The organism is Rothia nasimurium (genome assembly GCF_928382285.1).
Taxonomy (GTDB): Bacteria; Actinomycetota; Actinomycetes; order Actinomycetales; family Micrococcaceae; genus Rothia; species Rothia nasimurium_E.
Genome location: NZ_CAKMSS010000004.1, coordinates 172246 through 215112 on the forward strand (window position 1 = coordinate 172246; position 42867 = coordinate 215112).

A 42867-nucleotide genomic window follows, 5' to 3' on the forward strand; every position below is an offset into this window, starting at 1 on the left:
AACTTGATACCCAGGTAGATCAGGTAGAGGCCACCGGCCACGGTGATGAGGTCAAAGACCAGGGGAGCGGCGGCCATGAGCACGGCTAGGCCGGTTGCGGCGGTGATACCCCAAATGAGCAGGCCTGCGGTGATGCCGAAGACGCAGGCGTAGGCGCTTCGCCGCCCCCCTGCGACCAGGGAGCGCAACACCAGGGCGGTGTCTGTGGCCGGGATAATCGTGATGAGGAAAGCGATGCCGGCGAAACCGATGAGGGCCTGGGTGAGAGTCATGGACTCCACTGTAAACTAGGGGTAAACCCGGTTCAATTCCATGTATGCAGCCGGTCTCAGCTGGCAGTTGTACTCGGCCTACGGTGGCTATGCGGTAGCCCTGCTGCCCCATCTGGTGTTGGGCAGGCTCAACCACTCCGAACTGCCCGGCGTCGTCCTAAACCACCCAGCGGTAGCCGGTTCCCTTGCGTCCTCGCTCACCCACCATCGCAACTAGGCCCGCATCAAGGAGCTGCTCTACCGCGTAGCGAACCTGGGCGGGGCTGAGCCCAGTCTGGTTGGCAAGCTGAGCGCGTGTAAGTACCTGCCCGGACGCAAGCGCCTGTGCAATAAGAGGGGTATTCTTGCCGACTCCCTGGGGTAGAACCGGAGCAGGGGCTTGGGGCTGAGGGCTCGGGTTGGCTACCGGGGCTGGGCGTACAGGTTGTTCCTGGCGGACAGGCAGAGGGTGTTCTGCAAACCAGAGAACCACCCGAAACTTGACCCCGGTATCGGTAAAAATAGGGGCGGGTGCTCCTGCTGCTTCGAGGGCCTGCTGGACCTCCCGAATCCCTCCGCCCTCGCCCTCAATAACCCGAGCCCCATCTGATGTCTCACTGTTCTTCATCAGGTGGTAGAGCCTCTGATTGACCGCTGCCTGAGCGTGTTCTTCGCTCAGGAGCTGGTGGGTAGAAAGTCCCCGCAAACCACCGGGGCTCTCAACGATGAGGCACTGCTCTGTGATACGGACCTGCACAGATTTGCCGGTGCTGAGCGTCAGGGGGCTCAGGTCGCGGTGAACTAGGGCATTGGCAATGACCTCGCGCACTGCGGTCATGGGCAGAACCGTTTGGTCGTAAAGCTCCCCACTGCTGTTGTAGACCTGGTAGGTGGGGAGGTTGGCCTCTACCCAGTTCGTGAGGTCCGCAAGCAGGTCAGGCACTGCTCCATCGAAATGCTCAAGATTGCGGCTTCGCGACGTGCCGTTGCGGGTGGTGAGGACGGCGGCGGTCACCCCGAGCGCAGGTTCAGGGCCCTGCGGGTAAAAACCTAATCCGTACACACCCGCTACAGTGGGAGTGCCCTGGGGATCTAAGACACCTGTTGCCCTGAGAATATCTTCGTCCTCTAGCTGCCGCATACGCCTGCTGCTTGCCCGAGTGTGCTCCAGATAGTTCTTAACGAGCTGGGGGTTTAAATCTGCCCTGGTACTGTTGGGGGCAGGCTGGGCATCATAGCGAATGTGCTCAGAAGTGTGGAGTTTAGCAATCTCAATCATGCGCAACTCTACGGGGTTCATGGCGTAGTCGCCGTCTGACTGACGAAGATACGATATGCCCTTGTAGGTGGCAGGCTTGTCTGTGATGGGGAGCCCCTGGACTTCAACAATGAGCACGGTAGCGAGCTCATCCTCTTCTGGGGAGAGGGACGTGAACTCTAGATACGGGGCCGGAATAACATCGTTTCGGTTATGTGCAGCGATTGCTGCTTCAAGCTGGGCAACCTGGGGTACTCCGGTAACGGTGAACCCTGCCTTCTCGTCGACACCTAGGATAATAGTTCCGCCACTAGGCATATTGGCAAAGGCACAGAGGGTTTCCCCTAGCCGGGTCGGCATGCCTCCCTGGGCTTTTTTGACTTCAATGGTGGTGGTGTCACCTTGGCGCTGACGTAGCTGTTTGAGGGTTTCGGTAAGGCGTTCGGGTGTCCAGGTCATGGTTAAAGCATGGGGTTGTCATAGTGAAAAGTCAACATCATTGCTAACCATGATGGCTCTTTTCACCATGATAGTCACCATGATTTTCACTATGAAGCCTCACTCTGCCTGCCCCAGCGGGCGGCCTTGGCAGCACAAATCATGAGCTGAACCTGGTGGAAAATCATAAGCGGCAGAATGAGGGCACCCACGGCTCCGCCCCCGAAAATGACCGCTGCCATGGGTAGGCCGGTGGCCAGGGACTTCTTCGAGCCGCAGAACTGCACCGCCACCCGGTCGCCGTAGCTAAAGCCCAGTTTCTTGGCCACAACCCCGCTGAGCCAGAGCAGGAACTCCACCAGGGCAATCGACAGAAGAACTAGAAGCAGAATCTGCCAGGGGCTGATGCGGGTCCAGATGCCCTGCACGATGCCGTCCGAAAAGGCCGCGTAGACCACCATGGCGATGGAGAGCCGGTCAACGTGCTTGGTCAGCTTGTTCTTGGCAATCTCACCCACCCAGCGGCGCAGGAGCTGACCCAGAATGAAGGGCAGGAGGAGCTGAAGGGCAATATCACCGAAAACAGAGCCGGAGATAGTGAGCTGGTCGCTCTGCATCAGCAGCATGACCAGCAGGGGGGTGGCAACCACGCCCACGATATTTGAGGCGCTGGCCGAGACAATCGCCCCTGCCACATTGCCCTTGGCGATTGAGGTGAAAGCCACCGAGGACTGCACGGTGGACGGCACCAGGGTCATGAAGAGCAGACCCAGATAGAGCTCCCGCCCGATAACGCTCTGAAGGGGGTAGAGGGCTAGGCCGATGAGCGGGAAGACGAGGTAGGTAAAGCCCAGAATGGTGCTGTGGAGCCGCCAGTTTTTCAGACCCTGCAGGGCTTCTTGGGGTGAGAGCCTTGCGCCGTAGAGGAAGAAGAGCAGACCGATAGCGATCTTGGTGGCTACGCTGAACCCTTCGGCGAAGTCCCCGCGTGCCGGGGCGATTATCGCCAGGGCAACGGCGAGCAGAATCAGGGTGATGAGCGGGTCTGGGCGCCAGGAGCGCAGTTTCTGGGGTAGGGCCATTTAGCCCATTTTACTCTTTGCCCTTTTCAGCCTCATACCACTTGGCGCCGCCGAGCGCTGCTAGAACCAGGGCCACAATACCTGCGATAGCGTAGAGAAAACCCATGGGGTTCACCTTCTTTCTTGAGGGCTAATAAACCCCACCCTAATCCATGTTTGTGATTTAGGCAACAGGTTGGGGTGGGGTTTTCGCGTCGAGGGTTAGTCCTGGTCGGTGGGCGGGTTGCTCGGGGCGGACGCCGGGCGCTCACCTTCCCGAGGTATAGCACCCGGGCCACTACCGGCGTCCTGACCCTGCTGGCCAGGTGAATGCTGGCCAGGCACTTGCTGGGGCTCCTGCGGTGAGGGGGCTCCGAAGCTGTTCCAGGGAGTGCGCTGGCGGTACTGCGGGGGGACCCAGCCGGTGTAGAGCATATCGCCCACGGTGCGGTCGCGGTACTGGGCGGGGCGGCGGTAGGTGGTGTTGACTGAACCCCAGTGCTGGTTGTCGGCCCGCTCGGGGTAGGTGGCCAGGTGGTCGGTGGCCTGTAGGGGGTCGGCCCAGGCTTCGGCAGGCTCTGCTGCCGGAATCATGGACAGCGGGTAGGGTGGGTTGTTCTTGGGTCGCCAGATGAGGCGGCCGGGCTCGGTGCGGTCACGCAGGGCATGGGCACGCCAGGTGACCGGCGGGTGGGTGGATCCGATGTTCGCGAACCAGGTGAAGAAGCCGCGCTCGTAGACGGCTCGGTTGGCTAGTTCGTGGAAGTTCACGTCGTTCATCAGGTACTTGCCAGCGGCGAGTACGGTGGTGGTGGTTTCGGCGCCGTCGGGGGCGTAGCGGTAGCCGAAGTTGTCGGCGGTGTATTCCTGGGTACGGGAGAGCAGATTGCCGAGGATCGGAATCTGCATGAAGAAGCTGGTGAAAATCAGACGGAAGTAGCTGACGTGGCCGGCGGCGATATGCCCTACCTCGTGCCCGATGATGAAGCGCAGGGCTTCGGGGTTGCGGGCTGCACCACCGATTTCGAAGAGGTCGGAGTAGATGGCGATGAAGCGGCGGTGCCCGTGACCCGAGGCGAAAGCGTTGATTTGGCCGTTGCCGAGCACGACGTAGGCGTCGGGTACGCGGCGCAGACCGGCGGCGTGGGCGGCTTCAACTACCATCTGGTAGGCCTCGGGGAACTGGGTGGGGGTGATGCGTACCCCGCTGAGGCGCAGGCGTCCGTACATGGCACCGCGTACAAAGAAGATGCCCAGTGGTAGGTAGATGGCGATGGCGATGAGTTGGCCAATCAGGTTGCTGATTTGGTAGTTGACGAAGTCGTCCCCCAGTACGCTGGTGAAGAGCGAGTAGATGAGGTAGATACCGCCGCCCACGTAGAGCATGATGGTGAGCGCGTAGGCCATGACGACCAGGGGCAGTTCTGCGGGGTGGCGCAGCGCATTGAGGAACTTGAAGGGCAGCAGGGATTGGAAGCCGAAGAGCTTGGGTGCGGGCAGGGGTGAGAGGGGCCGCTGGCGCATGTCTTCGGGTAGCCAGCCGCCGCTGAGGTCGTTGGGTAGGGGCTGGGTGAGGCCCTGCTCCTTGCTGTGTGCGGACGCCTGTGGGCTGGGCTGTTGTGGGTAGGGCGGGGTGGTGCCGGGGTTGTTCTCACTCATGCGGTTTCCTGCTGGTTAGGCGGTGTGTTCTGGTTCAACAGTAGCAAGAAAAGGGCTGGGCTCGGTGGGTCTTGCTGTCTAGTTAGAAATGAAAAGCGGGGTTTCTTTCGAAACACAGTAAAGAACTGTAGTTCGAAAGAAACCCCGCCCTATCAGCGGTGAAACCTTAAAACTTAGGCAACCAGGGCCTCGGTGGCCTCAGCAATAGCCTTTTCCTCGTTGGTGGGAACAACCAGCACGGGGATGGCTGAGTCCTCGGTGGAGATGATGCGGGGCTCGTCGCCGCGTACCTTGTTGGCTTCGGCGTCCAGCTTGATGCCCAGGGCACCCAGGCGCTCAACAGCCAGCTCACGGAACTGGTGGGAGTTCTCACCAATACCGGCGGTGAAGACCAGGGCCTTAGCGCCACCAACAGCTACATGGTAGGCGCCAATGTACTTAGCTAGGCGGTAGGAGGTCATGTCCAGGGCCAGCTTGGCGCGCTCGTCCCCAGCTTCCATAGCCTCAACCACGGCGCGCATGTCGTTGTTGCCAGCGATGGCGAGCAGACCTGATTCCTTGTTGAGGATGTGGTCCATCTTCTCGGGGGAGATGTTGCCGCGCTGCATGACGTTGGTGAGTACTGAGGGGTCGATGTCGCCGGAGCGGGTGCCCATGACCAGACCAGCCAGGGGGGTATAGCCCATGGAGGTGTCCAGGCACTTGCCGCCCTCAACCGCGGTGATAGAAGCACCATTGCCCAGGTGGGCGATAATGCCGTTGAACTCTGAACGGTCCATGCCCAGGAACTCGGCGGCAACGCCGGTGACGTAGTCGTGGCTGGTGCCGTGTGCACCGTAGCGGCGTACGCCGTACTTCTCAACGAGTTCTTCGGGAACAGCGTAGCGGTAGACGTGCTCGGGCATGGTGGAGTGGAAGGCATTGTCGAAGACCGCGACCATGGGGACGCCGGGGTAGGTGGCCTGAGCTGCCTTGATACCCAGAACGTGGGCGGGGTTGTGCAGGGGTGCGAGGGGTGAGAGCTCATCGATGGTTGCGGTGACCTCGTCGGTAATCAGGACGGGCTCAGAGAAGATGTCACCGCCCTGAACAACGCGGTGGCCGATGGCGTCGATGGTCTTGCCGTGCAGGGGTTCTTCCAGAGCCTTTGCCATGATGTCTAGGGCTACGGTGTGATCGGGAATGTCAGCTGAGCCGATGTTCTCAACCAGGCCCTTAGCGATGACCTGGTTCTCTTCACCGGTAGCGGAGGTGTCACGCACCTGGTACTTCACAGATGAGGAACCGCAGTTAATAACGAGTACGAGCATGAAAGTGTTTTCCTTTAGTTGCTTACTTAAGTTCGATGTAATGAGGGCGCAGGCGGACTCCCCGAAAGGCGACTGGCTGGGTCTGGCATGAATTGAGCGAGCCCCCCAGGGCGAGCTCGAGAAGGTTAGTCGCCGTAGGGGAGTCCGCTGCGGCCGTTCTGCCAACCCAACCCCGCGCGTCCGGCTGACCGTCCGCGCGTCCGCGTCCTATTACAGGGTCTGTGCCTGGATCGCGGTGATAGCTACTGTGTTGATGATGTCATCGACGGTAGCGCCGCGGGAGAGGTCGTTGACGGGCTTGCGGAGGCCCTGCAGGACAGGGCCGACGGCTACAGCGCCGGAGGTCTGCTGCACAGCCTTGTAGGTGTTGTTGCCGGTGTTCAGGTCGGGGAAGATGAACACGGTTGCCTGGCCTGCGACCTCTGAGCCGGGGAGCTTGGAGGAGGCGATGGACATGTTGGAGGCGGCGTCGAACTGGATGGGGCCTTCGAAGGCGAAGTCGGGGTTGGATTCGCGCAGTTTTTCGGTGGCTTCGATGACGATGTCGACGTCGGCGCCGGAGCCGGAGGTGCCGGTGGAGTAGGAGAGCATGGCGACCTTGGGGTCAACACCGAACTGGCGGGCGGTCTCGGCGGAGGCCTTGGCGATGTCGGCCAGCTGCTCTGCGTTGGGGTTGGGGTTCACGGCGCAGTCGCCGAAGACGAGCACGCGGTCTTCCATGAGCATGAGGAAGACGGAGGAGACGACCTTGACGCCTTCGCGGGTCTTGATGAATTCCAGGGAGGGGCGGATGGTGTTGGCGGTGGTGTTCACGGCGCCGGAGACCATGCCGTCGACGATGCCCTTGTGTACCAGCATGGTGCCGAAGTAGGAGGGGTCCATCATGCGGTTCTGTGCGCCTTCGAGGGTCATGCCCTTGTGGGCGCGCAGTTCGGCGTAGGTTTTGGCGAAGTCCTCGGTGTAGGCGTTGCTGTCGAGGTCGATGATGGTGACGCCGCGCTTGCCGTCCTCTGCGATGGGCAGATCGATGGATTCGCGCTGGCAGATTTCTGCGATTTTTTCGGGGTTGCCGATGAGGGTGAGGTCGCAGAAGTCGCGGCGGACGATGATGGAGGCTGCGCGCAGGATGCGGGGGTCGTAGCCTTCGGGTAGGACGATGGAGCGGCGGTCGCTGCGGGCCTTTTCGATGAGGTTGTGCAGGAAGCGCAGGGGGGTCATGGTGGCGGGGCGTTCGAGTTCGAGGCGCTCGAAGAGTTCCTTTTCGTCGACGTTGCGGAACCATTCACCCAGGGCGGTTGCGATTTTGCGGGGCTGGCCGAGGGCCAGCTGGCCGCGCACCATGGAGACGGCGCGTCCGGCCTTGAAGGTGTCGAGCTGGGTGGTGAAGACGGGGAAGGGGGCCTTTTCGACCAGCTGGCCGATGGCGGTGTCGCCCTTGAGTTCTGCGGCCAGGCCGCCGGTCAGCAGCATGCCGGAGGGGGCGGGGAAGCTGGGGGCGAGGGCGGAGGCGAGGGTTGCGACCATGATGTCGGAGCGGTCGCCGGGGACGATGACGAAGTCGCCGTCGGTGAACTGGGAGAGGAAGTTGGAGACGGTCATGGCCGCAATCTTGATGTCGTGGATGTCGCGGTCCAGGAAGTCCTGGCTCATACCGTCGTGGTTGAGGCCGAGGTTGTAGACGACTTCGGCGACGGTGGGCAGGGAGATTTCGGGCAGTTCGGGCAGAACGTAGACGGGGCGGTTGGAGGGGCCGCGCTTGACGTTCTTGAGGATTTCTTCGCGCAGTTCGGGGCGGGCACGGTTGACCATGACGGCGAGGACGTCGACCTTGGCAGCATGGAGTTCGGTGCGGGCTACGTCAACAGCGTTGACGACGTCTGAGACGGTGGATTCCTGGGCGCCGACGACGGCGATGACGGGGGTGCCGAGGTCCTTGGCGAACTGGGCGTTGAGGTCGAATTCTACGGTTGCTGCGTTGTGGGAGAGCAGGTCGGTGCCGTCGACGATGATGGCGTCGCAGTGCTTGGCCATGTCGGAGTAGACGGAGACGGCGATGGAGGACATTTCTTCGTGGTCGCCGGAGGCGAGCAGTTCGCGGCAGCGTTCGAGGGAGACACCGCCGCGGGCCTGGGCGTCGCTGAGGTTGTACTTGGTGCGGAGCAGACGGATGAGGGGGTCTTGTGACTCGATTTCGCCGCTGAAGACGGGGCGGAAGAAGCCGACGCGGTCGGTTTCTTTGAGCAGGGAGTCGATTAGGCCGATGGCGATGAGGGACTTGCCTGAGCCCTGGTTCATCGCGGAAATGTACATGCCGTTGGTCATCTGGGTCTACATCCTTGTGGCTGTGTTTTTGTGGGTTACGGTGGCCGTGGGGCTACCGTATGTTTACTTCTGAGTTTATTCCTTTGTGTGGGCTTTAGGGGCGGAGCGGCGTGCGTTTGTGTGGTATCTCATGAGGGGCGGACGCTTGCTGACAGTCTGTGCCCGCGGGGCGCGCGGGTGGGTGGTTAGGCTGGGAGAAGCAGTATTTTTGAGGAGAGTCTTATGTCTGTGAAGCTAACCCGTCGTGCCCTGGTGAGCCTTCTTCCGGCTGTAGGTCTGGTGGCCTGTGGTGGTTCTAGCGAGACTGCCGGTAGCGCTTCTGCCGCCGCAAGCGGGGAAGCTGCGGCGGGCGTCCGCACCGATGCTGGCTACCAGCTCAATGCCGTGACGGACGGGGCCCCCACGGTCATCCTCTACACCGATTTGCAGTGCCCCTACTGCGCTAAGGCCGACCCCAAGTACCGGGAGGCCGCTGCCGAACTGGAGGGCACCATGAACGTGACGGTACGCCATTTCCCGCTGCCCATGCACGCCAATGCCGTCCCTGCGGCCCAGGCAGTGCAGGCTGCTGAGGCCCAGGGGGCTTACGTGGCTATGGCTGATCGCCTCTACACCCACCAGGCCGACTGGAAGGAGATCACCGACACCGCCCAGTTCGCCACCCTCATGGGTGACTACGCCGAAGAGCTGGGCCTGGATCGCGCCCGTTTCGAGTCTGACCTGCCGAGCGAAGAGGCTCTTGCCCTGATTGAGCAGGAGTATCAGGACGGCGTCGCCGCAGGTGTGAAGGGCACCCCGAGCTTCGTGGTGGAGGGCACCAAACTTGAGAACGTCGACTCCGCAACCAGCACCGCCGATATGGTGGCGGCCTTCAAGCAGGCGGCCGGTCTTTAGCGAGCTGTGTAGGTAATCGAAACCTTCATATGCATGTTCTTTGAACGCGCAGATGAAGGTTTCGATTACCTTCAGTGGGCGGACGCCTGGTCACCGCCAGCTGCGCCCTCTAGAGTTGAAGGTATGAAGATAGCTCTCGCCCAGATGCTCAGTACCAAAGACGTTGCCCGCAATATCGAGACGATTCGTGAATACACGGTGCTCGCGGCGGAGCGCGGTGCCCGCCTGGTGGTCTTCCCCGAGGCGGCCATGCTCAGCTTCGGCGGGCGGCTGTATGACGATGCGGCCCAACACGAGCTGACCTTCCGCACCGCCCTCGCTAACATCGCGCGTGAGAACTACGTGACCGTGGTGGCGGGCGGCTTCGCCCCGGTGCAGCTAGCTGACGAATGGAACCTGCGGGTCTACAACAACCTCTACTGCTTCGACCAGAACGGGGTAGAGACTGTCTACACCAAGATGCACCTCTACGACGCCTTTGGGTTTAAAGAATCTGAGGGGGTCAAGGCCGGTGAGCAGCTGGTGACCGTCACCGTGGACGGCACCAAAATCGGTCTGGCCACCTGCTACGACGTGCGCTTCCCCAAGCTCTTTGCCGACTACTCCCGCGCCGGGGCGAAGGCGACGATTGTTGCAGCGTCCTGGGCCGGGGGTAAGGGCAAGGTGAGCCAGTGGCAGATTCTCACCAGTGCCCGTGCCCTAGATTCCAATATGTTTGTGTTGGCTGTTGATCAGGCGTCGCCTACCAGCGCTGACCCGCGGGCAGATATTACCCAGCCGACCGGCGTGGGCTATTCCCGGGCGGTTTCTCCCTTCGGCGTGACCTTGGCTGAGGCGGGTGAAGCCCCCGAAATTCTGGTGGTTGACCTTGACCTCTCTGAGGTAGACCGTGCCCGCTCCGCCCTGCCCGTTCTGGCCAACGCCAAGCTGGACTACTAGAGAAAGAGCACCTGACATGGGTTTCTTTGATATCTTCACCGATAAAGCCCCCGCCGAACCGGCCGAGGCCCAGCTCATGGCCACAGCCTACGGGCACGTGCAGGGCGTGGGCTTTCGCTGGTGGGTGGCCGGTATTGCTAAGCCCCTGGGGCTGGTGGGCTACGCCAAAAACATGGACGACGGGTCGGTTGAGATTGTCGCCCAGGGCAGCGCGGACGCCTGTGAGCAGCTCCTTGCCGAACTGACCGGCGGCGATACCGCTGGTAGGATTGATCATGTTGACTCTGACATCACCCAGCCGGTTGGCTCCTATAAGGGGTTCGGCATTTACTAGAAGGGCACACCATGGGCCACTCGCACGGCCACTCCCACAGCCATGCCCACGGGCATTCCCACGGCAGCGGGGCTAACGAGCGCCGCCTTATCATTGTGGTGGTTATTGCCTGGTCATTGGTTGCCTTCCAGTTGACCGGAGCCTGGCTGACCGGTTCCCTGGCCCTGCTCTTTGACACGGTCCACGTTTTCACCGATGCCCTGGGGGTCAGCGTTGCCCTGGCCGCCGCGCGTCTGGCCCGCCTGCCGGCGTCCTCGCGCCACACCTGGGGGTTCCGCCGGGTCGAGGTGCTCTCGGCCATGTTCCAGGCCGCCGTGCTGCTCGGGGTTGGGCTCTTTGTGCTTTACGAGGCGGTGCAGCGCCTGCTGGAACCTGCCCCCATACCCGGCCTTGAAGTGCTGATTTTCGGCGTCATTGGCCTGGTGGGCAACATCGTGATGATTGCGGTGCTGGTGGGCGGCGACCGCACCAACTTCAACATGCGGGCCGCCTTCCTGGAAGTGCTCAACGACGCCCTGGGGTCGGTGGCGGTTATTATCTCGGCCCTTATTATCTGGCGTACCGGCTTCTACCAGGCCGACGCCCTAGTGGCTGTGCTCATCGGTCTGCTGATTATCCCGCGCACCGTCAAGCTCTTCCGCGAAACCACCTCGGTCCTGCTGGAATCAACCCCGCGCGGGCTTGATCTCGACGAAGTCCGCCGCCACCTGGAAAGCCAGCCCCACGTGGTTGCCGTACACGACCTACACGCCAGCCAGATTTCCTCCGACCTGCCGGTGCTCACCGCCCACATTGTGCTCGACGATGAGTGCTTCACCTCGGGCCACTCCGTAGAGATTCTCAAACACCTGCAAAGCTGCGTGGCTGAGCATTTTGAGGTGTCGATCAAGCACTCCACCTTCCAGATGGAGCCGCGCTCCCTGGCTGCCGACGAAGACCTGCGGCACCTGCACTAGACCGGAAAGGGGCTAGGCTAGAGAACATGTCACGCACCATTCAACTTTCTTTTTCTGGCCTGAGCGCATCCGTTGCCCCCGACGGCTTCTCAGCGACCGGCCGGATTCTTGAAATCGGCGGGGCAGAGCAGTCCCACGTGGATCTAGCCCACCCCGATTTCATTTTCTACGAGTACCTACGCCGGATCGGCAACCTGGTCGATCTTCAGGCTGAGCCCGGGGCACCCATCACCGCCGCCCACCTGGGGGCCGGTGCCCTGACCCTGGTGCGCTATATTCAGGCCACCCGGCCCGGCTCAGCCCAGCTGGCTGTTGACATCGAGCGGGAGCTGCCCGGTTTTGTGATGGAGCAGCTACCCCTGCCAGAAGGCACTAACTGCACAATTTTGATTGAGGACGCCGCCGCGGCAGCTCCCCGGCTGAGGGATGAGTTGGGTGCCCCGGGCGGGCTGGATGTGGTCGTCCTCGATATTTTCTCGGGCTGGGAGGCCCCGCCCCACCTGACTACTGCCGAGTTTTACACCGACCTGCGCCAGGCCCTGGCCCCGGCAGCCGGTGATAGTGCGGGCGGCCTGCTGGCCGTGAATGTGGGGGACGACGCCGGGCTCAGCTTCTTCGTGGCCCAGGCCCGAACCCTATTAGAGGTCTTTGAGCACGTCTGGTGCCTGGCTGATACCACCATGCTGGGCGGCCGCCATGCGGGCAACCTTATTCTGGTGGGCTCCCATGTGGCCCTCACCCAGGACGCCGCAACCTACCTGGTAGGTGCTGGGCCGCACCCGGCGTCCGCCCTGGGCACCGATGAACTGGTGGAGCTGCTCGACAAGCTGGGCTAGAGGGCGTCCACCTGGGCGATGGTGCTGGTGACAGGTGCGGGTTCGCTCGCTGCCCGCTTGGGGCGAGAGGTCGCTGTGATACCCATAGAGGCTACAGTCAACAGCAGGATTGCCGCCCAGCGCAGGGCACCGGTTTCTTGGTCTAGCAGCAGCCAGCCGCCAATGGCTGCGATACCAGGCTCTAGGCTGAGCAGAATCGAGAAGACATTATTGGGCAGGCGGCGTAGGGCCGCCAGCCCCGTCGATGAGCCTGCCCACGCGGGAGCTCGCCAGAATATAGCAGGCCCAGAAAAAGCCTGCGACCAGGGCAAAGACCAGGCCTAGAGCAGAGATATGTTCGGCCCCGAAGGCCTTTTCAACTCCGATGAGGGCCATGCCGATGGTGGCTAGCCCGATCCAGAGACCGTCAATGAGGCGGCGGGAGAGCGCCGCTGCGAGCACGAGCGGGCCAATGAATTCTACAGACACCGCCAGCCCTAGCGGCAGTAGCTCGATGGCGTGGTAGAAGGCCCCGTTCATAAAGGCAAAAGACGCCCCGAGTAGGGCGACGGCAATCCACTGGGGTAGGTCCCAGGCCCAGAAACGGGGCCGGGTAAGAGCGCAGATGACCAGGGCAGCTACCCCTAGCCGCAGGGTGGTCACGCCCCAGGCGCCCAGCTGGGGAAAGAGCTGCACCGCAAAAGCCGCGCCTATCTGTAGAGAGATACAGGAGCCGATTACGAGAAGCACACCGGTGGTCTTATCGGAGCCGGTGAAACGGGAACGGACTGCCTGCACGGGTGCCTTCTTTCGCGAGGGGTACTGCAAACAGTGTAGGTGGCTGCCTGCCGTAGGAGTGGCGCTGACCGCCAAATGTTACGGTGCCGCTCACACATGTGGCGGCCGGTGCCACAATTGTCACCTAGAGGTGCTGCGTAACCTGTCATGCCCAGGGCATACACGATAGCAAGTACACTGTGTTTAGGGTCGTTTGCCGGTAAACTAAAAGCTATGTTCAACTTCAACGCATCTAGCGCTTTTGACGCTAACGGTCAGCCCAAGCCCGCAGTTACCCGCACTGTCGACACTGTGCTGAAGGTTCAGCGCCCCCTGATTGTTTCCATGCTCAAGAAGATGCGTGAGAAGCACCCTAACGAGACCCCCGACCAGATTGCCAAGCGCCTCGAAAAGGCCTACCTGCGCGATGTGACCGTTGGTGGCGGCGCCGTGGGCGCAACCGCTTTCGTGCCCGGTCTGGGTACTGCGGCGTCCGTCGGTCTCTCTGCTCTGGCAGTTGGCGGCTACCTGGAGCGCACCGCTATCTACGCGCAGGCTATGGCTGAGCTGCACGGCGTGCACGTAGATGACCCCGAAAAATCCCGCCTCATGGTCATGGCCATCATGCTGGGTGAGGACGGCTCCGTGCTCATGAACTCAATCCTGGCCCATACCGGCAAGACCGGCGGTGTCTCCCGCAAGTGGGGCATGATGATGGGTTCCAAGGACTCCGGCAAGGTGTTCAGTATCGAGCGCACCATCCGCAATATGTTCATTAAGCGCTTCTTGACCCGCCAGTCTGGCGCCCTGCTCGGCCGTGCCCTGCCGTTTGGTATTGGTGCTGTGGTGGGTGGCGGTGCCAACCTGGCCCTGGGTAAGAACGTGGTCAAGTCGGTCGAGCAGACCTTCGGTGCCCTGCCCGCTGTCTTCCCCGATGCCCTTAACTCCGACCGGGCTCCCAAGTTTGAGGGTGGCAAGGGCGAGGACGCCGGCACCTCCGAGGGTGCGCAGAGTGAGACCGCGCAGCTTGAGAAGTAAAGAGAACTGCCATGGGTTTTAACGACAACCTAAATAACAACTACTCCCAGCGAGGCTCATCGGGCGGCAACGGCCGCTCCGGTGGTGGCGGTGGTGGCGGTGGTGCGAACCCGCTCATGATGATGCTCATGGGTAGCGTAGCTCGGAAGTTCGGTATTCCCGGCGTGCTTGTTCTTGGTGCTATCTTCCTCTTTGCCTCGGGCAGCCTTGGTGGCCTGACTGGCGGTAGTTCTAACTCCATGTACGGCACCGAAGCCCAGCAGGACCAGGTTACCGGCGCCGGGAACTTCGACCACTGCCAGACCTATGAGGACGCCAACCGCTACGATGATTGCCGTATTCTGGCGACCGGCGTGAGTCTGGATATGGTGTGGGAAGAGAAGCTCCCAGCAGAGGCGGGTATCTCCTACACCGCACCCGACCTGGTGCTGGGGGAGGGCCAGCTCTCTACCGGCTGCGGTACCGCCAATATCTCGCAGACCGGCCCCTTCTACTGCCCGGCTGACCAGACCGTGTATATGTCGGTTCCCTTCTTTGACCAGCTCAAGGCTATGGGCGGGTCGAACGGTGATTTTGCGGTCATGTACGTGACCGCCCACGAGTTCGCCCACCACATTCAGCAGACCATGGGCACCCTGAAGTACTCCAACTATCAGGACCCGGGCGCTGACTCTGGCGCCGTGCAGGTTGAGGTGCAGGCCGACTGCTATGCCGGTGTCTGGGCCTCTCAGGCTGACAAGGGCGAAAATGCCCTGCTCGACCCTCTGACCGAGAGCCAGATCCAGCAGGCGATCGATACGGCCCGCGCCATCGGTGACGATGCGATTCAGCGTTCTTCGGGCCAAGAGGTTAACCCCGACCTGTGGACCCACGGCTCGTCAGAACAGCGTGTCAGCTGGTTTACGAAGGGCTACACCGAGGGCACCATGGCAGCGTGCGCCCAGCCCTTCAACTCCTAGCTAGTAGCAGGTAGAGTGCTCGCGGGCACGTGCCTGTCTCTACAGTAGGGACCAGATTCCTCCCAAAGTACCTAACGTCCACACGGTATACGGGAGGAATCTGGTCCCTTCTTTTAACCCCTGAAACGAGAACGGGCGCGGACGAATGCGCGGGCAGCTAGACGGGCACCCTTGGCGGTTGCCCCGTCGGCTGCCGCCAGTTCCGCTTCGGTGCTGGGCCGTACCTGAGTTTCGGTCACCACCGGGGCCGGGCCTTCAATGGCGGACGCCGTCACCGGCTCGGGTGCCTCAATCTGGGAGGGCTCGACCGGCTCGGGCTCATCCAGAGCAGAAGGCGCTACCGGCTCAGGTGCTTCAATGGCACTGACCTCTTCGGCAGAAAGTTCTAGCAGGTCAGCGTCATCGTCGGCGGGTGCCGAACCCCCGCTACCCTGCCCCGACCCGTCGACCGGACCGCCGGCGTCCTGCCCGCTATCCAAGACCGTGAGGGTGCTGGCAGGTAGCTGGTCAGGAGCTGCCCCCAGGTTCTGGTCTACCTGGGCGATAATCTGCTGGGCAAAATCCCGGCGCATCTTCTGACTAGCGAAAACAGCGCCTCCCGTCTTGACTAGCTGTTCGCCTGCCTTGACCAGCAGCAGGGTCTGAGGGTTGCGCAGGCCGATGGCTGCTACGGCTCCCAGAATGTTCATCTGCTGGGTGGCTCCACCATCGCGGGGGGCCTCCTGCATCTGGGTGAGAATATCGTTGACTTCGGCTCCCAAGATAGCGGTTGCGGCCTCGTCGCTGCTTTCAACGTGAAGACCGTGTAGCAGGGCCATGCCGTGCAGGTAGGTTTTGACGGCCTGGGCACTGCCCACATGGGCGGTGGTGTTAATGCCCTTGTTGGCGGCCCGGCTGTAGGTGGCCATGTCCTGCTGCACCGCGCCCAGGTGGGCAGCTGCCTGGGTGAGCCCGGCGACGCGGCGGTTGCGGGTGACGCTGCCGAGGACGTTGGGGGTCAGCTCCTGTGCCCCTGCCTGGGCTGACCCAACCAGGGTGAAGTCGCGCACGAAGATTCCGCCTAGGCGCTCTGCTAGGTTGGCGGGGGTGGCTTCGGGGTAGCGGGTGCGGAGCTTGCGCAGGCGGCGCACCGCTAGCGGGGTTTGCTCGGGCGAGCTGTCTGCGGGGCGGGAGTTCTCGGTCATACCTTCTATCCTAAAAGTGAAAGCCTCTCGGGGGAGTAGAAAACCCCGCCAGGTATGACGGGGTTTTCTATGTGACCTGCGCGAGTCAGCCTTTAGCGGGTGGCGTGCTCTAGCAGAGAGGGAGCCAGGCCGATGTAGGTTGCCGGGGTGAGCTCGGAAAGCCGGGCTTCGGCGTCCTTGCTGAGACCGAGCTCGGCGACGAACTCCTTGAGGCGGGCTGCATCAACGCGGTGGCCGCGGGTCAGCTCTTTGAGACGCTCGTAGGGGTCCTCCATGCCGGGGACGCCCGCGATTGCTTCGGCGCGCATGACCATCTGGATAGCCTCGGCCAGAACTTCCCAGTTCTCATCGAGGTCTTGGGCGATGACGTCGGTGGCGATATCCAGGCGCTCCAGGCCCTTGACTACGTTAGAGATCGCCAGCACGGAGTGGCCGAAGGCTACACCGATGTTGCGCTGGGAGGAGGAGTCGGTCAGGTCGCGCTGCCAGCGGGACTGCACCAGGGTTGAGCCCAGGGTGTTCAGCAGGGCGTTGGAGATTTCTAGGTTGGCCTCGGCGTTCTCGAAGCGGATGGGGTTGACCTTGTGGGGCATGGTGGATGAACCGGTTGCGCCCGCAACGGGAATCTGGCGGAAGAAACGGATAGAGATGTAGCTCCACACATCGGTGCAGAGGTTGTGCAGCACCTGGTTGAAGTGGGCGATGGAGGAGTAGAGCTCAGCCTGCCAGTCATGGTTTTCGATCTGGGTGGTCAGGGGGTTCCAGTCCAGGCCCAGGCCGGTGACGAACTCTTCTGAAATCTTCTGCCAGTCGGCGGTGGGCACAGAGACGACGTGGGCGGAGTAGGTGCCGGTTGCGCCGTTGATCTTGCCCAGGAATTCAGCGTTTTCAACGTGCTTGATCTGGCGGTTGAGGCGGTAGGCGAAAACAGCCAGTTCCTTGCCCAGGGTTGAGGGGGTGGCGGGCTGGCCGTGGGTGCGAGAAAGCATGGGCACGTCGCGGGCTTCTTCGGCCAGCTTCATGATCTGCTCAACCAGGCCGCGGGCGGCGGGCAGCCAGATGTTGGTGACGGCGTCCTTGATACCCAGGGCGTAGGAGAGGTTGTTGATGTCTTCACTAGTGCAGCCGAAGTGGACCAGGGGCTTGAGATGGCCCAGGCCCAGGGGCTCGAGGCGGCGGGCGATGAAGTATTCTACGGCCTTCACATCGTGCACGGTGACGGCTTCGATTTCTGCCAGCTCGGCGGCAGATTCTTCGGTGAAGTCGGTGACGATGGCGCGCAGGCCGGCACGCTGTTCGTCGGTGAGGGGCTCAAGACCGGGCAGTACCTGGTGGTCGCAGAGGTAGATGAACCATTCGACCTCAACGTGGATGCGGTCGCGGTTGAGGGCGGCTTCTGAGAGGTAGTCGACCAGGGGTTCGGTGGCGGCCTTGTAGCGTCCGTCGAGGGCGCCGAGGGCTAGACCCGCGCCGGTGAGGGAGTGACGGCCAGAGGGCAGGGTGGTGCAGTTTTCGCGATGAGACATGTCTCTAGTTTCTCACGGCTAGGTGGGGTGGCGCACGTTTTAGCGGGGGTGTGAGATGGGCTTTTACGGGTAGGTGGTGGCTGCCGTCAAGGGGTGTGAACTCGCTGCGTCATCTTGCGTCACGGCTGCACCAATTGTGGGGCGGTGTGCGCGGACGGCCGGGGCGGGGCTTATCCACAGGCGGGCGGACGCTGGCGCCCCGCCGGGTGCTGCTTTTAGGGTGTGGGCTAAGGAATCGCCCGTAAAAGAAGTGAGGAGGAAAAGCGATGCCTTCGGTGTATGAGCTTGTTGCGGCTGCGGGCAGGGTCGGCCTGGGGAGTCAGGGAGCCGCGAGCGCGTCCGCGGGTGCCCTGGGTTTGGCTCAGCGGGTGCGGGAGTGGTCTGCTGCGCTGGCGCAGCAGGTGCTGGGGCAGGCGGACGCCGTCGGGCAGGCCTCTGGGCAGGCTTTAGCTGCGGGGCAGGTGCAGTGGGATTCTGTGGCTGGCCGTGCCTTTCAGGGGGCTTTGGAGGCAGAAGGGGGTGCAGCTAGGGCTCTGCAGGGGGAGTTGGAGGCCGGTGCCCAGGAGGTGCGGTTGGCCGGTGAGGCTGTTGCTGCTGAGCTTGAATTGGTGGCTTCTGCTATCGGTGCTGCCGGGGCTGCTTTTGATGCCGCCTTAGCGGGTATGGCGGTGCTGGACGATATCGACTTCGATGACTTTATTGTGCACGCCGAGCGGGCTAATCTACCTGCCCTGCAGGGGGCTCTTACTTCGGCTATGGGCAACCCTCTGCTTGCCCGTGTGAGCGCTACTTTGGCAGGAGAGGGGTGGTAGGCGTGGTCGCAGCATATGTTTCTGGTGCCCCGGGGGCAGGGTCTTCGGCTGGCCGTATCTCGGTGGAGTTCTCTGAGCTAGAGCCCCTAGCCCACCAGCTTGCTGCCGTGGCTGGGCGGTACGAAGAAGCGAGCCGGGAACTGGGCGGTCTCACTGCGCGTGTGGCTCTTCTGGCCTCCCTCGATCTGACGGGGGCAGGTAGCCGCGCCCTGGCGTCCTTGGGCACCAGCGCCCTAACGCTCACCACCCTGGTGGCGAGTATGCGGGGCCTAGCCCGAGGCGTGCAGAGCGCCGCTGAGAACTACCGGCAGGCGGAGGACTTCGCCAATCGGGTTATTAACCAGACGAATCAGGCTCAGACCCTGGGCATGGCGGTGCTGCGTGGCACCCAGTCGGCCTTCGGCTACCGGGTTGACCTGCTTAAGCTGGTTGTTAAGCGGGGAGCGGTGCTGGCGGTGGTCTACGCGAAGGACGCCTTCTTGCTGGCTCGCACTACTCCCGATGGGCGTAAGATCATGCAGGATACGACTAAGGGACTTAATAAGCTGGCGCAGGTAACGGGTACGACCGGGCGCTTGCGGGCTACCCGCGACATGACGGATGTGCTCAGCCCCAGCCTGCGCGTCGATAACCTAGACCCCGGTAAGAGTATCCCCCGGCTTGAACCCAATGGAGCCGGTCGGGAACTACCCCTGAGCGCCCGCGGAATCGCCGAGCACTTCCAGCGCATGGAAGGCATAGAGAGCCGGGGCGATGAGCTCTTTGAAGCCGCCCACTACCAGGGCGCCTGGGACCACGTCATGGTTCAAACCCTCTACAACCCAGAAACCGGTGAAACCCAGTACCTGGTCACCATTCCCGGGACGGACGGTGACGGCGAGCGCGAGGATTTCTTGCAGCCCTGGCGCGGGGGCACAAACACCTGGGCTGGCACCGCCGGAAGTGCTACCTCGGGGTATGGTTCTGACCTAACCCCTAATCAGTACACAGCCCTGATGACCCAGGTAGAGCGAGCCCTGGAACAGGCAGGGGCGGCTGAGGGCAGCGGCGTGATTCTGGCCGGGTTCAGCCAGGGCGGGCTAGCTGCCGGTGCGCTCGCGGCCAATACGTCCTTCGGTTCCCGCTATCGGGTTAAGGGGCTTATCACCCAGGGCAGTCCGGTGGACGAGATCAAGGTACCTGCGTCGGTGACCCACGTTGATACCCGGTATAAGGGTGACCCCGTCCCCTACCTTCAGGGTGACCGCCCCGACTACGCGCCCGATGCGTCTACCGTGATGCAGCACAGACCTGCAGACGCCTCGGTTCACGGGGCTGCGGACTACGTGAAGATCGCGGGTGCTAACCCCGGTACGGAGCGGGTGATACCCGAGCTGCAGGGCTTGATGGGCGGCTACAGCGTGGTAAAAACGACGATTACCGCCGGCACGACCCAGAAGCCCGATATCACCCGCACCGAACAGGAACAGATGGCTATAGCGGGAGTCGGTAACGCTGTGCACGCTGGGGCTCAGAAAATAGGGTTGGGCAACCGCTTGATCAATAGCGCCAGCATTAACCCTTCTGACCTCTACCAGGACGCCGACTCAGCCCTGCGCACCTTAGATACCGAGGTGATACAGAAGGGGGATCGCTGGCTCGATACCCAGCTGCGCAAGGTAGAAATCGGCGGTGTGCAGCTCTATAACCCCACCATCACCCTGCCAGCGGTGGGAGAGCAGCCGCCTGCACCTATGCCCGATAGCAGTATCCGGGTGTATGAACCCACCGCCCAGCAGCAGGTACGCAACCTGACCAACCTAGCTGGGGTGGGTGACCTCATCAGCGACGAAGCAATCGATGAGGGGGTGAGAGTCTTTTTGCCCGCCAGCTCGACCCCGCCCGAGTGAGGTACCGGGGCGGAGCCAGGCTACGAGGCGGATGAAGCGGTGGGCCCTTAGGCGGCCGGGTAGAGGGGGTTATGTCCGGACGCTACCCGCTCGGCTTCCCGTACCGGGGCAGGGGCGGTGGCGCCGGCGTCCGTATCGAAGGGGGAGCCGCCTAGCGCCTCACGCCCGTGCGGGGTGAGCCAGCCGGCCAGGTCAGGGCCGGCGGGCACGATGCCGGTGGGATTGATGTCCTCGTGAACAATAAAATAGTGTTCTTTGATTTGCTGGAAGTCCACGGTATCGCCAAACCCGGGGGTCTGGAAGAGGTCGCGGGCGTAGCCCCAGAGGTTAGGCATGGAGGTCAGGGTCTGGCGGTTGCACTTGAAGTGACTGTAGTAGACCGCGTCAAAGCGTACCAGGGTGGTAAAGAGGCGCACATCTGCTTCGGTGATGTGGTCCCCCATGAGGTAGCGGCGGGTGGCCAGGCGCTCTTCAACCCAGTCTAGGGCCGTCCAGAGGCGGTCGTAGGCTGCCTCGTAGGACTCCTGGGAACCGGCAAAACCGCAACGGTACACCCCGTTGTTGATTTCGGTGTAGATACGCTTCATCACCGCCCGCATTTCCTCTTCGAGTTCAGCGGGCCAGAGGTCAGGGGCTCCCTCGCGGTGGTAGGCCTTCCACTCCTTCGAGAAGTCCTCGGTAATCTGCGGGAAGTTATTGGTGATTACGCCACCTGATTCAATATCGACAATGGCGGGCACCGTAATGCCGCGGGGGTAGTCGGGGAAGCGGGCAAAGTAGGCCTGCTGCAGGCGCTCAATGCCCAGTACCGGGTCCTTGCCGTCTTCATCGAGGTCAAAGGTCCAGGAGCGGGCGTCGTGGGTGGGGCCGGGTAAGCCAATGGAGAGAGCATCTTCGAGACCTAATAGGCGGCGGACGATCAGGGTGCGGTTAGCCCAGGGGCAGGCGCGAGCGGCTACCAGGCGGTAGGCGCCGGGCTTGACCGGCCAGAGCTGGTGGTCGGGGTCAAGCTGGGCAGTAGTGGCGGGGTCTGCGACAATGCGGTCTTCAATGTAAGTGGTGTCGCGGTTGTATTCTTCCCCGGCGTGCACGTAGGAGCCGCGGGTGGAGTGTTCTGTCTGTTCGGTGGTGCTCATGCTTCCACCCTCTCACAAAATACTTTCAAAGTAAAGTATTTTGTGAGGGCGGAGAAAGGCTTGAACCCCTCTAGTGCGAAGGCAGTGTCAGCCCGCGGTACATACGGGCTGTTCGCGCGGGAGCCCAGGCGCCACCGCAGTCAATGGGGAGCCCCTCGTCCTTAAAGCCCCGGCGGCCATAAAACTCCCGAGCCCGCTCATTGCCCACGATGTACCAGAGGTAGGCAGGTTCATCAGGGTAGAGAACAGCATCAAAAAGAGCCGCCCCCAAGCCCGTGCCGTGAGTCGATGCAAGAGTATAAAGGTGGGTGAGCTCCCGCGTCCCATCATCAACCGGGGGCAGGCCAATCTCTAGTTCCCAGGCCAGGGGGCCGGGGCGGGACAGCGCAAAACCTACCGGGGCGTCCCAATCAATCTCACCTCCCACCGCGCAGCTCAGACCACCGGCGGGCGTCCAGGCCGGATTTTCGTAGGCAAAAAAGGCGCGGGCACCGGGCGCTGCGATATTCTCGGCAAACTCTTCCAACCAGCCATCCCGGTTAGCCGCCTGCCGGGCCCCAAAACCGGGGTCTACCAGCCCGTTATAGGTCTCCGCCAGGCACCGTAACTGCAGGTCAACATACTTCTCGGCGTCCTCAGCGCCCACCGGCGCCACCACATACCTGCCATCAGCTACAAAACCCACGCGTGCCCGTCCTTTCACATCACTGTCACTGCCCTCTCACTCTAGCAAGCTCCGTAGAGCCCGCCCCACCCACTAGGCTAGAGGGGTGGCAAAACGCAGACGAACCCCCAAAAAACAGGTAGAAACCCCCGAAGCCCTCGTTGAAGGCACCTACCCCATCGACACCGGCATCGCCGAACTCATCGAAGACGACTACACCCCCGGCGGCTGGGTGCTTGAAATCAACGGCATGGAATCCTCCCACATCGTGCTGGGCCAGCCCCGCGAACTCGACTTCGAATACATGCGCTGGCTAGCGGCCGTCATCGAACCCTTCGTCGACACCCACCTCGACCCGACCAAGCTCCGCATTACCCACCTGGGCGGCGGGGCCTGCTCCATGGCCCGCTACCTGGCCGACGTCTACCCGGCCTCTCACAACACCGTCGTCGAACTCGACGGAAAACTCGCGGCCTACGTGCGCGAATGGTTCGACCTGCCCAAAGCCCCCACCATCAAAATCAGGGTGGGTGAAGCCCGCGCCGTCACCGAAGGGTTCGCCCCGGCCTCGCGCGACGTCATCATCCGCGATGTCTTCGCCGGTTACATCACCCCGGAGCCTCTCACTACCCTCGAATTCACCCAGCTGGCCGAGCGCTCGCTAGCCCCAAACGGGCTCTACATTATCAACTGCGGCGATGACCGTTCCCTGGCCGGTGCCCGGGCCGAAGTGGCCGCTATCGCCCAGGTCTTTGAACACACCTGCATTGTGGCCGACCCGGCCATGCTCAAGGGGCGGCGCAAGGGCAACGTCATTATCGCTGGCTCCCACGCGCCCCTGCCGGTAGCCGGTGACCTGGCCACCGCCGCCATCACCAAGCGCCTACTGGGTGGCGGGGTACCTGCCCAGTACAAGGACGACGCCTGGGTGCGCGACTTCGCCCGCTCGGCTACCCCGCGCCGCGATGCCTAATAAGGTAATCGCCCTATCCCTTCTCTCTTCACCCCGAGATAATCTCTAGGGTCGTGAGAAAAGGAATAGGGCGAAAATATTTGCCGGGGCTAGCTGACCTCACCGTCAACGTACAACCACACCCCGCCGTCCTTGGTGAAGCGGGAGACTTCGGTCTGTACCCCTCGCACCCGCTCGTCCTCGGGCGTCCCCGGCACTGACCGGTAGTAGGCGGCGAACTCTACGCCGCCGGTGCTGTCAAAGGGGCCGCCTGCTGTGCTGAGAATGTCGAGTCGGTACCAGCGCAGGCTGTCGTCGAGGTGCAAGGACGCCGGTCGCGTGCTCGGGTGCCAGGTGGCCAGCAGGTAGTCGGGTAGGCCCACCGCAAAGGCGGTGAAGCGGGAGCGCATCAGCGCCTCGGGAGTCGGTGCAGTTAGTTCGCCGGCCTGGGCAAATCGGGAGTGGTAGCGGCCGCAGCAGGCGCCGTAGGTTTCTCCGGTGCCGCAGGGGCAGCGGATATCGGGTTCAAGCATGCCTCTATTAAAACAGGTAGGCAGGTGGCCAACCCGTCCTCTTTATAAGCAAATACCCCAGTTTTTGTGCAGGCACCTCGGGTAAAAACCGGGGTAACTGCACCAAAACTGGGGTACTGAGGAAAGGGGAGGGTTAGGCGTGTAGCCAGCCCTCAATCACGCCCATGCCGAAGAAGACCAGGAAGGCGGCTGAGACGATGTACATAATCGGGTGTACTTCCTTGCCGCGGCCCTGTACCAGGCGAATGAAGGTGAAGGCGACGAAGCCGGCACCGATGCCGTCCGCGATGGAGTAGGTGAAGGGCATCATGATGATGGTGAGGAAGGCGGGAATGCCCAGGCCCCAGTCGGTCCAGTCGATGTGAACAGCCTGGCGGACCATCAGGAAGCCAACGACCACCAGGGCGGGGGCTACAGCCTCGAAGGGCACGATGGATACCAGCGGGGAGATGAATACAGCCAGCAGGAAGAGCGCGCCGGTGACGATGTTAGCGAAGCCGGTGCGGGCACCTTCACCGATGCCGGTGGCGGATTCCACGAAAATCTGGTGGGCTGAGGACGATGAGCCACCACCGAGCACGGAACCGGCGGCGTCAATCAGCAGAACGCGGTCGATGTTCTCGATCTTGCCGTCCTCATCGATGGTGCCAGCTTCAGAGGCCAGACCCACGGAGGTGCCCATGACGTCGAAGAAGACAGCTAGCAGGATAGCGAACATGAGCATGGTTGCGCCCAGGGCGCCCAGGGATGAGCCGGAGAAGGCACCGACCATATCAACGGAGCCCAGCAGGGAGAGGTCGGGGTGGCCGATCCACTGGGTGGGGATGCCGGGGATCATGAGGGACCAGCCGGTGGCTGAGTCCATGGATGAGCCGGAGGGCCAGACCTTTTCCAGCACGATTGCCAGGATGGTTGAGGCAACCACACCGATCAGAATCGCACCGCGTACGTTGCGGATGAAGAGGGCGACAGTGAGGAAGAGACCGAAGAGGAAGACGAAGATGGGCCAGCCCTGCAGGTGGCCGCCGGCGCCGAAGGAGACGGGTACGGTGGTGCCTGCGGCATCGGGCATACGGCGGACGATACCCGCGTTGACCAGGCCAATCAGGGAGATGAAGAGGCCGATGCCCACGACAATGGCAGTCTTGAGCGATTCGGGGACGGCGTCGAAGACGGCGCGGCGGAAGCCGGTTAGTACCAGAATAGCCATGACAATACCGGCCCAGACGACCAGGCCCATAATCTGGGGCCAGGTCAGGTTGGGGGTGGTTGCGATGGTGGAGGCCAGCAGGGCGTTGACGCCCAGGCCCGCCGCCATGGCGAAGGGCTGCTTGGCCCAGAGGCCCATGATGATGGTCAGGACGCCCGCCACGAGCGCGGTTGCTGCAGCGACGCGCTCGACGCCGAGGGTGTTGCCTGTGCCGTCGGGGCCGAGGCCCAGGATGAGGGGGTTGAGCAGCACGATGTAGGCCATGGCGAAGAAGGTCGCTAGACCGCCGCGGACTTCGGTGGAGAGGGTGGAGCCGCGTTCGGTGATTTTGAAGTAGCGGTTGATGGCGCTGGTGGGTGCTGAGGGTGCGGGTTTGTGAGCCGCGGTGTTCTCAGAAGACATTCGTGAAAATCCGTAGATACTCGTGTGGGTTTGTGTGGCCCAGAAATGAAAGTGCGCCGTCTTTGGTGCGGACGGCGCTGATGTACCTGTCCAGTGTACGCCCGTGGGCTAGTTTCTGGCGAGAATCGCTGGTGTGATGCTGTACAAGGAGGTGGACGCCCGCCCCGCCCTGTTTGCCAGGGGTGGGCGTCCTTTTGTTTTTAGAGTGGATTGCTGGGATAGAGCTTCTGGGCTTCTTGTCGTTTGGCGCGGATGTGGTGGATGAAGCTTCGGGGCGCCGTGAGGTCGGTGAGGTTAAGGGGGCTCTGCGGATCGCTGAGGGGGCTGACGAGCTTCCAGTTGCTGCCTAGGTTGAGCACTGACTGGTGTTTGACGTCGTAGTAGCCGGGCTGCCCGTTGAGGGCGATGCCGCGGGCCCCGTGGAGGGCGCCGGTGAGGTGGTGGTGGAAGCGGCTGGTGATCCATACCTGGTGGGGGGCGTAGGTGAAGTTTTCACGCCAGAAGCGTGAGAAGGGAATGAACCCGTCGTCGGCTACGAGGTCGCGGAGGGCGTCGTAGCCTGCGTAGTCGTTGCCGGGGATGGCTTCGACATAGTAGGTGCGTTCCTTGGGGATGTCGAAGTGCTCGATTTGGGCGCGGGCGAAGGCGAGCATTGCTTCGTGGGCCCCGGGTTCGAGGGCGTCATTTTGTATGCAGAGGTAGAGCTCTTCGGGGCGTCCTGTTTGAAGGGCGGACGCGGGTGACTGGCCGGGTGGGAGCAGCAGGGCGTCGTCGAGGCCGGTTTCTAGGCCGAGTGCTTCTGCGCTGGGTAGGTCGCGTACGCTGACGTGATCGAAGTCTCCGAAGGTTTCGTCGTTGCGCGGGGTGAGGCCCTGACCTGTGGCAAAGAGGCGGGCGCCTGAGATGTCACGGGTGGCGCGCATGGCGTCTACGAGTAGCTGGTTTTCGGGCCAGAGGGAGTTGATGTAACCGCCACCGAGCAGGTGCAGGGTGCCTGCCTCCCGCAGGTCGATGATGCCCAGGTCGTAGTTGGGCGTGCTGAGCTCACGGATCTTATCGGCCGGGGTCCTGGAATCGCCCTGGAGGTGCTCGTGAATTGCCCGGAAGAGGGTGTTGGTGACGTGCAGTTTGGGGTGGGCGTGTTTGAAGAGGGACGTCGCATGGCCCGGTTCGCGCACATCGAGCCAGACCTCGGTGGCGGGGTGGGTTGCTGCCAGGTACTGGAGCCAGCGCAGGGTGATGAGTTCGTCGCCGTAGTTGGGGTAGCCGGCCATGGAGATGAGGTAGATGGGCTTACCGGGCGCGGGCGCTTCTTTGTGTTCTACCGGTGCAGGCGCTGGGGCAGGTGGGGTGGGGGAGTCCTTGCGGAGGAACTTATTGAGCATGCGGGCTAACTCCTGTGGGCGTTGCGGTAGGTGAATGCTGCGATTTCTGCACGCAGGACGGGCTGTTGCGGGCGGAAGGTGCCATCGGCCCAACCAGTGGTGATGCCGTTGGCGTGCATCCAGGCTATGTGCTTGTTGAAGGGGTGGGTGAGGGGTACATCTTTAAAAATAGCGGACAGGTTTGCAGCGGGTGAACCGTTAAATCGATAGAAGAAAGCTGCGATTTCTGCGCGCAGGACGGTTTGCTGGGGCCGGAAGGTGCCGTCGGCCCAGCCTGTGGTGATGCCAGCGGCCTGCATCCAGGTGATGTGGTGATAGAAGGCGTGAGTAGTCGGCACATCGCGGAAGGGGCTCACTGCTGGGGGAGTGAAGGCAGGGGAGCCTGCAAGTCTGTAGAAGAAGGCTGCAATTTCACCGCGGAGCGCTGACTGGTAGGGGCGGTAGGTGCCGTCTTCCCAGCCGGTAGAAATGCCGCTGGTGCGCATCCAGTTCATTTGAGTGAAGAAGGTTTCTGTGGGGAGCACATCGGCGAAGCCGGTGCCGTTGGCCCAGCGGATCCAGGCGGCCAGGTGGGGTGCCAGAGTATTATGCCCTGCGGATGAGAGGTGGACGGAGTCTGCCAGAAGGTGGGCAACACCTTTATCGGTAATCCAGTAGCGGGTAGGGACTACATTGACATTTTCTTGCCTGCCCATCACGGCAAGATGCTCTGATAGCTGGTGACGGTTGGTCTGTTCGGAGATGCGGCGGCCAACTACCTCAGAGAGAATAATCAGGCTGGTGGGGTAGAGTTCGCGCAGCTTTTTGATAACTGCCCGCATGCCTTCGGCGGTGTCCTGGTAGCTCCGCCCGGTCCATAGATCGTTGCCAGATCCTTGAATGTAGACGATGCCGGGGGAGCCAAGGGGGAGGGCCCTAGCGTTATTGATAACGCTATCGACGTATGAGGGGTGGTACTGGTTGGCTGCGTATACACCGATTCCACCCCAGCTATAAAAATAGGGGCGGTAGCCTGCCTGGGTGAAGCCTTGACCTACCCAGTAGCTGTGGTTGGTGTTGGGTTCGCCTACCTGGGAGTCCCCGATAATGAGGGCATCTGAGCTGGTTAGTCTTATGTTGGCATCGCGTAGCATGTTGCCGGGGCCTGTACGGACGAAGTTGTTGGGGGCTCCGGGGTAGAAATGGGAACCGGAGGCCGCGTCCCAGATGATGATGCCGTTGCTAAAGGGTTGGTAGGCGCTGACGGGGCTGAGGGCTTGCTCAGCGGCGACGGGCTGCCCAAAGCGGGCGGGGTTGGTTATCCAGAGGGAGTAGATGCCGCCGGATACCGGGATATTGGCTGCGGCCGGAGCGGTTGAGAGCGCTGAAATGGCTAGGCTTGATGCTGCGAGGGTAATGGCTTGGGCGCGGTTTACCTTAAGTTCTGGGCGGGGGTACATAAGAGACCTCTAGATTGTGTGTGTGAGTGTGTGGCAGGGCACCTGCTGGGTGTAATTATAGGCCGGGGCTGCATGGTCCTTTGTGGTGGCACTCTGGGGGAAGCAACATAGTGAAAAGAAAGGTATGCCTGCTTCGATACTCTGAGTATAATTTAGGCAAACCTAACTTATAAGAAAGGCTAGCCGTGGATTCCGCGTCCTACTCCTCCATCGACACCCTGACCGTCCGCTCGCGCGCCGTCGTCCTGACCGACCGCCCCGCCCGCTATGCCAAGCAGCTCGCTAGCCACTTCGGGCATAAGATTCTGGCTGAAGAGATTGAGGGTGGCCACCGCCTGACCTTCAACCGTGACGGCAATTTCGATGGCTACGGCGATGTGCTGGTGCAGGAGGTTGACGGTGTTGAACACCTTGTCCTGCTGACCTACGCGGAGACCCCCGAGAAGCGTGAGCGCCTTGAGGGTGTGCTGGGCCGCCACCTGGAACGCTTTGGTGAGAAGGACGGTCTTGCCGTCACTTTCGTAGCCCTCTAGGCTCTTGCGGTGTGCGGGTGTATGTTTGAAACTGAAATTTTTTCCCGCTGCACCGTTGGAGCGTTATGAGCCAGAGAGACCCTCGCGACCTTGAGGTTGCCCGCGATTTTCTTGCCGAGTTGGCCACCCGCCTGAATCTTGACCCTGCCCTGATGGAGCAGACCATGCCCCATCTTCTGGGTATGACCAAGCATGTGGCGCACGGGGTGGTGCGCCCGGCAGCGCCCCTGGCTGCTTTTTTGGTGGGGTATGCCGCTGCCAGCGGCGAGGGGGCGGACGGCATCCCCGCACCCGAGCGCGTCCTGGAGGCTTTGGAGCAGGTGGAGGCCTTGATTGAGGAGTACCGGGAGAACCATGGGCAGGCTTAACCGTTCTGCCCCGGCCACCCGCTATGTGCTCAAAGACGACGGCACCTTTTCGGTAGACCGTCGGGCTGACGCCTTGACCGCCGAAGAACCCCTCGAAATCAGGCTGGACGGCCAGACCGTCACCACCACCATGCGCACTCCGGGGCACGATATTGAGCTGGCCCACGGCTTCCTGCACGCTGAGGGGCTGATCAAGAGCGCCGCAGAAATCAGCACCGCCCGCTACTGCGCGGGAGCTACCGGGCCCGATGGCGCTAACACCTACAATGTGCTCGACCTGAGCCGCACAGCCCCCGAAAATCCCCAGCCCAGCTCGCCGGGCGGCGTCCTGTCCCTTTTCGAGAAGGCTGCACCCCTGCGCCTGACCGTGACCAATTCAGCCTGCGGGGTCTGCGGGTCAGCATCAATTGACTCGATTATGGGCAAGGCTACCCGCCCTATTCCGCCTACCGCCCTCACCCCTGTCCAGGTACTGGAACTGCCTGCCCGCCTGCGCGATCACCAGGTGATTTTCAAGAAAACCGGCGGTATTCACGCCGCCGCCGTCTTTGAACCAACCGGTGAGCTCATCGTGGCCCGCGAAGACATCGGCCGCCACAACGCCGTAGACAAGGTTGTCGGCCACCTGCTGATGAACGGTGGGCTAGAATCCCCCGCCCCCGGCCTACCGGGGCGGACGCTGGTGGTCAGCTCGCGGGCGTCCTTTGAGCTGGTACAGAAGGCAGTACTTGCCGGTTTCTCGGCGCTTGTGGCGGTTTCCGCCCCGTCCTCGCTGGCCGTGGAACTTGCCAAGGAATCGGGCCTCACCCTGGTCGCTTTTGCCCGCGAACGACGTTTTAACCTGTACTCGGGTCAGCTAGCTCAGTAATCTGGCACACATCACGCTAAACTGGGGTGTATGAGCACGGTAAGCAAGCACGAAGACGTCCCTGTTGTCAGCCGCGTGAGCGAAGAAGCTACGGCCTTTGACAACCCCAAGATTGGCCACCGCACTAAGGTAGCGGCGGGCCCCGGTGGTGTACTGCACGCCATGGCACACGCTATCCCCGCCCGCGGCCTGCTCCCCCTGATTAACATGAACCAGCACGGCGGCGTCGACTGCCCCGGCTGCGCCTGGCCCGAACCCCACCAGAAGGATAAGAACGTGGTGGAGTTCTGCGAAAACGGCGCCAAGGCCATCGCTGAGGAGACCACCCCCGACCGGGCCGATGTTGATTTCTGGGCGCAGTACTCGGTCACCGAGCTGCGCGACAAGACCGATTTCTGGCTGGGCAAGCAGGGCCGCATCACCCAGCCCCTGCTCTACGACCGCTCTAGCGGGGACGACCATTACCGTCCTATCAGCTGGGACAAGGCCATCGGTATGATTGCCGACCAGCTCAAGAAAACCGACCCCAAAAAGGCCGTTTTCTACACCTCGGGTCGAGCCTCCAACGAGGCAGCCTACGCCTTCCAGCTGCTGGCCCGCCGTCTGGGCTCCAACAACCTGCCCGACTGTGGCAACCTCTGCCACGAGTCCACCGGTGTCGCCCTCAAAGAGGTCGCTGGCCTGGGCAAGGGCTCAATCACCATGAGCGACCTCGAAACCACCGACCTGCTCATCTCTGTAGGTCAGAACCCCGGCACCAACCACCCGCGCTCGCTGACCAGCTTCAAGAAGATGAAGGAAAACGGCGGCAAGATGGTGGTGCTCAACCCCATGCCTGAAACCGGTCTGATGGCATTCCGTGAACCCCAGTCGCCGGTGGGCATGATTGTGCCCGAGAAGCTGGCAGACGAGTATCTGCAGGTGCGTCTGGATGGCGACCGAGCCTTCTTCCAGCAGCTCAACAAAGAGCTGATTCGGCGCGATGCCATCGACCACGTTTTCATTGAGAAATTTACGGACGGCTTCGAGCAGCTACGCGAGCACCTTTTGGGTCTGGACGACGCTGAGCTGGAACGCGGCTCTGGCATTTCGGCTGCCCAGGTGGCGCGGGTTGCCGACCTGGTTGAGGCCTCTGAAAATGCTATTGTCTCCTGGACTCTGGGCGTCACCCAGCACCGCGAGTCGGTGGCTACCCTGCGGGAGATGATGAATTTCCTCTTCCTCACCGGCAATATGGGTAAGCCCGGGGCTGGTTCTGCGCCTTTCCGCGGCCACTCCAACGTGCAGGGCAACCGCACCGTGGGTATCTGGGAGAAGATGCCTGAGCCCTTCCTTGCGGCTCTTGAAGACTACTTTGGCTTCCCCGTCCCCCGGGAGCACGGTCTGGACACCGTGGATGCCCTGCGCCAGATGCGCGACGGTGAGAACCAGTTCTTCATGTCTCTGGGCGGTAACCTGGTGCGCGTTGCCTCAGATACCACCGCCTGCGAGAAGGCCATGAGCCAGCAGGAGATGACCGTCCACCTGTCCACCAAGCCCAATGGCTCGCACGCCTACCCCGGCGAGAAGGCACTGATTCTGCCCGTCCTGGCCCGTACCGACCGCGATGTGCAGGCGTCCGGCCCGCAGAAGATTACCGTGGAGAACTCTTTCGGTATCGTCTCTGCTTCTATCGGCAAGCGCACCGCTAACGACGACCTCGACCTCAAGTCAGAGGTAGAGATTATTTGCTCGGTGGGCCGTGAAACCTTTGGTGATGATTTCTGGCAGCCCATGATCGACGACTACGGCGTGATTCGTGAGGCTATTGAGGGCACTATCCCCGGGTTTGAGCGCTACAACGAGCGGATTGAGAAGCCCGGTGGTTTCTACCTGCCGAACGGCCCGCGTGAGCGCGTCTTCAACACCGAAACCGGCAAGGCCCGGTTGACGGTCAATGAGACCAATGTGCTGGATGTCCCCGAGGGTCACCTGCTACTGTCGACGGTGCGTTCGCATGACCAGTTCAATTCCACGATTTACGGGCTGGACGACCGCTACCGCGGTGTGCGCGGTGGCCGCCGCGTGGTCTTTATGCACCGGGACGACATCGCCGCCCTGGGTCTTGAGGACGGCTCCCTGGTGGATATTGTGTCGGTCTGGGAGGACGGCGAGCGTCGGGCTCCTAATTTCCGTGTGGTGGAGTACGACCACGCCCGCGGCTGCTGCACCGTCTACCTGCCCGAGGGCAATGTGCTGGTTCCGCTTGATTCGGCGGCGAAGCGCTCGAACACTCCGGTGTATAAGTCGGTGCTGGTGCGCCTGGAATCGCTGGGGCGTAAGGCTTAAGCAGCGGTAGCGGGCGGACGGCCGGGCCTCGGCCCGCCCAAGGTAATCGAAAGCTTCATCAGCGCGTTCTAAGAACATGCTGATGAAGCTTTCGATTACATTAGATACTAGAAGGATGAACCGGCTAAAAACTCAAATACATCTAGCCACTCAATATCACCTGTTGAAGGGGCGAATCTATCACCTGTGAGTAGGAGGCAACGCGCTCCGGGGGATAGTCGCTGAAAAGGGGCTAATTCTCGTGCTAGGGTTTGCTCAGATTCTGTTGTTAGGGCTACCTGAATATAGATTGTGCGCCCTTCTTTCTTGGCTAGAAAGTCTATTTCACCTTCGGGGACCTGCCCGGTGGTGACTTCAAAACCCCGGCGGAGAAGTTCTAGGTACACCATATTTTCGAGGTCTCGACCCCTGTTGTAATCCCGTGACCCTAGCAAAGAATTGCGTAGACCGGGGTCTACGAAGTACATTTTCCCGTTGGTCTTTAGCCACTGCTTCCCTTGGGTGTCGTACCGGCGGCAGCGGTAAAGTAAGTGCGCGTCGACCATTAACTGTAGGTATCGATCTACGAGCTCAGATGAAACATTCCTGCCGTGTGACTTGAGTTGTTTCACGATGGAGAGGGTTGAAAGTTCAGAGCCTGCGTTATCAAAAACGAAACGGGCTACTCGCAGAAAGGCTTCGGTATCGCGTATCTGCCCGCGTAACGCTATGTCCCTGGTAAAGATTGAGTCAAAGAGACCGGTGTTGAGCTGTCGTACTACTTCTTCGTTGGTTGTTACAGCTGCTGCTGGGAAGGTACCCCATTTGATCCATTGTTGGTAGGCCTGAACTGCTCCTGTGAAGTGTATCCCTGAGTGTTCTCGGAAACGAGTAAATTCGGTCAATGACAGGGGGAGCATGGATATCTCGATATAGCGCCCTGCTAAATAGGTGATGGACTCAGAAATGAACATTGACGCGTTGGATCCGGTAACACAGATTTCAAGATTCTCGCGGCTACGCAGTGAGTTTACGACGCGAGCCCAGTCATTTAGTTCCTGAACTTCGTCGATGTGTAGAAACCGTACTTCGTGGTTTTCTATCGTTTCGAGAACATGTGCGTGGAAGATCTGCGGATCTCGCAGGTTGTCGTTGCTCATGTCTTCAAAATTGATAGATAGTATCTGGTGAGGGGCAACCCCGTGGCTTATGAGGTGTTCTCGATACATTCGAAGTAGGGCTGATTTGCCGCAGCGTCGTACGCCGGTAATGACCCGTACAAGAGCGGGGTCCGTGATGCTGGTTAACAGGTCAAGGTAGCGGTCGCGAGCAAGAAGCTGAGTCATAATTTCGAATATACCTGAAATTAAGTGAAATCTGCCCTGTAATTTCAGGTATACCTGAAATTGCAGGGCAGATGAAGTTTTAATCCAGCACCGGGAAATTGTGGTGCCCGGCGTGTACTAGGAGCTGGGTGCGGGTGGTGACGCCCATCTTTTTGTAGACCTGTGAGAGCGTGTTTTTGATGCTTGAGAGTGAGTAGTTCAGCTCTTCCGCGATTTCTTGGTTGGTGTGTCCCAGACAGACGAGCTTGGTGATGGCCTGCTCTGTCTCGTTGAGTTCGCTCCAGGGGTCGCCCTGGGGTGGTTGGGTGAGGTTCATGGAGATGACCAGGCTGGCGAGGGCCCGCCTGTCGATGATGGCCCGCCCTTCAACTGCGGCTGTGACTGCCTGTTTGATTTCTTTGGCGCGGGAGTTTTTGAGGAGGTAGCCGTGTACGCCTGCGGCGAGGGCTTGGCTGACGTAGCTGTAGCTATCGAAGGTGGTGACGGCGATGATTTTGGTGTCTGGGTGGGTTGCCAGGATGCGCTGGGTGGCTTCTATGCCGTCCATGACGGGCATGTTGAGGTCCATGAGGAAGACCTCGGGGCGTAGGGTGTTGGCAATGGTGATGGCCTCTTGCCCGTTGCGTCCTGTGGCGATGAGGTTGAGGTCGGGGTCGTTTTTGATGTAGAGGCCCAGGAGTTCGTTGAAGTCGGGGTCGTCTTCGATGAGGGCTACGGTGGGTTGGTGCATGGTGGGTGCTTTCTAGGCGGTGGCGAGGGGCAGGTGGATGGTGAGGTTCCAGGTTGTGTCTGTTACTCCGTAGTGCATGGTTCCGCCGAGGGCGCGGATGCGCTCACCTATGCCGACGAGCCCGTAGCCGGTGCCCCGGGTGCGCTTTTTGGGGGTGCTGGGGGCGGTGGGGTTGGAGGTGATGACGGTGACGCCGGTGAGGTTGGGTTTGGCGGTGACGGTGATGGTGCACCCTGGTTGGGCGTATTTTTTGGCGTTGTGGCAGATTTCTTGGATGAGTTTGTGGAAAGTGGGGCGCACGCCGTCGGGTAGGTCGGCTTCGGTGATGGTGATGTTTTCGTGCAGGGTGAAGCCGTGGTCGGTGAGGTCTTTGCGGGCTTGGGCTAGGGTTTGGGTGAGGTTGATGGTGGGGGCGGACGTCTGGGGTAGGGCTGTGGGGTCGGTGTCTCCTCGGGTGGTGCGGATGAGCAGGCGCATGTCTGTGAGGGCTTTGTGGGTGTGTTCTTCGATGGTGTGCAGGGCGGTGTCTTTGCCGCTGGGGGTGATTGCATCGAGTCCTTGGCCGGTGGTGAGGCCGATGACGCTGATGTGCCGAGCTACGGTGTCGTGGAGTTCGCGGGCTAGGGCGCGGTTGGATTCAGCTACCTGTTCTTTGTAGTCGGCATATTCCTGAGCCAGGGTCTTTTTCTGCTCCCAGGAGATCCGTAGTGCTAGGGGAACAAAAAATAGAAGAACACAGAAGGATAATGACACGATGAGCCAGCTGAGAAAATTTTGATTTACAAACCCGCTGAAGAAAAATAAAAGTACGCTAACTCCTAATAAAATAAGCTGCCTTGAGCTAGCTAGAAAAACTGCTAGGGGAACCCCAAAAAATATTCCTAGGTAGAAGAAACTGTTATCGGGAATATGAGTATAAAAGGAACTAATTACAAGCCCAACGCAGAAAATATACGGGGTGAATATTTTCTTGGCATAGAAGGTGTAGAGCAGGAGTGTAAGGAGCAGCAGAGACACTAGGTTGTAGAAGCGGTCTGCTCCAGAAAGATAGGGTACCTGTAGAAAGTCACCAAGGGTTACCAGAACTGTAACGAAGAGTAGAGTAATGCGTAGTTTCCCTGTTGGCTTTATAGCAGGGAGGTTACGGGTGATTTCGAGGTAGTTCATATGGATTTCTATTTTTTACAGAGTCGTAGATGTTCCAAAAATTTTGGACAGCCGATAGCTAACTCTACTTCTGGGGTGGCAGAAGTGGGTGCGTGGTGGCCGTAAAGGTGATTTTGTGCAGGTAACGCTAGGGTAAGGGCAACTAACAGGGTTGTCAGAGTCGCTTTCATCTGGATCCTCTTTGACATAGTTGGAGTTCTATGCCTAGAAATACAGGGTTTTTGGACAAACTTCAAGGGGCTATAGAGAAGTCGGTACTTAAGTACTAGATGTGCTGTATCCTCTTGAATTTGCAGAGTGGTGTGTGATGTTATGAAAATATCGAAGCTGATATAGAAATCTATCTTCGGTGAAGTTTCTTTATGCTTTCATAAACAAAGGAGATAGCGAAACATGACTTCAGAAACTCTCAGCTCGCTTCTGAGCTACATCACCTACGGTGGTGCAATTGCTACCTTGTGTGTTGCTACGGTAACTCTGTATCGGCACCAAAAAGCTAAGCGCGAGAATCAGTAAATAGACACCGCTAGGCCTGCATCTCCAACTGTGAGATGCAGGCCTGGCGGTTGTCTAGAAACACTTCAGTTAAAGTATGTACCTGACTGTTTACTTCTATGTCTGCCTAGTTTGGGACTGCTGGCGTGAAGAGGAAAATACCCTTAAGGAGTGTTGAGTCAAGTTTCTAAGCACAACTCAGTACTTAAGTACTGAAGGTGCTTCTACCTCTTGAAAACTTCAGATGTGTCTGGTGGAATAATTACAATTCTTGGCATTCAAAGGAGATTGCACCATGCCACGTCGAGCCCTTCCCCTTGCCCTACTCATTCCGCTACTGGCGGCCTGCTCCAGCGGCGCGTCCACTACAGCTGAGGCACCAAGCTCCACCCCGAGCGTCCGCACCACCACTGTGCCGCCACCTGCTACCACAGCAACCGCCAGCCCCGAAGAGCTGGCAACCCAGGGCCCCACTATTTCTAACGAAGATATTCAGCGGGGCATCGACACCGGCAATATCTACGTGCTTTACTCCGGCGTCATGTGCTTCGGCGGCACACTAGCTGACCCCACCGAGTTTGCTGAGCAAGAACTAGCCAGCGACTACATGAGCGAGGAAGAATACCAGCAGCACTACAGCCAGATCCCGGCAGAAGTCCTTGCTCAGAGCGAGAACAACAAAACCGGTATCTTCACCGCTCCCCAAGAATGCCTAGACGCTGGCTGGTCCCAGGCCGGAGCCATCTAAAGCAGCCTGCACCCCCGCCCGTATCTGTTACCTCTGTTACGACCGGCCCCAACCCGCGGTAACCCCAGGACTTACTCTGTAACCGGGGCGACGGCGTCCGCCCCAAACTCGGTAGACTAGAGCAGAACCAAAGTCCCAACCCGCCGTGCCCACCTACGCCCGGCGCCGAAAGGAAAACCCGTGTCAACCGAAGCCCCCCGCGCCCTGCGCGTCGCCGTCATCGGTGCAGGCCCCGCAGGTATCTACGCCGCAGACATCCTCACCAAAAGCGAAGAAGTCCGCACCGGAGCCGTGCCCGTAGCCATCGACATCTTCGACCGCTACCCCGCCCCCTTCGGCCTGATCCGCTACGGCGTAGCCCCCGACCACCCCCGCATCAAGGGCATCGTTAACGCCCTGCACAAGGTGCTCGACCGCGGCGACATCCGCTTCTTCGGCAACGTCAACTACGGCACCGACGTGACCCTGGCCGACCTGCGCAAGCACTACGACGCCATCATCTTCGCAACCGGCGCTATTAAGGATGCCGACCTCGATATCCCCGGCGTTGAGCTCACCGGCTCCTACGGCGCGTCCGACTTCGTCTCCTGGTACGACGGTCACCCCGATGTGCCCCGCACCTGGCCGCTGGAAGCCAAAGAAATCGCAGTGCTCGGCAACGGCAACGTAGCCCTCGACGTCGCCCGCGTGCTCTCCAAGCACGCCGACGACCTGCTCGTCACCGAAATCCCCGACAACGTCTACGAAGGTCTCAAGGCCTCACCCGTCACCGACGTGCACGTCTTCGGTCGCCGCGGCCCCGCCCAGATCAAGTTCACCCCCCTCGAACTGCGCGAACTGGCCCACTCCCGCGACGTTGACATCGTGCTCTACGAAGAAGACTTCCAGTTCGACGAGGCCTCCCGCGAAGCCATGGAAACCAACGCCCAGACCAAGGTCATGATGAAGACCCTCAACGGCTGGCTCGAAGAGCAGAAGGAAAACCCCGGCACCGCCTCCCGCCGCCTGCACCTGCACTTCCTCCAGTCACCGGCTGAAATTCTCGGTGAGCACGGCAAGGTCACCGGCATCAAGATGGAACGCACCGAGCTCAACGGCAACGGCGGCGTCACCGGCACCGGCGAATTTATCGACTACCCCGTGCAGGCGGTCTACCGCGCCATCGGCTACTTCGGCTCCGAACTGCCCGAGGTCGGCTACGACAGCGAACGCGGCGTCATCACCAACGTTGAGGGCCGCGTCATCGACGACAGCGACGTACCCGTCCCCGGCCTCTACGCCACCGGCTGGATTAAGCGCGGCCCCGTCGGCCTGATTGGTTCTACCAAGTCAGACGCCCTCGAAACTGTCACCCACCTGCTGGAAGACCGCGAAAACCTTTACACCGCCGAGGCAGCCGACCCCGCAGCGATTGAGACCTTCCTCGATCAGGCCGGCGTCCGCTACACCACCTGGGAAGGGTGGCACCGCCTGGACGACCACGAAAAGGCCCTGGGCGCAGAGGCCAAGGACGCCGCCGGCGAGCCCCGCGCCCGCATCAAGGTGGTTGACCGCGACGAGATGACCGCGATTTCACGCGGCGAGCAGTAGCTCACTGCCCCGGCCCTGTCTCTAGTAGAAGGGGACCGCAAAACTTAAAAGGGACCGCATAATATGCGGTCCCTTTTAGGTTTTAAGGTCCCCTTGGGGGAAACGGGCGTACAGAAGCGCGGACCAGTGCGGATGTCCGCCGCCCCTACCGCATGAGCACCCAGTCCAGGTAGGGGTTGAGGAAGAGGCCCGACGGGTCTAGCTCCCCCCGCAGCTCCACGAAGTCGCCGAAGCGAGGGTAGAGCTGGGCGAGGGCGTCCGCGTCCTGGGTGTGGAACTGGCCCCAGTGGGGGTGTCCGCCGTGCTCCTTGAAAACCCCTTCCAGCACCCCGAAGAGCTCGGCGTGGGGCTGACGCCAGTAGGCGCGAGCCGAAACGTAAAAGGTTTCTCGCCCGTAAGCCTGGGAGAGCCAGATATCGTCGGCGGCAGCGGTGCGCACGACCAGGGGGTAAGCCATCTGGCTGCGGTAGGACGCCAGGTGGGCGCGCACATCGCGCATGACGTCGGCAAACTGCGACATATCGAAGGCATACTCCATATTGTTCTGCCGCACGGTGCGGTGAATGGTGAAGACGCGGGCCGAATAATCGGCGTAACGCCGGTTGCCCTTGCCCCAGTTCGACACCTTATTCAGCACCGGCTGCGCCGCAGGCACCTTAGCCCCGGCGTAGCTAAGAGCCGAGAACACCCCGTTGTTGAGCAGGTGGTCGCCGCCGTAGCGCCGGGCCTGACTCAGGGCAGCGCTGGCGGGCATGTAGCCCTCGGTCAGTAGAGCCAGGCGGGTGAGCCTGCGGGTGCGCACCTCGCCTGAGCCGGGGAACCAACTGAACTCGTAATGGTCCGCCCCGCGGGAGCGGTCTTCAAAAGAATGCACAATGGTTTGGTAAGAATGGCCCCGCTCCGCCGCGTGCAGGCGGAACTGGGGCACCACGTTAAAGGTCAGCTCCACGATGATGCCCAGGGCTCCCAGGCCGCAGAGGGCCGCTGAGAAAATTTCCGGGTTCTGCTGGGGTGAACAGGTGAGCAGGGTGCCGGTGGCGTCCACCAGTTTGAGCTCGGCGACCTGGGTGGCAAAGATACCGTAGCTCAGGCCGGTGCCGTGAAAGCCGGTAGAAATAGCCCCGGCCAGGGTCTGCTCATCGAGTCGCCCCAGGTTGGTAAAGGCCAGGTTGTAGTAGCCCAGCAGGCGGTTAGCCTCACGCACGGTGGTGCCCGCCAGGAAGGTTGCGGTGAGCTCGTCTGGGTCTACTCGCACCAGGCCGGTCAGGTGATCCAGGGTCAGCAGGGTGCCTGCCGGCTGCCCAATAGCGGACGCACTCCGCCCCCGCCCCACTACCTTGACCCGGGTACCTGCCGCGGCGGCGTCCTTAACCTGCTTTTGCAGCTCGGGCACCGAGCGGGGCGCAAGGACGCCTGTGGGCTGGGTGGTGTGTTGGCGGGCCCAGGTGCTCCACGAGGGGTTTGTCTGCGGGGTATCGGCCATAATCTACCTCGATTCTTGCTCGTACATGCCTATTTTCCCACGAAGAGGTGGGTGCTGGCTGTGAGTCTGGGCGGCCGGTCACAGCCCGGTAACAGTTGGCTCACAATTCGATAAACCTGCCTGTTTTTGCTTGCCCGGGCCAGGGTGGCTGTGATGGGGTGGAAGTACTGGAGAAAGGAAGGTACAACACCATGAACAAGTCTTCACTCCGTATTTTTGCCCGTTGCGGTTCGGCGGCGCTCGCCCTCGGGGCGCTGACGCTCACGGGGCTTGCTCCCGCCTCGGCCAGCCCAACGGAGGCCACCGGCTCTTCTGTCGCGGCCAGTTCAAGCAGCGACACCCTGCCCTGGGCACCTGAGGACTACGCCTGGCTGGGTGCTCCCACCGATGACGGCTTTATTGCCCCCGGTACTCCTACATCGCCCGGTTTCATGGGCCAGAATTTTACTCACGGGGCTGTTTTCTATAACGAGGTCACCGGCACCCACACCGTGCACGGCGCTATCTATGACCTGTGGCGTTTTGGCGCGGTGACGGTGGGCGAGGGGTCGGCCCTCTATAACCTGATTCCTGTCAGCGACGAGCAGCCGGTGGGTAACGGTGTGCGTCAGAGCTTCGCCCAGCCGGGTCTGGCTAGCGGTAACGTCTTCTGGTCTGAGGCCACCGGCGCCCATTTTGTTGAGTCTGGAACCCCGGCAGGGGACTACTTCAATGCCCACGGCGCTGTAGATGCCTTTGGCTTCCCGGTGGCTGAGGTGCAGCAGGTAGGGGATGCCTCAGTGCTGTACACCGAACAGGGCGTACTCACGGTGACCGCCTCCGGCGCTGTGTTTAGCTCCCTGGGCTAGGTGTTTCTCAGCGAGCGTGCGCCGTATCGCCGAGCGTGCGCATGGCTACTGCACGCTCAGCGATATAACGCACGCTCGTTGGCGCAAGGACGCCGCCACCCACCTCCCTGCCCAGCGGCAGGGGAGAGGGGTGGCGGCGTCCTTACCTTATCTAGTTCAAAAATGAATAAGTGCGGTAATGATGCGAAATAAGTCACGCTGCTCACCGGGCGAGGACTAAACTAGAAGTAGGCCCCGGCAGCAGCGCCGGCAACCCGGCTGGCAGAGCGGGGTCATCATGAATCTAAGGAGATGACCATGACCGAACGCGCTCTCACCTTCGGTGAAAAAGCAGTAGCTGCCCGCAACGACATCGCAGAAGTGGCCAACGCAGCCGGCGAAATCATCGTCGGTATCGACGGTTCCGAACAGAGCTACGGTGCCCTGCGCTGGGCCGTACACGAGGCTGAAGTCCGCAAGGTGCCCGTCCGCATGGTCACTGCCTACTCCCTGCCCGTCTTCACCGGTACCGGTTTCGACGCAGGCTACTCCATGGTTGACGAGCAGGCCCTGACCGACGGCGTAGCCCAGATTCTCGACGAAGCCCATTCCCGCGTGGGCGAAACCAGCGTTGAACTTCGCGCAACCGTAGAAACCGGCGACGCCACCGCCGTGCTCCTAGAACTCTCCAAGAAGGCCGAACTGATGGTGGTTGGCTCCCGCTCCCACGGCGGCTTCTTGGGCCGACTGCTGGGCACCGTTTCCACCTCCCTGCCCGCCCACTCACACTGCCCCACCGTTGCAGTTCCCCACTCCTACGCCGAGAAGATTGAAGCCGACCCCGGCATCCTGGGCAGCGGCCAGTCGGTGGTTGTTGGTTCGGACGGCTCCGACGAAGCCCGCCTTGCCATGATGCAGGCAGCGGACGAGGCAAACCGCCGCGGCGTCAAACTCACCCTGGTCAACGCGCTCGCCCCCTACACCGGTGCCCTGAACTGGGTACCCGCCGCTGTTGACTTCGAGGCCCTCTACCGCGAAATCGCCGACCTGCAGCGCAAGGCTGCCGAATGGATTCGCGGCTACTTCCCCCAGCTGGAAATCGAGTTCAAGCTCATCGACGGCTCCCCCGTGCAGGTTCTGCTAGAGGCAGGTAAGGCTGCCGACCTGATTGTGGTCGGTACCCGCGGCCGCGGTGGTATCACCGGCATGATCCTGGGCTCCACCTCCCAGGGCATCCTGCACAATACCCAGGTGCCCGTGATGATTGTTCCCCAGATCGAAGACCCCCGTATTGAGCAGGCACCCGATGCCGGTGTCACCTGGGGCTAGTCACAGCATGAACATGCTCTAGTCAGCTCCCCGGCAGGGGAGTAAGCTGGAGACAAGAGAAAGGCAGGACAGCTCCCGCCGAAGCACCTTTTCAGAGGGAAAAGGGCTCCGACGGCGCTGTTCTGCCGTCTTTTTTAAAAAAGTTCAAAAAATTTTTTGCGCGGACGGACGGGGTGGCAATATGTGCTTTGACTAGGCTGTTTGTGTGTAGCTCCGGTTACTTTTAGGTGAATATTGTGGTGCAGGGCACCCAATTTTTAGCCCCAAAGACCCTCTCTGGGTGGTTTTCGATTTGCGCGCCTGTTTGAACTCGCGTAATGTATTACTTGTTCGAGCGACGGGCTGAGGAAACGAAGTCAGTCACGATACAGCGAACTAGCCCCTATCGTCTAGCGGCCTAGGACGCCGCCCTTTCACGGCGGTAACACGGGTTCAAATCCCGTTGGGGGTACTGTGAAACCTTCGGTTTCACGGCCATGTAAGAACTTCGGTTTTTACGTATGGCCCCGTAGCGCAGTTGGTTAGCGCGCCGGCCTGTCACGCCGGAGGTCGCGGGTTCAAGTCCCGTCGGGGTCGCTCCGACCGCGTAAGTTCTCACTTGTGAGAAGACGCGGTTGTGGCATATCTAAGGGTATGCCTGGCTCTGTAGCTCAGTTGGTAGAGCGTGCGACTGAAAATCGTAAGGTCACCGGATCGACGCCGGTCGGAGCCACGAAATCCACTCTCTAGGCTTCTACATGAGAGTGGGTTTTTTGTTTTAACACCCAATAGCCCCAGCCTGTGAGTTCACGGACTGGGGCTATTGTGGGTTATAGGCAGAAAAGTGTGTCCCACCCCGGGCGCGTCACCCACCACGACCACCCCAACCACGCCGCACCACCACACCCTCACCCACAACAAACACACCCCGCAACTCATCCAAAGAACGCCCCA

The 42867-nt window shown here is 61.2% G+C and carries 39 protein-coding genes and 3 tRNA genes (1 of these 42 only partly in view); 22 read left to right on the forward strand and 20 right to left on the reverse strand.

Annotated features, from left to right (window positions below):
• From L6758_RS06480 to pta, 6 genes are all read right to left on the reverse strand, one after another.
• Positions 1-272, reverse strand: the 5' portion of a protein-coding gene (locus L6758_RS06480) for a LysE family translocator (RefSeq protein ID WP_237205194.1). 448 nt of this gene lie to the left of the window's left edge; 272 of the gene's 720 nt are visible here — the first part of the coding sequence; the start codon lies at positions 270-272; the stop codon falls past the left edge of the window.
• A 157-nt stretch (positions 273-429) separates the two neighbouring features.
• Positions 430-1968 carry an ATP-binding protein gene (locus L6758_RS06485; RefSeq protein WP_237205195.1) on the reverse strand — a complete coding sequence of 513 codons (1539 nt, stop codon included), beginning with the start codon at positions 1966-1968 and terminating at the stop codon, positions 430-432.
• Between the two features lie 89 nt (positions 1969-2057).
• Entirely contained in the window at positions 2058-3029 is a 972-nt protein-coding gene (locus L6758_RS06490) for a bile acid:sodium symporter family protein (RefSeq protein ID WP_237205196.1), read from the reverse strand.
• Between the two features lie 201 nt (positions 3030-3230).
• Positions 3231-4667 carry a M48 family metallopeptidase gene (locus L6758_RS06495; protein ID WP_237205197.1) on the reverse strand — a complete coding sequence of 479 codons (1437 nt, stop codon included), beginning with the start codon at positions 4665-4667 and terminating at the stop codon, positions 3231-3233.
• Positions 4668-4840: 173 nt separating this feature from the next.
• Complete coding sequence (locus tag L6758_RS06500) at positions 4841-5977, reverse strand: acetate/propionate family kinase (RefSeq protein WP_237205198.1); 1137 nt, start codon at positions 5975-5977, stop codon at positions 4841-4843.
• A 210-nt stretch (positions 5978-6187) separates the two neighbouring features.
• A complete protein-coding gene (pta, locus tag L6758_RS06505) occupies positions 6188-8299 on the reverse strand; it encodes a phosphate acetyltransferase (RefSeq protein ID WP_237205199.1) in 2112 nt (703 codons plus the stop codon).
• Between the two features lie 222 nt (positions 8300-8521).
• On the opposite strand from pta, the gene L6758_RS06510 reads away from it, so the two are divergent.
• The 5 genes from L6758_RS06510 to L6758_RS06530 all read left to right on the forward strand — a co-directional run bounded on the left by L6758_RS06510 (position 8522) and on the right by L6758_RS06530 (position 12258).
• The gene (locus L6758_RS06510; RefSeq protein ID WP_237205200.1) at positions 8522-9193 is read left to right on the forward strand and encodes a DsbA family protein; all 672 of its coding nucleotides are present in this window, start codon (positions 8522-8524) and stop codon (positions 9191-9193) included.
• Between the two features lie 123 nt (positions 9194-9316).
• Positions 9317-10132, forward strand: coding sequence for a carbon-nitrogen hydrolase family protein (locus tag L6758_RS06515; protein WP_237205201.1), 816 nt, complete (start codon positions 9317-9319; stop codon positions 10130-10132).
• A 16-nt stretch (positions 10133-10148) separates the two neighbouring features.
• Positions 10149-10466, forward strand: coding sequence for an acylphosphatase (locus L6758_RS06520; RefSeq protein WP_237199122.1), 318 nt, complete (start codon positions 10149-10151; stop codon positions 10464-10466).
• Positions 10467-10477: 11 nt separating this feature from the next.
• Positions 10478-11422: a cation diffusion facilitator family transporter gene (locus L6758_RS06525; protein WP_237205202.1), complete on the forward strand. Its 945-nt coding sequence runs from the start codon at positions 10478-10480 to the stop codon at positions 11420-11422.
• 26 nt (positions 11423-11448) lie between these two features.
• Positions 11449-12258, forward strand: a complete 810-nt coding sequence (locus L6758_RS06530; protein ID WP_237205203.1) for a spermidine synthase — start codon at positions 11449-11451, stop codon at positions 12256-12258.
• Here the strand turns inward: L6758_RS06530 and L6758_RS06535 are convergent.
• Both L6758_RS06535 and L6758_RS06540 read right to left on the reverse strand, forming a co-directional pair.
• Complete coding sequence (locus tag L6758_RS06535) at positions 12255-12569, reverse strand: hypothetical protein (RefSeq protein ID WP_237205204.1); 315 nt, start codon at positions 12567-12569, stop codon at positions 12255-12257. The genes L6758_RS06530 and L6758_RS06535 overlap by 4 nt on opposite strands.
• Entirely contained in the window at positions 12466-13035 is a 570-nt protein-coding gene (locus L6758_RS06540; protein WP_237205205.1) for an EamA family transporter, read from the reverse strand. The genes L6758_RS06535 and L6758_RS06540 overlap by 104 nt, the downstream gene beginning before the upstream one ends.
• 213 nt (positions 13036-13248) lie before the next feature.
• Here L6758_RS06540 and L6758_RS06545 point away from each other — a divergent pair, with 213 nt between their 5' ends.
• Both L6758_RS06545 and ypfJ read left to right on the forward strand, forming a co-directional pair.
• On the forward strand, positions 13249-14052 hold the full coding sequence (locus L6758_RS06545; RefSeq protein WP_237205206.1) for a di- and tripeptidase: 804 nt from the start codon (positions 13249-13251) through the stop codon (positions 14050-14052).
• An 11-nt stretch (positions 14053-14063) separates the two neighbouring features.
• Positions 14064-15011, forward strand: coding sequence for a KPN_02809 family neutral zinc metallopeptidase (ypfJ, locus tag L6758_RS06550; protein ID WP_237205207.1), 948 nt, complete (start codon positions 14064-14066; stop codon positions 15009-15011).
• Positions 15012-15124: 113 nt separating this feature from the next.
• Here the strand turns inward: ypfJ and L6758_RS06555 are convergent, their stop codons facing one another.
• Both L6758_RS06555 and purB read right to left on the reverse strand, forming a co-directional pair.
• Positions 15125-16195: a hypothetical protein gene (locus L6758_RS06555; RefSeq protein WP_237205208.1), complete on the reverse strand. Its 1071-nt coding sequence runs from the start codon at positions 16193-16195 to the stop codon at positions 15125-15127.
• 92 nt (positions 16196-16287) lie between these two features.
• On the reverse strand, positions 16288-17721 hold the full coding sequence (gene purB / locus L6758_RS06560) for an adenylosuccinate lyase (protein WP_237205209.1): 1434 nt from the start codon (positions 17719-17721) through the stop codon (positions 16288-16290).
• A gap of 266 nt (positions 17722-17987) precedes the next feature.
• Between purB and L6758_RS06565 the strand changes: the two genes are divergently transcribed.
• Entirely contained in the window at positions 17988-18533 is a 546-nt protein-coding gene (locus L6758_RS06565; RefSeq protein ID WP_237199129.1) for a hypothetical protein, read from the forward strand.
• A 2-nt stretch (positions 18534-18535) separates the two neighbouring features.
• Entirely contained in the window at positions 18536-20422 is a 1887-nt protein-coding gene (locus L6758_RS06570) for a WXG100 family type VII secretion target (RefSeq protein ID WP_237205210.1), read from the forward strand.
• A 47-nt stretch (positions 20423-20469) separates the two neighbouring features.
• Here L6758_RS06570 and L6758_RS06575 read toward each other — a convergent pair whose 3' ends face one another.
• Together L6758_RS06575 and L6758_RS06580 are read right to left on the reverse strand one after the other, a co-directional pair.
• Positions 20470-21558 (reverse strand): glutathione S-transferase family protein, encoded by a 1089-nt coding sequence (locus tag L6758_RS06575; protein WP_237205211.1) that lies wholly within the window; start codon positions 21556-21558, stop codon positions 20470-20472.
• Positions 21559-21628: 70 nt separating this feature from the next.
• A complete protein-coding gene (locus L6758_RS06580) occupies positions 21629-22243 on the reverse strand; it encodes a GNAT family N-acetyltransferase (RefSeq protein ID WP_237205212.1) in 615 nt (204 codons plus the stop codon).
• A gap of 85 nt (positions 22244-22328) precedes the next feature.
• Here L6758_RS06580 and L6758_RS06585 point away from each other — a divergent pair, with 85 nt between their 5' ends.
• Positions 22329-23195 carry a spermidine synthase gene (locus L6758_RS06585; RefSeq protein ID WP_237205213.1) on the forward strand — a complete coding sequence of 289 codons (867 nt, stop codon included), beginning with the start codon at positions 22329-22331 and terminating at the stop codon, positions 23193-23195.
• 89 nt (positions 23196-23284) lie between these two features.
• Here the strand turns inward: L6758_RS06585 and L6758_RS06590 are convergent, their stop codons facing one another.
• The 4 genes from L6758_RS06590 to L6758_RS06605 form a co-directional block, all read right to left on the reverse strand.
• Positions 23285-23707 carry a YchJ family protein gene (locus L6758_RS06590; RefSeq protein ID WP_237205214.1) on the reverse strand — a complete coding sequence of 141 codons (423 nt, stop codon included), beginning with the start codon at positions 23705-23707 and terminating at the stop codon, positions 23285-23287.
• Positions 23708-23840: 133 nt separating this feature from the next.
• A complete protein-coding gene (locus L6758_RS06595) occupies positions 23841-25319 on the reverse strand; it encodes an NCS2 family permease (protein ID WP_237205215.1) in 1479 nt (492 codons plus the stop codon).
• Positions 25320-25519: 200 nt separating this feature from the next.
• Entirely contained in the window at positions 25520-26704 is a 1185-nt protein-coding gene (locus L6758_RS06600; protein ID WP_237205216.1) for a polysaccharide pyruvyl transferase family protein, read from the reverse strand.
• A gap of 5 nt (positions 26705-26709) precedes the next feature.
• Positions 26710-28143: an S-layer homology domain-containing protein gene (locus L6758_RS06605; RefSeq protein WP_237205217.1), complete on the reverse strand. Its 1434-nt coding sequence runs from the start codon at positions 28141-28143 to the stop codon at positions 26710-26712.
• Between the two features lie 185 nt (positions 28144-28328).
• Between L6758_RS06605 and L6758_RS06610 the strand changes: the two genes are divergently transcribed.
• The 4 genes from L6758_RS06610 to L6758_RS06625 all read left to right on the forward strand — a co-directional run bounded on the left by L6758_RS06610 (position 28329) and on the right by L6758_RS06625 (position 32240).
• On the forward strand, positions 28329-28676 hold the full coding sequence (locus L6758_RS06610; RefSeq protein ID WP_237205218.1) for a DUF2218 domain-containing protein: 348 nt from the start codon (positions 28329-28331) through the stop codon (positions 28674-28676).
• A gap of 65 nt (positions 28677-28741) precedes the next feature.
• Entirely contained in the window at positions 28742-29044 is a 303-nt protein-coding gene (locus L6758_RS06615) for a DUF6457 domain-containing protein (RefSeq protein ID WP_237205219.1), read from the forward strand.
• Positions 29031-29912 (forward strand): formate dehydrogenase accessory sulfurtransferase FdhD, encoded by an 882-nt coding sequence (gene fdhD, locus L6758_RS06620; protein WP_237205220.1) that lies wholly within the window; start codon positions 29031-29033, stop codon positions 29910-29912. Before L6758_RS06615 ends, fdhD begins: the two co-directional genes overlap by 14 nt.
• A gap of 30 nt (positions 29913-29942) precedes the next feature.
• Entirely contained in the window at positions 29943-32240 is a 2298-nt protein-coding gene (locus L6758_RS06625; RefSeq protein ID WP_237205221.1) for an FdhF/YdeP family oxidoreductase, read from the forward strand.
• Positions 32241-32347: 107 nt separating this feature from the next.
• Here the strand turns inward: L6758_RS06625 and L6758_RS06630 are convergent, their stop codons facing one another.
• The 3 genes from L6758_RS06630 to L6758_RS06640 form a co-directional block, all read right to left on the reverse strand.
• Positions 32348-33565, reverse strand: a complete 1218-nt coding sequence (locus L6758_RS06630) for an ATP-binding protein (protein ID WP_237205222.1) — start codon at positions 33563-33565, stop codon at positions 32348-32350.
• Positions 33566-33644: 79 nt separating this feature from the next.
• A complete protein-coding gene (locus L6758_RS06635) occupies positions 33645-34295 on the reverse strand; it encodes a response regulator transcription factor (RefSeq protein WP_237205223.1) in 651 nt (216 codons plus the stop codon).
• Positions 34296-34307: 12 nt separating this feature from the next.
• Positions 34308-35048 (reverse strand): sensor histidine kinase, encoded by a 741-nt coding sequence (locus L6758_RS06640; RefSeq protein WP_237205224.1) that lies wholly within the window; start codon positions 35046-35048, stop codon positions 34308-34310.
• Between the two features lie 807 nt (positions 35049-35855).
• On the opposite strand from L6758_RS06640, the gene L6758_RS11015 reads away from it, so the two are divergent.
• The 3 genes from L6758_RS11015 to L6758_RS06650 all read left to right on the forward strand — a co-directional run bounded on the left by L6758_RS11015 (position 35856) and on the right by L6758_RS06650 (position 38295).
• On the forward strand, positions 35856-35978 hold the full coding sequence (locus L6758_RS11015; RefSeq protein WP_257617982.1) for a hypothetical protein: 123 nt from the start codon (positions 35856-35858) through the stop codon (positions 35976-35978).
• A gap of 274 nt (positions 35979-36252) precedes the next feature.
• Positions 36253-36705 carry a hypothetical protein gene (locus L6758_RS06645; RefSeq protein WP_237199142.1) on the forward strand — a complete coding sequence of 151 codons (453 nt, stop codon included), beginning with the start codon at positions 36253-36255 and terminating at the stop codon, positions 36703-36705.
• A 180-nt stretch (positions 36706-36885) separates the two neighbouring features.
• The gene (locus tag L6758_RS06650) at positions 36886-38295 is read left to right on the forward strand and encodes an FAD-dependent oxidoreductase (RefSeq protein ID WP_237205225.1); all 1410 of its coding nucleotides are present in this window, start codon (positions 36886-36888) and stop codon (positions 38293-38295) included.
• 145 nt (positions 38296-38440) lie between these two features.
• Here the strand turns inward: L6758_RS06650 and L6758_RS06655 are convergent, their stop codons facing one another.
• Positions 38441-39778: a D-arabinono-1,4-lactone oxidase gene (locus L6758_RS06655; protein ID WP_237205226.1), complete on the reverse strand. Its 1338-nt coding sequence runs from the start codon at positions 39776-39778 to the stop codon at positions 38441-38443.
• Positions 39779-39969: 191 nt separating this feature from the next.
• Between L6758_RS06655 and L6758_RS06660 the strand changes: the two genes are divergently transcribed.
• The 5 genes from L6758_RS06660 to L6758_RS06680 all read left to right on the forward strand — a co-directional run bounded on the left by L6758_RS06660 (position 39970) and on the right by L6758_RS06680 (position 42646).
• A complete protein-coding gene (locus L6758_RS06660; protein WP_237205227.1) occupies positions 39970-40626 on the forward strand; it encodes an LGFP repeat-containing protein in 657 nt (218 codons plus the stop codon).
• A 297-nt stretch (positions 40627-40923) separates the two neighbouring features.
• Positions 40924-41934 carry a universal stress protein gene (locus L6758_RS06665; RefSeq protein WP_237205228.1) on the forward strand — a complete coding sequence of 337 codons (1011 nt, stop codon included), beginning with the start codon at positions 40924-40926 and terminating at the stop codon, positions 41932-41934.
• A gap of 378 nt (positions 41935-42312) precedes the next feature.
• Positions 42313-42385: transfer RNA gene (locus L6758_RS06670), tRNA-Glu, on the forward strand.
• 51 nt (positions 42386-42436) lie between these two features.
• Positions 42437-42510 (forward strand) — tRNA-Asp (locus L6758_RS06675).
• A gap of 63 nt (positions 42511-42573) precedes the next feature.
• Positions 42574-42646: transfer RNA gene (locus tag L6758_RS06680), tRNA-Phe, on the forward strand.
• Positions 42647-42867: the final 221 nt, after the last annotated feature.

What these genes read in the sequence shown, in the direction of transcription:
- L6758_RS06485 (WP_237205195.1), bottom strand. Translation starts at nt 1,968, where the DNA reads ATGACCTGGACACCCGAACGCCTTACCGAAACCCTCAAACAGCTACGT.
- L6758_RS06490 (WP_237205196.1), bottom strand. Translation starts at nt 3,029, where the DNA reads ATGGCCCTACCCCAGAAACTGCGCTCCTGGCGCCCAGACCCGCTCATC.
- L6758_RS06495 (WP_237205197.1), bottom strand. Translation starts at nt 4,667, where the DNA reads ATGAGTGAGAACAACCCCGGCACCACCCCGCCCTACCCACAACAGCCC.
- L6758_RS06500 (WP_237205198.1), bottom strand. Translation starts at nt 5,977, where the DNA reads ATGCTCGTACTCGTTATTAACTGCGGTTCCTCATCTGTGAAGTACCAG.
- pta (WP_237205199.1), bottom strand. Translation starts at nt 8,299, where the DNA reads ATGACCAACGGCATGTACATTTCCGCGATGAACCAGGGCTCAGGCAAG.
- L6758_RS06510 (WP_237205200.1), top strand. Translation starts at nt 8,522, where the DNA reads ATGTCTGTGAAGCTAACCCGTCGTGCCCTGGTGAGCCTTCTTCCGGCT.
- L6758_RS06515 (WP_237205201.1), top strand. Translation starts at nt 9,317, where the DNA reads ATGAAGATAGCTCTCGCCCAGATGCTCAGTACCAAAGACGTTGCCCGC.
- L6758_RS06520 (WP_237199122.1), top strand. Translation starts at nt 10,149, where the DNA reads ATGGGTTTCTTTGATATCTTCACCGATAAAGCCCCCGCCGAACCGGCC.
- L6758_RS06525 (WP_237205202.1), top strand. Translation starts at nt 10,478, where the DNA reads ATGGGCCACTCGCACGGCCACTCCCACAGCCATGCCCACGGGCATTCC.
- L6758_RS06530 (WP_237205203.1), top strand. Translation starts at nt 11,449, where the DNA reads ATGTCACGCACCATTCAACTTTCTTTTTCTGGCCTGAGCGCATCCGTT.
- L6758_RS06545 (WP_237205206.1), top strand. Translation starts at nt 13,249, where the DNA reads ATGTTCAACTTCAACGCATCTAGCGCTTTTGACGCTAACGGTCAGCCC.
- ypfJ (WP_237205207.1), top strand. Translation starts at nt 14,064, where the DNA reads ATGGGTTTTAACGACAACCTAAATAACAACTACTCCCAGCGAGGCTCA.
- L6758_RS06555 (WP_237205208.1), bottom strand. Translation starts at nt 16,195, where the DNA reads ATGACCGAGAACTCCCGCCCCGCAGACAGCTCGCCCGAGCAAACCCCG.
- purB (WP_237205209.1), bottom strand. Translation starts at nt 17,721, where the DNA reads ATGTCTCATCGCGAAAACTGCACCACCCTGCCCTCTGGCCGTCACTCC.
- L6758_RS06565 (WP_237199129.1), top strand. Translation starts at nt 17,988, where the DNA reads ATGCCTTCGGTGTATGAGCTTGTTGCGGCTGCGGGCAGGGTCGGCCTG.
- L6758_RS06575 (WP_237205211.1), bottom strand. Translation starts at nt 21,558, where the DNA reads ATGAGCACCACCGAACAGACAGAACACTCCACCCGCGGCTCCTACGTG.
- L6758_RS06590 (WP_237205214.1), bottom strand. Translation starts at nt 23,707, where the DNA reads ATGCTTGAACCCGATATCCGCTGCCCCTGCGGCACCGGAGAAACCTAC.
- L6758_RS06595 (WP_237205215.1), bottom strand. Translation starts at nt 25,319, where the DNA reads ATGTCTTCTGAGAACACCGCGGCTCACAAACCCGCACCCTCAGCACCC.
- L6758_RS06600 (WP_237205216.1), bottom strand. Translation starts at nt 26,704, where the DNA reads ATGCTCAATAAGTTCCTCCGCAAGGACTCCCCCACCCCACCTGCCCCA.
- L6758_RS06605 (WP_237205217.1), bottom strand. Translation starts at nt 28,143, where the DNA reads ATGTACCCCCGCCCAGAACTTAAGGTAAACCGCGCCCAAGCCATTACC.
- L6758_RS06615 (WP_237205219.1), top strand. Translation starts at nt 28,742, where the DNA reads ATGAGCCAGAGAGACCCTCGCGACCTTGAGGTTGCCCGCGATTTTCTT.
- fdhD (WP_237205220.1), top strand. Translation starts at nt 29,031, where the DNA reads ATGGGCAGGCTTAACCGTTCTGCCCCGGCCACCCGCTATGTGCTCAAA.
- L6758_RS06625 (WP_237205221.1), top strand. Translation starts at nt 29,943, where the DNA reads ATGAGCACGGTAAGCAAGCACGAAGACGTCCCTGTTGTCAGCCGCGTG.
- L6758_RS06630 (WP_237205222.1), bottom strand. Translation starts at nt 33,565, where the DNA reads ATGACTCAGCTTCTTGCTCGCGACCGCTACCTTGACCTGTTAACCAGC.
- L6758_RS06635 (WP_237205223.1), bottom strand. Translation starts at nt 34,295, where the DNA reads ATGCACCAACCCACCGTAGCCCTCATCGAAGACGACCCCGACTTCAAC.
- L6758_RS11015 (WP_257617982.1), top strand. Translation starts at nt 35,856, where the DNA reads ATGACTTCAGAAACTCTCAGCTCGCTTCTGAGCTACATCACCTACGGT.
- L6758_RS06645 (WP_237199142.1), top strand. Translation starts at nt 36,253, where the DNA reads ATGCCACGTCGAGCCCTTCCCCTTGCCCTACTCATTCCGCTACTGGCG.
- L6758_RS06655 (WP_237205226.1), bottom strand. Translation starts at nt 39,778, where the DNA reads ATGGCCGATACCCCGCAGACAAACCCCTCGTGGAGCACCTGGGCCCGC.
- L6758_RS06660 (WP_237205227.1), top strand. Translation starts at nt 39,970, where the DNA reads ATGAACAAGTCTTCACTCCGTATTTTTGCCCGTTGCGGTTCGGCGGCG.
- L6758_RS06665 (WP_237205228.1), top strand. Translation starts at nt 40,924, where the DNA reads ATGACCGAACGCGCTCTCACCTTCGGTGAAAAAGCAGTAGCTGCCCGC.